Below are 42,853 nucleotides of genomic sequence, written 5' to 3' on the forward strand. Positions count from 1 at the left end.
GGCAAGCATCGGTTCAATTTTCAGGTGGCTGGAAGATAAATTCCAGATCAGTATCGGTATACCTTCTAAAAGGTTAAGTGAGATCCGGCGACGGACGACCATCAGCCGTACCCGCTACCTGGACGAGATGATCGAGGCGGTGATTCAGAAACTGGATAAAGAGGATGAATACAATCCGGACAGGACTGCAAAAAGGTAAGCAGGATGCTTTTGCTCTAACGTGCTGACTGGTAGCAATAATTAAAAATTTATTGATGGTATATACCAAGATGGATCAGCCTGGCATTTGCAGCCTTTGAAAATTTGCAATGTAATTCCGGTCGTAATACAGCGGCTGGATAAAAGAAAAATATTATGTTACAACAATTCACATGGCAGGATTTCTTAGTTGCCACACTGGTGCTTACCATCATCTGGTATGCCGCCATCACGCTGATTTTTTACAGGTCGGAATTTTTTGGGCTGTTCAATCCGAGGGTTACAGCACGTACCCCAGATCGCCTTCCCCATCGCTGGGAAAAGGGCGTAGACCAATTAGCAGAAACTTCACTCGAAGAAGAGCCTGAACTGATGGGAAAATCCAAGTTGCCCGAGGGGATGAACAGGGTCAGCAGCGATGGTTTTGGCTTTTCAGGCGGTGGTCAGGATGCAGAGAGTAAGCTAGCGCAAGTGGGTCTGGTGCCTGATGTACTGGAAGAGCTCAAAGGCGTTTTTGCAAGCCTGGCCGCTAATGACGGAGATAAGCTGGACTTCATGGAAATGATGGAGACTGTTAGGGAAAAATTTCCAAAGATCGCTTCCAATCCAAACATCGGTCGGATCAATGCTTTTGTGGCCGAGAACGCACCATTTTATTTATCCAAAGACGAACTGGAAACCCTCTGGGACTAAAACTTAGCGACATTCCAGACCCACTTTCCAACTCAATTTTTCATTCAAATCATTATTCATGAGACATCAATTCAATAATCATAAAAACCAGTTTTTTGCCAAATTCCTGCTTTGGGGGATGATATTATGCGCTTTTAATTTACTTACTACTTCTCCCCTTTGGGCGCAGGACGGCAATGCAGGTATTGCCGAGGCCACCAACAAAGTCAAGAGTTATTTTGATACGGGATGCGACCTGATGTATGCCATCGGTGCAGTTGTCGGCATCATCGGCGCTGTCAAGGTCTTTAACAAGTGGAATGCGGGGGAGCCGGATACCAATAAGGTAGCCGCGGCATGGTTCGGTAGCTGTATCTTCCTGGTCGTAGTGGCGACTGTCCTTAAATCTTTTTTCGGGATATAGTTATGGCCAGCGTATATCAAATCAATAAGGGCGTAAATAAGCCGATTGTTTTTAAAGGCCTGAAAGCGCAGTACATAGCGTATTTGGCTGTTGGATTGGTACTCTTGCTGATCTCTTTTGCCGTGCTGTACATCTCTGGCATTAGTCTTTTCATCGTGCTGCCACTGATCTTGTCTCTGGGGACGGTATTGTTTATTTCCACGTTCAAGTTGAGCCATAGGTTCGGCGAATATGGCCTAATGAAGTATCTGGCCAAACGCGGCCTGCCCAAAAGCCTGAAGTTCCGATCAAGGAGATTATTCACCACGCTTAAACAAGTAAATCATGGTAGAAGCTAAAGATATCCTGCCGATCTACAAGGTAGAGCACGGTTGCATTTTGTCCATGCAGGGCGACATCACTTTAGCCTATGAAGTGACACTGCCGGAAATCTTTTCGTTATCAGACAGGGATTATCAGGCCTATCATCAGGCCTGGGTAAAAGCAATTCGGGTGCTACCCCAATTCAGCATTCTGCACAAACAGGATTGGTTTACCGAAAGTGCTTACAAGGCGGATTTTGAAAATACAGGCGATAGTTTTTTATCGCGAAGCAGTGAGCGGTTCTTTAACCAGCGGGAGTGCTTAGACCACAACTGCTACATCTTTCTGACCAAGAAACCGTTAGGACGAAAGCTTTCCTCTTCGGCCTATAGCAATATTCTTCGAAAGGGCATTGTACCTGCCCAAACCATTAACCCCGTTCTTTTCAGTGATTTTCTGGACAGCGCAGGGCAGCTGGAGCGGATACTGACCGATAGCGGTTTTATCTCTTTTCAGCGGTTAGGTGATGATGAACTTGCAGGAACGGCAAACAGTGCTGGAGTGATCGAACGCTATGTTTTCTTATTGGGTGCTTCCGAGATGCCGAGCATTTCGGATATACAGGTTAAAGATGAAATCCGTGTAGGCAGTAAGCATGTGGAACTGTACACGCTTTCCGATGCAGAGGATATGCCTGCCTTATGTGGTAGCCGTATCAATTATGATAAGTATAGCAATGACCGGACTAAATTTTCCATCGGCTTCGCAAGTCCATTGGGAAGCCTTTTGAACTGTAATCACATCCTGAACCAATATGTATTTATTGAGGATGCACAGAAAACAATCAAGAGACTTGAGGCGAAAAAGCTCCGCTTGCAGTCTTTATCGGGCTACTCCAGGGAGAACGCCATTTCTCGTGATGCGGTCAATGACTTTCTTAATGAAGCCATTGCTTCCCAGCGGCTTCCTATAAAGGCGCATTTCAATGTACTGGCATGGTCAGACGAGGCGGGTAAGGTAAAAGACCTGAAGAATTTAGTTGGTTCGGCAATGGCGCAGATGGATGCGGTGGCGAAGCGCGAGACCGATGGTCAAGCGCAGATCTGGTTTGCTGGCCTCCCCGGCAATGAAGCTGACTTTCCCATGAACGACACCTTTGATACGTTCATAGAACAGGCTACCTGTTTTTTCAACCTGGAAAGTAATTACAGGTCTTCTGTTTCGGCTTTTGGGATGCGCTTGGGTGATCGGATTTCTGGAAGACCTGTTCATGTAGACATATCCGACGAGCCGATGAAACAGGGAATCACGACCAACCGTAACAAGTTCATTTTAGGACCAAGCGGTTCTGGAAAGTCCTTTTTTACCAATCACATGGTAAGATCATATTATGAACAGGGTGCCCATGTGGTGCTGGTCGATGTCGGGCACAGTTATAAAGGGCTTTGTGATTTGGTCGGTGGCTATTACTTTACCTATTCGGAAAGCGACCCGATCAAATTCAATCCTTTTTATCTGACCGATGGCGACGTACTGGATACCGAGAAAAAGGAAAGCATCAAAACGCTGCTGCTTGCGCTATGGAAGAAAGACGATGAGAATTTCCGCAGGTCAGAGTACGTAGCGCTTTCCAATGCGCTCACTTTATACTACGGCCACCTTGATCGCAATCCCGATATATTCCCTTGCTTCAATTCTTTCTATGATTTCCTGATGTCCGAATACATGCAGATACTGGAAAATGGCAAGGTGAAGGAAAAAGATTTTGACGTCGGCAATTTCCTGTATGTGTTAAATCCTTATTACAGGGGCGGAGAATTTGACTATCTGCTGAATGCTACCGAAAACCTTGATCTATTGCATGAGCGGTTTATTGTGTTTGAACTGGACGCGATAAAAGACCACGCTATTTTATTTCCGGTAGTTACGCTGATCCTGATGGAAATGTTTATCTCGAAGATGCGCAAACTGAAGGGAATCCGTAAGGTCTTGCTGATCGAAGAATGCTGGAAAGCCATTTCCAAAGATGGCATGGCGGACTATATCAAGTACGTTTTTAAGACCGTAAGGAAATTTTTCGGGGAAGCCATTGTCGTTACCCAGGAGGTGGAAGACATCATTTCCTCGCACATCGTGAAGCAGGCGATCATCAACAACTCCGATTGTAAGATTTTGCTTGACCAGAGCAAGTACCAGAACAAGTTTGACGCGATACAGGAACTGCTCGGCCTAACCGATAAGGAAAAGGCGCAGGTACTTTCCATGAACAAGGCCAACGATCCAAAGCGCAAATACAAGGAAGTCTTTATCTCGCTCGGAGGTCAGCACAGTAAGGTTTACCGCACGGAGGTTTCCCCGCAGGAATATTACGCATACACGACCGAGGAAACCGAAAAGCTATTGGTACAGCAATATGCCCAGAAGTACGGGAGCGTGCAGAAAGGTATCGCCATGCTTGTGCGGGACCTGCAAAACAAGAAATAACAATCATTCACATTCAATAGAAAAACACATGAAGATCAAGATCATTTTAATAGCCATTATCGCTACAATCCTAATGGCTTGCCGGGGCGGTGGAGTGACCGATACCCGCTCTTTTATTCCTGGCACCTACGTTAATTATGCCGAGGGCGATTATAGTGTGGCCTATGACACGCTGATCATCCAGCCCATGAGCGAACAGAACAGTTCCTACCGAATCTACCGTAAGACCGCTTACCAGCGGAAGGAGAACGGGAAGCTGATGAAACTTCAAAGGGAAAATGAGCAGTGGGTAGCCCTGTATAACGAGGAAACCAAATCGATGCAAGAAGTAAAGCGTGGTAAGATCATTACCATTTACCCTGATGCTGGTCGCATCCTGGTCGCTAACAGGGAATACACCAAGTTAACCAACAAAAATTAGAAACATGAAACTAATAAAATATATGAAAAAGTATATGGTCATCCTGCCTTTGAGCACCATGACGCTGTTTGTGGGATTGCCTTCAGGGGCAAGTGCACAAATTGCGGTACTGGAAGTGATCAAGGCGGGGGTTAAAAAGGTCATCAAAGCAGTTGACCTGAAAGTCCAGCGTTTGCAGAATGAAACGATCTGGCTGCAGAACGCGCAGAAAGTTCTGGAAAACCAGTTGTCAAAACTCAAACTCACTGAAATCGCAGACTGGACGGAAAAGCAAAAGGAACAGTACGCTAAATATTATGATGAGCTGTGGCGCATCAAGTCGGCTATTGCCTATTATAAGCGGATTAAAGATCTGACGCAAATCCAGGTAAACATCGTGGATGAGTACAAGTGGGCATGGGGCCTTTTTCAAAAGGACAAACACTTTCAGCCCGAAGAACTGGATTACATGCAGAAAGTCTATGCCGGAATCCTTGACGAAAGCATTAAGAATTTAGACCAGATCTTTTTGGTGATCAATTCTTTTAAGACCCAGATGAGCGATGCGGCAAGGCTGAAACTGATCGCTAAAGCAGTTCTTGAAATGGAGTCCAATTATTCCTCGCTTAAAAAATTCAATTCCGGTAACATCGGCCTAAGCATCAAGCGATCTAAGTCGCTGGATGAGACCGCTAAACTCAAGGAGATTTATGGGATCGAGTAAAATCAAAGCGTGCGTGATGTCCTGCCTGATCATTTTCGCAGCTATCGGTAACAGCAACGGGCAGACCTTCGCCGAATTTTTCAACCAGAAAAAGACGCAGAAAAAATACCTGCTGGAGCAGATCGCTGCCCTTGAAATGTACACCAAGTATCTTACAAAGGGATATGAGATCGCCAGTTCCGGTCTGCAAACCATCAAAGACCTGTCTAATGGTGAGTTCAGCCTGCACAATGCATTTATCAGCGGACTTAAAAAGGTAAGCCCTGTCATAAAGAATAATATCAAGGTAGCGGAAATCATCGAAATGCAGATCAGGATCGGCAAGGCATTTAACGCAATAAAATCCAATCCTCACCTGTCGCTTTCTAACCAGCTCTACATTCGGGAAGTCAGAGAAAACCTTTGGGAAGAGAGCCTGAAAGATCTGGAGGAACTATTACTGGTAATCACTTCGGGAAAGATAGAAATGACTGACGATGAACGTATGAAGCGGCTGGATAAGATCTACCTCTCGATGCAGGACAAGTCGGTTTTTTCCCAAAGTTTCACCGCCGAGATCAGCCAGTTTATCCGGCAAAAGGAAATAGAAAAGAAATCAATTGAACAATTAAAGAATCGCTATGAAATTCATTAATGAAACAAGAATGGTCCTATACCTGCTGGTGATGGTTTTTACCGTGAATATATCAGCGAAGGCACAGTCACAGGAAGCGCAGCAATTGCTTTTGAATGTAGAAAAGCTCAGCCAGTTGAAGAACATCCTGTCCGACATGAAAAAAGGATATCAGGTGATCTCCGGCGGCTACAATGCGATCAAAAATATATCCCAGGGCAATTTTTCCCTGCATGAGGTCTTTTTAGATGGCCTGGTGCTGGTCAGTCCCGAAGTCAAAAAGTACAGGCGGGTAGCAGATATTATCACCTATCAAAAGAACATAGTTACCGAGTATAAATCCGCATTTCAGAAGTTCAATTCATCGGACACTTTCAATCCTGAAGAGCTGGGTTATTTGGGGAAGGTATATAAGCAACTTTTCGACCAGAGCATAGATAACCTGGACGAACTTGTCATGATCATTACCTCTTCTAAACTGCGCATGAGTGATTCCGAACGCCTAGAGGCCATTGACCGGATTTTTTTGGACGTGCAGGATAAACTTGTCTTCCTGCGGGACTTCAACAGCAAGGCAATGTCACTCTCCTTAGCGAGGGAAAGGCAAAAAGCCGAACTAAAGCATACGATGAGCCTTTATCCCTAACATTTACAACATGAAAACAATAATAAAATTATTAGGACTAATGGCATTTATGATGCTCTTGCTTCCCATTACATCCCATGCCCAAGGCCTTGCCGGACAGATCGGGGGATTGCACAGTGTCCTTGAAAAAGTGTATGACGAAATGATCCCGCTTTGCGCCGAACTTATCGACGTAGCGAGGGGGATAGCTGGATTTGGCGCACTCTGGTATATCGCCAGCCGTGTATGGCGCCAGATTGCATCCGCCGAACCGATCGACTTTTACCCGTTATTGCGCCCCTTTGCACTCGGTCTTGCCATCGTCCTTTTCCCCGCCCTGCTTGGCGTAATGAATGGAGTGCTTAAACCCATAGTTTCAGCAACTGGCGCAATGGTGAAAGATAGTAATCTTGTAATTAAAGAGCTGCTCAAGCGAAAAGAAGCAGAACTGAAAAAATCCACCAAATGGAAAATGTATGTTGGCGAAGACGGTTCTGGTAACCGTTCAGAATGGTACAAATATACCCACCCGAAAGACCCCAATGGAGATGACGAGAACTGGCTGGAAGCGGTAGGTAATGACATCAAATTCTGGGCAGATCGGCAGGACTTTAAGATGCGGCACAGCTTTAAGCAGTTCATGAGCGAACTGCTGGAACTTGTTTATCAGGCGGCGGCACTCTGCATCAATACGCTCCGTACCTTCTTTCTCATCGTACTGGCAATTCTTGGGCCGCTGGTATTAGGTTTTGCGGTATTTGACGGACTCCAGCATACCTTATCGGTCTGGGTGGCTAGGTATATCAACATCTTTTTATGGTTACCAATTGCCAATATTTTCGGTGCGATCCTGGGTAAAATACAGCAGAACATGATCAAACTGGATATTGAGGAAGTCGCTCAGAACGGCGATACCTTCTTTTCTTCGACCGATACGGCGTACATGATCTTTATGCTCATAGGCATTGTAGGATACTTTTGCGTGCCGACCGTAGCCAACTACGTGGTACATGCTGGCGGTGGTAATAGTATCCTGACAAAGATCAACAGCTTTAGCGCTGGAAGTTACAGGGAAACCAAACAAGGTGCCAATAACAGTATCGCGGGTATCAAGTACGGAGCTGGTATGATCGCTGATTCCTTTGGCGATGGGAAACGCCAGATGTCGGGAATGGCCGAAGCCTCAGGGCAGGATTATTTCAAGGACAAACTAAGTGGTAAGTCTTAATTAAAAACCAATATTATGTTCACACAGTTTAAAAATATAGATACGGCCTTCAAGCACATCAAACGGTTCAGTATTTTTCTGATACTGGCCTGTGTAACCTTGTCGGGTTTTGCCATCTACAAAAGCTTTGATCTGGTTAAAACCATGCAATCAAAAGTGTATATCCTGGCAAATGGAAAGGCTATCGAGGCCTTTAGTTCGGCGAGGAAAGATAACCTTCCGGTTGAGATCAGGGATCACATCAAGACCTTTCATCATTACTTTTTTACCCTTGATCCTGATGATAAGGTGATCAAAATAAACCTTGGACAGGCGCTTTATCTTGCCGATGAAAGCGCACGGAAAACGGCTGACAACTTGAAAGAGCAGGGCTATTATAACAACATCATTTCAGCCAACATTTCCCAGGAAATCGAGGTGGACAGCATCTCCCTGGATATTGACCAGTACCCCTATTACTTCAGGTGCTACGCTACTCAAACCTTGATCCGTTCCACATCAACCATAAACAGGAAACTGGTAACACAAGGCTATATCCGCAACGTGTCCAGATCGGATAACAACCCGCATGGTTTTTTGATCCAGCGATGGGAAACGATTGAAAACAGGGATAAAACATTAAAGCCATAAATGATGAAAATTTTTAAGAAACTGAAAGATGCAGAAAGGCAGGGAAAGTTATCCGTGCGCATGGCAGCATATCTGGAACAATGCCAACGGAAAGTCGCGGACTGGCTAAATAACAAAGCAACTGGCTTATCCAAGCATGATTTAACTTTCGGACTGGTCATTTTCTGCTCGGCATTCGGAGGCTACATGCTCTGGCTGCTGATAACCTCACTAGGCATTTTTAAATAACCTGATTATTCAACAAAAATCAATTGATATGAAAACAAAATCTAAGACTGATAAAAGGAAGATCCTTTTATTTATGCCATTGCTCATTGTGCCTTTTATGGCGTTGGCGTTCTACGCTATGGGCGGGGGAAGTGGCAACCAACATTCACCGAAATTGAATGCCGGTATTAACACAAGTCTGCCTGATGCCGCTTTTTCCAACGATACGCCAAAAACTAAAGCTGATTATTACCAGCAGTCTGGTACTGGTTCAAATGGTGAAGAAAATGGCATCGCAAGGATTGCGGGACAACTCGGCTTTAATGACGCAAGCGGAAAACAGGAACCATCGGAACACGACCAGACCAGACAAATTGATGAAAAGCTTGAGGCCATTACAAAGGAAATCAGCAAGCCAGAACCTGTCAAGGTTAAACCCTCGGCGGCTGTTCGGCCAGAAGCCAGTTCGATTAAATCTGATGTCGACAGGCTTGAAATCCTGATGAAATCCATGCAGGACAATAAATCCGAAGACCCAGAAATGGTTCAGCTCAATGCCATGATGCAGAACATCCTGGATATCCAGCATCCCGAGCGCGTCATCCAGCGGTTGCAATTTGTACAGTCGCTCAGTCCAGACAGCCAGTTCAGGGCGACACCCGCAATCATAGTGGATAATCAAAAGGCCGTTCAGGGTGCAACCGTTAAAATCAGGTTGCAGGATACCCTTCGCATAAACGGGTTGCTTATTCCAAAAGGTCAGGAACTTTTTGGGGCTTGCAGGATAACCAACCAGCGCCTATTGCTCGATATTAAAAATATCAGGTTGGGCACTTCCATCATTCCCGTTGACCTTTCGGTCTATAGCCTTGACGGGATGATTGGTATCGATGCGCCCGAAGCGTTACTGACAGGAGCATTGAATGACGGCACCGATGATGCGGTAAGGAGTATCGGCTTTGGTGGTTTTGATGCATCAGTGGGTGCGCAGGTAGCAGGTGCCGGAATCGATGCGGCAAGACAGCTTATCAGCAAAAAGGTAAAAAGCATTAAGGTAAAGCTGAATGCGGGTCGGGCAATCCTGCTTCGCAACAACAAGCAGAAGAACCGCTAATTTATAGTGGATTTAACAGTAACATTTTTTAACTAAAAATAGATAGATATGAATTTGAACAACCTTGAGGACCTGAGAGATGAAATGAAAATGCTTGGGTTCGGTGATCCGCTCATTACCAAAATGGAAGAGCACATGAAAAACAACGATCCCAATTTTAAGCTCTACGATGCTGTAAAAGCAAACAAAGGGCAGGTCGATATTACACTGCACTTTAAACAGTCGGGACAATCGGATTACTACTACCTGAACAGGCTGGAAGCGGTTCATAACCAGCTTAAGCCTTTGGAAGAAGGACAAAAATATATGGTGATAATTAAGATGCCCGAAGGACAGGATAATTCGGTTAAAAAACTGGAAAATCTTTCCGAAGCCATTGAATTGTTTAACAAACAGAAGGGCAACGCTGAACTTGCTTTTGGAAAAGGTGCGGCAAGTAAGACTATGGTCGCCAACATGGAAGAAGGCAAAGTGAACTATGTGTCCAGGGAATTTAAGCGTGATTTCTATTCGCCTCCTATGCCACAGACTTTTTGGCTAGATCATGGGAAGGGATTCTCAAAAGAACAGGCCGCCAATTTAGTTCAGGGAAGATCGGTTTACCGTGATGACCTATTAAGCAGAGAAGGCACCCCTTACAAGGCATGGATGCAACTCGATACAGAAAAGGAACGTGACCGCCAGAACAACTTAACTTTCCGCCAGTTTACCGATGCATACGGTTATGATGTAAAAGCCCTTTTAGATGACTATAAGATCAAGGAAATGGCAGAGCCGAAAAAGGCAGAGGCTTTGGAAACCTCCCTGATGAATGGTAACCGCCCGCTTGTCACCGTAGAAAAAGATGGACAGGAAACCAAAATGTATCTGGAAACCGCAGTACGGTATGGCAAGCTGAATTTCTATGCGGAGAATGGCAAGCCGGAAAAAAGGGAGCAATTCCAAAAGGAAACCGGATTGGAAATGAGCAACGCTTTCTCTAAAAAGCAAGAGCAGGGTAAAGACAAAGAGGTAGCCCAAGGTCAGGGAATGGGCGTGTAATCACAAATAATTATATATTCGCCTTCTGGTCAGGTAACTAATAAACTATTCATCATAAAATTAAAAACATGGAAAAATTTGAAAAGGTAAAGCAACTTGTCTCTGACATTGAAACAGATGCAGGTAAATTCTTTAATTCGGGGAACGGTGCCGCTGGAACAAGGGTGCGTAAGGCAATGCAGGACTTAAAGGTCCTGGCAACTGAGATCCGTAAAGAAATCACAGAGAAAAAGAACACTAAATAATTAACTGGTGTTTTGGGAATTAAACCTGATCGGAAACGGTCAGGTTTTTTTGTTTTTGGGACAATTACGGCCGACATTTCAACGTTGAATTATAGGTAGTTAGCGTTGGTTTCTGTTTTCTCAGATTTCATGAAACTCCGCTATCCTAAGTTTAACCTTAAATCAATAAGGTATGTTCGACTTTAAAGGCAACGAATTCACGATCCCTGCCGCAAGGCTGAAAGAAATCAAATTGAGCTTGGAAAAGGAACATGGCCGCGATTTCACGGACAAGGAAGTGTCCGATGTTGCCGAGCTGATTTACAAACTGGCGAGGCTGGCGCTTGACCAGGTGATGGATGAGGAGGACTGGAAGCAAAAGCTTGAAGGAAATCCAAAAGGATATGTATTTGAACCCAAAGGCTATAGCTGCAGGTTATGTAATCTTGGTGGGTCGGATGTTGGGATGTTGTATGATAAGTACGGTCTTAAATGCATGCATTGCCAGAAGGCGGTGGAGTCCGGACTGATCCCCGGCGAACTGACTGGTGACCACGAGAGTTTTTATACCGATTACGATTTGAAATCACTTTTTAATGTACAGGGAAAAGCCTTGACACAGTGGATTCACAAGGGAATCATCAAGCCGCGTATTATTTCCCGTTTCGGTGATCCGAGCGCTAAACACCTGCGGATATTTCTGATTGCGGACAATTATGGTTTTCTTCCTCAAAAAGAGATGTTGCGGTTCAGCGATACCGTAGAGCAGGAAGTGGACGGTCAAGTTTATGAGCGCCACCTGAAATGGTACCAGTGCTGCGATCCGTTTGAGTACTTGAAGGATTATAAGATCATGAACTACCTGCGAAGGACGGATTCAGAAAATCCACCTACCGAGCAGGATGCCAAACCCAAAGCCAAAACAGGAGTTTTGCAGTCAAAGTGCTTTTCCAGAAAGTTTTGTGAATAGGCGCTATCCGACCAAGCGAAGGGCGAAACGGAGGAAACAGCCGTGAAATATTGATTTGAATTGTGATGAACACGATAGGCGAAAATATGGTGCTTTTTCGGTCGAAGCATGGGCTAAAGCCGAAACAGGTTGCGATGCTCCTTAACGTTTCCGAGCGGGAATACCTGGCCTTTGAAAGCGGCAAATCTGATATCAGTGCGGTGCAACTGCTACGTTTATGTGAATACTATGAAGTAGAGATTTCAGCCTTTGTGACAGCGCACTCAGCAACCCGTAAACGCGTTGACAGTATGGAAAAGTCCAGAGTGATGTCAAAGCCTGCTGCTAAAGCTGTCCTAGCTAAGCAGCCAGCTAAGTCCCGAAAAAAAGCAAAACAAGGTTCTTTTCAACGACCAGACGAACTGGCTGGTGCAACAGAGGAGGAACGCTTTTTAAACCTGATGGCTAATATCGTGACTGAAATTGTCCTCAAGGAAGTAGAAGATGAACGGAAGCTGGAACGATTTCCGGATGGTTTTCACTATGAGGAGAAGAAGGCTTGCGTGATCTGTTCCAGAGTGGTTTCAGGTGAAGAGTCATGGTTTGACAAGCATGGGTTGAAATGTATTCCCTGCCAGCGGGCGCTTGAATCTGGAATTATCCCCTTTGAGGCGGCGCAGTCAAAGGATAGTTTCTATTCGGCCATCGAATTGGAGCTGGACTTTGGATTAAAGGAAAAGATGCTTAAACTTTGGAAAAAGGATGGTACGATCCGATCAAGGATTATTCCCAATCTGGACGGAAAAAGTGCCTATTTTGAACTGTTCCTGCTCAGTGATAACGAAAAATTCCTGCCACCGCATGAACTGCTGAGAATTGGAGGCCCTGTAAAGGAAGTTAATGCAAACGGTATCGAGGAAGTCGTCTTTTATCCGTGGTATTGTTTCGTTGATCCCATAGCGCACCTGAAGGATTATGGTATTTCCCGGTATATGCGGTTTGAACCCTTAAATGGTGAGGAACCTGAGCCGTCTTCGGGTGCACAAGAGGATCATAATGAGTCGCTATAATTCTGCTTGTTTGGGAAAGTGGGCAAGTTCTATGTTGCCGTCTTCTATTTCTCTAAAGCCACAATCAAAACAGCATTTCCAAATTTCTCCCCACTTGTCGGTGGTTAGTGAAGTAAAAAACCTCGGGTCAAACCCATCTTTGACCAGTTGTTCCTTGTTGATATATGTGGTTGCGTCTTTTTCAATTTTTTGGACTTGACGCTTGAGCAGTATTTCATAATTGATCTTTATTTGTTTAATGATCTGTCCAGCATTGGGATGTACACCTGCCCTGAAAGCCGACCTCTGCCTGCTGTTGAAATTGTTCTTGCAGTTGACATCGCAAAATTTCCTGTCCAACCTTCCACTGATCGGCCTTCCGCAATAGTCACATGTTCTGTTTGGGGGTGAAGGGTTTTCAAGTGTCGTCTCCATTGTTTTTTTCTTGGTAAGTCCCGTTTATAACATTAATTATCGGATAAAAGTTTTTGGTAACGGTTTTCATTCTAGGTATCGGATAGGTGTACTTTTTATGCTGCATGTGATGAAAATCCCTCTCAATTTTGCTTTCGGACATTAAAAACAATCGCTATGAAAAATGACATCATTGCCTCAGAAAGCTTTTCCTCAGCGGGAAAGTATTACTTCCTGGATTTTAAGATCGCAAGGAACAATAGTAATTATATCCGGATTACCAGGAGTGATTCCAAACCTGACGGGACTTATGAGCGGTCTTCACTTTCGGTCTGGGAAGAGGATCTTCCGATCTTCATCGCCTGCCTGTCCTCGCTCTTTATTACTGTTGAATATGTGGGTAAGCCCGAGGAAACGGTTCAGGATATGTACCGTAACAAACAGGAAATAAGGGATAAGGGAATCAAGAGCTGGGCACCTGAAATGCGTCCACGTGAGAAAATGCTGGAACAGGGGCCGACTTTAATGAAAAGCGTCGAACTGCTGGCCATGCTGATCGGTTCGGGTACGCCCAATGAAACCGCTGTTTCTCTGGCCGGAAGGATTTTGGACAGTGTTGATGGCGATCTTCTGGCTTTATCGAAAATGGATATTAAAGGTTTGTGCCGCTTTTCGGGGATGGGTATTGCCAAGGCAAGTTCGGTCATGGCCGCAATGGAACTGGCTAAAAGGATGTATCCTATTCTCAACGTAAAGCCTGTAAAGACCATGCGGATTGCCAGCGGTGCTTATCTACCTGCTCATGGGAATTAGCTGTTCTGGAGAATGGTTGGGGTCAACTTATTCTTCCAGTTGCGCTCCGTCCATTTCTTCCCACCTGATGCCGTAAGGAGCACCGCCAATGGTGTAGCCCGCTATATAGGCAAAATCCCCATCCTGATGGTCGCTGATGCCATCGAATTCACGGTTTTTGACCTCTTTCTGTGTTTTGTTCTGCTCTACCCTTTGGACAATTGTCTGCCGCACGGCCTGCTCGTATTCAGGTTTTATTTCAACGCCCAGCGTCCGCAGTTCGGCGATGGCGCACAGCAGGTCGACCCTGTATTTCTTAGCATATCCCCTGACTACATTCTTTCCCTCATAACTACTTAGCCATGATTTCGCCCGTTGCAGGCGCATCGCCCTGGGCTGGGTGGTCTTTGCAATGATCGTTTTCTTTTTCTTTTTTTTTGCCTGCATGGTAGCCAGCTGTATAGGATGACTGTAAAAATAACGAATCCCTGATTAAGGTTTGATAAGCGCATCCAAATTACCCCCAACCTTTTTGTGCCAAAATTTCTGAACAATCCATTAGCCTAGTCAAGACCAAGCCCCCAAGGGGGTTTGCAGAAAAAAAATCTTCCTCGCTTCGCGAGCGTATTTTTTTTCGCAAAGTCTTGCCTGCCTACTGGATTGTGGTCAGGTGATGGGATTTAACAAAAAGGCAGGAGGCTCCTGCCGACTGAATTTATTAAAGCAGAAAAACCCATGAGCAGAACAAAAGGCAGAAGCCCACCCACCGCACAAAGCACAACGGCCAGACCGTAGCGCACAGGCACAAACACAATAGCGAATTCATTAAACAATATCCATAAACATTTAAAAATCAAAATCATGAAAACTACAGTAATCACAAGCGGAAAAGAAAACGGAGCAGTAAAAGGCACATTGACTGATAAATCGGCTATCCGTCCGGCAGTGCCTTTAAAAGAAAATGCCAATCAGGTTGATCCGGACAAGGAAAAACCAAACACCGAAGCGGTAAAACCTCCAGTAGGAAACAACGGGCAACAGCCAAAAGAAGAACCCAAAGCGGTTGCGCCAGTAGAAGCGCCAAAAGCAGAACCGACAAAAATTGAAATCAAGGAACAATTGCAGGAGGTTAAACCTGCCATGAACTTGGAAGCGACGATAAAACTGGCTTTGGACTTAAACCGTCGTATCAATCAAAGGGGCAAATTGTTGGAAACCATCGGAACATTGGAAGCGTTCGAGGTGGCGCAGAAAGACGATGCGGAGGAAACCGACAGCACGCATTTTCAACGTTGCGAACTGACCATTGAAGATGATAAAGGCAGGGAGTTTACGACCAAAAACCCGTTTATCATCAATGCGGTAGCAAAAATGGTCAATACGCTTTGCGTGGATAAACTGGCGGAAATCGAGGGCGAAATCTTTATTCCTCAAAAGTAATCAATCAAACGCCCTGCCCTTTGGGTGGGGCGTTTATATTTTTTTACTAAATCCTAAAATCATGTTTGAGGCATTTATAGAATTCTTAGATCAGTTATACTGGACAGGCTACGGGCTTGAATTCGAGGAGGAAAACCCGAAAGCATTTTATCAGCAGTTGGACAAATTCAAAAAACTACATACACAAAAACGATGAAGTACGAGACCCTTTTTATTATGGTACGTGTGGCAGTCCATGCAGACCATACCCAAATATCAGATATAGTACATGAGATTGAAACCCAGTCTAGGCTAAGTCTTAGCGATACCGCTAATATCAATGTACTGGAAACCGAAATTTTACTATCAAGAATTAGGAACGTTAAAAATATCAATTATGGCACACAACATAAATCACAACAGCAAAACATGTAAGGACGCTTTTTTTAGCGTTAAAGAAAAAGCTTGGCATGGTTTGGGTACGATCATAGCGGATTACCCGACCAGCGCAGAGGCGATTAAACACGCAGGGCTGGATTTTACTGTAGAAAAACGTCCGTTGTTTACGGTCAACGGGGAAAATTATGAAATTTTTAAAGACCCTGAAACGGACGAGTATATGAACGCCTTTGAGCCTAATATCCTAGTCCCTAAATATTACACCACTATGCGCACCGATACGGACGAGGTGTTGGGCGTGGTGGGCAAAGAATACCATGTTGTGCAAAATGTAGATGCGTTTTCCTTTTTCGATAGCATTGTTGGCGGTAAGGACGGCATTTTGTATGAGACCGCAGGGGCTTTGGGCAATGGCGAACGCATTTTTATAACGGCAAAATTGCCCGAATATATCAAGGTGGGAAAGTCGGATCTGATCGAACAGTTTCTTTTCCTGACGACTTCTCACGATGGGTTCGGTAGTATCACCGCTTCTTTTACGCCCATTAGAGTTTGTTGCCAGAATACGCTCAATGCCGCTATGAAAAATCAAACGGGCGCAGTCAAGATACGCCATACCGCAAATGCGCACGAGCGTTTGAAACAGGCACATCAATTATTGGGCATAACCAACCAATTGAGCGGTGAAATGGAAGAGCTGTTTAACCATTGGTCGAAAGTGAAGATTACGGACAGACAGGTAAAAAAACTGGTGCAGATGGCATTGGCTCCAAATAAGGAAACTTTGGACAACCTAAAGAAAGGCAGGCAGGACGAATTTTCCAGTGTGTTCAATAACATGGTGGAGAATGTACTTGAATATTCCGCCACCAGTCCGACACAGCAACTAGACACCACAAAAGGAACTTTGTTTGGGACGTACAACAGCGTGACTGGTTATTTTCAGAACGTTAGAAACTTTAAAAATGACGAAGCAAAATTCAATTCGATTATGTCGGGCAATGCCTTAGGCAAAGCACAAGCTACCTTTGATCTATGCAATGATTTTGCAAGGATTGGGGTGAATGCGCTGAATTAAGATCCTTTTAGATCAAATTAGGCACTAAGGGCGGGTAGTTCTTAGTGCTTTGTCATGCCCAAAATTTCGGGCGGCCCTTGCGGGCAATAAGTTCGTTTTAAGTGATAGGCGAGATCAAAAGATATTGAAGCCCACCTCAAATTAACGAGAGCTCTATGTTAAATTAGTGCCGGCATCATTGACTCACTAATTTTTTATTAATTTAGTTGTAACTTCGCTAACTTTTACTATGTACTATTCTTGCATGCAAGTTTACATGAAATTATAATGAAATTAACTAGACACGACATAGGTGGGGAGCTTATCTCAATCATTACTAAGGGGATGTATGCTGACCCAAAGGATGCTCTGCGAGAATATGTTCAAAACGGGGTTGATGCGATGGCAGAGACTATTTCGATAAAAATACGCCATAATAATATTAGCATTACTGACGATGGGCATGGCATGGATAAAATCATCATGCGCAAGGCAATTCGTGTAGGCATATCAGACAAAAATCCGAAAAAAAGCGTAGGATTCATGGGCATAGGAATTTATAGTTCATTGCACCTGTGTGAAAAACTTTGTATTTACTCAAAAACAAAGGATGAAAAGCCACATCAATTGACCATTAATTTTGCAGAAATAAGGTTTGATTTGGAAAATCAGAAAGATTCAAAAATCGAGAGCTCAACGGAACTGGAACAACAGATTGACCTTCAAACCCTGCTAGAAAACAATATAGAATTCACCGAACTTGATGAATTCGAGTTTCCGAAGACCGGCACTAGGATCGAAATGCTAGGCCTAGACAGTAATTTCTTCGGGTCGTTGTCAAAGTATGACGAAGTTGCCGAGTACTTGGAACGGGTAGTACCATTACCGTTTTCCCCTGATTTTATGCATGGGGCAAAGATTCAAAAATACATTACTGAAATTTGTAAGAAGAATAACGCACTCTTCCGTACAATTGATTTGCTTTTAGATATTAACGGCAACGAGCAAAAGCTCTATAGACCATATAAAGATTCTGATTTCAGAGATAAAGCACATCCTGATGATGCGCCATTGGAACCTAAATTTTACGAACTAAACAGCGCTGAAGGTTTTATGGGCTTAGCCTGGGGATGCCTTAACAATGGCAGAAGGACAATTCCAAATGGGAAAGTTAGAGGGTTCATCATTAAAAAGCACGGCTTTACTATTGGAAAGAGAGAAGATCTTATTATTCATTATGGTAGACCAACTTATTTTAATAGGTACGTAGGTGAATTTATTGCAGTGCATCCAAAGTTGCTTCCTAATGGACCGCGTACGGATTTTGAACATTCTTCTATAAGAACAACTTTCTATGGAGTTCTTCAGCAGACAGCAAATAGATTTAACAAAGTTGCAGATGAGTATCAAGAGCATCAAAAGGCTGAGGAAGACCTGTTCTCAGCAATTGAGAAGTATAATGAAATCACCGCCCAGATAGAGTTTTTTCAAGATAACGGAGATAAACTACTTGACTTTTTTCAAACGTTAAATACGATTAATATCTCGCTAAAGAAAAAGCTTGACGCTGAAAAATTAAAAGGCGCTAATATCGAAAAAGCCCATGAGGCCATTAAAGGTATTAATGGTCTTTTGGATGATATTAAATCTTATTTGGACATAAAAAAGAATAAGAAAAAGAAAGCTACAGTTGCAAACAATGCCAATACGATAGCTAAGATCATTACACCAAATTCTGTCAAGCCGTCTGAACCAGCTGCTGAGAGTTTAATAGAAGTGATTCAGATGATCGGACTGGAATTAAGCTCTGATTTAAAAACGATTATCGATATAATTGATGAGAAGTTCATAAAAACACAATCGTCAAGTAGAGAAGATTATGTGAAAAAATTAAATGAGCTTAGAGAAGATATAGAAGAAATTTACGAATCTGAATAATGGCCTCAACTTCAGCTGCACCAGCCAGCTTTTTTACCGATCATGCAAGAAAGGATCTGATTAGAAAACTTTGGTGTAAACCATTGATAAAAGCCCTAAGCGACACCTTAAAGAAGAAGTTAATTTACATTGGTCTTCCTGATATTGAGGCACTTGATGTGTTAGAATGGATAGATTATCTTGATAAAGTGATTGCTTTTCAATGCTCTAGCTATAAAAAAGGTGAAGTTATTGATGTCGCTAAACTTGATGACTTATTGCAAAAATTGGAAAGACAAGATAAGATCAAGTCTGGATTTGTTTATCAAGGATGGATGGAAGATATTGTTATGGGTGGTCTTTCTGAAAGAGGACAAACCTACGCTCAGAATGACTTTTTGAAAATCTACAATTTGGATTTTTGCAGTAATATTTTGGTTCCTAGGCAAGTATTAAATGAGCAGGGAAAAGTAATTAAATATATCACAAAACTTGATGTCATTGATAAGTTTTTAGAATATGAACTTGTTGCTTCTAATGACGGTAAAGGTGAAAAGTTTATCATGTACATTACTGTCAATACAAATTCTTTCGATGAGGATCTGAGTGCGATAAAAGATGCCTGCATCAAGAAATACCTTAAAAAGATATCCGCCATTAAGAAGCCGGAAGTATTAGCAGTCAGGCACCTTAAGGCCTATTGCTATTCGATGTTAAGTGAGCGTTTCAGGAAGTATGATTTTCATGTAGAGTTTTTACCACCTGTATTTTATCATGGTAGTAGCTATCCAAATCGAGATACTGGTAAATTGCTGCCACACAGGATGATGACGTTTACAATCTTAGGAACACGACGCAAAGATGCGGAGCAATTGTATGTCCAGGACTGTGAGAAATTTTTAAATGACAAGTTTATCTTCGCCACAGACAAGGTTATTAGCTGTTTTAATGACGAGAAATATATAACGGAAAACGACTATGATCCTGATATTCAGAAGATCATTGCAGAAAGTTATTCGTCTAAGACTTTATGGAGTAGAGCATAGAAGATCATGCGCTTTTAAATTCCTTCATCGATATTTCAAAATCATGAGTCAAAGTCAAATCAATAAACATATCGTGTTTAATTAATTTGTCAAAGTATGATCTTAACTTATTTACTTCCACATCTACAATTTTCTTATCATTGTCAAACTTGTAATGGCTTAAAAGCCTTAGTATCATGGAGTTTTGGGTTATAGATTCAATATCAGAAAATTCATTTTCCTCTATTAATTTTCTTGCAATTGCCTGATCATAGACGGTCAGCGACTGGAAATCGTTTTTCCAAGCAGCAATCATTCCATTATTCTTAAAATAGTTTCTGTTTATGATATAAGATTCCGGCATGTATAGCAAGTCCATAAACGATTTTAAATCCTTGCCATACGCCATTTCAAAGAATTCATAGCCAGGGGCTACAATTCCTCTGGTGGCGATTAAAATTGTTTGGATAGCACGAAGAAATTTTTTATTCCAGTGTTGTCCGACATGTTTTCTGCTTTTAGCCTCCTCGCCAAACAAGGGTACAAATTTCATCGGAAAGCTGAATATCTTAATATTCAATCGTTTCCCTAGATCAACATTGATTTTTAGGCGCTCGTAAAAATCGGCTGGTTTGTCCTTGAAATTAAATAATATGTAATTAGAAAGATCTGTCAGCCCATACTTTGCCGCCAGTTCAACTGCATTGATATACGTTTTTTTAATCCCAATATGGTCAAAGGCAAGGCGAAGTGGCCTTATTGGAATTTCTGACATTAACTTCATGTTTTCCTCGGTGACGTATCGGGCGTCTACCCCTTGGTTGAAATCTACGTATCGGGCTAACTTTCCTTGGTATCTATACTTTTCAAAATAAACATTGATTAATGGGAACGCATTTATTAAAATATTTTTTTCAGATGGAAGTTGAAGCAGATTGCTGTCTTTAAGCAATTGCTCGTATTCTGTCTTTGATTTAGATTTTATTCGGCTCGTTAATCCATGAATGAGGTTATAAGCTTCCTTAATATATACCTTGTCATTGTATCCTGTGATCAAATTGTCGATTGCAATTTTTAGCATATTGGGATAGGTAAAGGTCGCTCCCTTATAAAACCCTAAATCTTTTATTTCCTGTATTATTTCTGGAAATTTAGGCGAAGCGAGCACATTATTGTCCATCAATAACAGATTGCGTTGCTCGCCAAACATATTTCTTACGTATTCAAAAGGATTCTTCGCATCAATTTTTTCTTTATAGGTAGGCTCAAGTTTAGGTACTGAACAAAAAGCACATTTTCTAGTGCAGCCTTTGGTCATGAACGTAAAATAGGCGCTTTCCGTTGGATAGACATACTCTATTTCGTGGAGAATCGAATAGTCTAATGGAAGCTCGTCGATTATTATATCGCAGTTGTTATCTAAAGCATTGGGCTTGTCCAGTAGACCTGTGATAGGTGTAATTCCTGTCTCTTCAATTATTTCTTTAGTTAGTAAGGAGGCCATTACCCCACCGATAAATATGTTCTGTAGATTACCAGTTAAGGTCTTAGTAAATTCAATGGTTTTAATGGTAATATCCCAATAAAAAGTGAAGAGCGTAGAAACATAAATTCTATCAAAAGTATGATTGAGCTTGTCTGTAGCACAGGATTTTAGAGTAGACCTTATTAGATCTAAGTTATCCTCAAATCTCTCAACTATGTGGTCAAGAAGTTTTAGTCTTTTTGACGATATGTAGGCCTTAATTTCCTTTTCAATGTCAAACCAATTGAATTCTGGCAATACATTTTGCAATACCTCAATCGTATATGATAATCTAATTCGAAGTTCGAAAGCCTTTAGATCGCCTTTATAAAATTGAACATTATCACCTAACATTTTGTGGTAAGTAGATATTTTCATAAGTCCGATTGGTGGGTACTTATTTTTGAAATTAGGCTCAATTAAAAGTATATTTCTTGACATAGAAAGGTTAATTCTTATCTAAGATAGTAGAATTACAAGACATTTCAATTAGTTTCCCGTTTACACATAAGCGACTAAAAGTTATCGGTGGTAAATGGTTCTGATATTCTATCCCTTATTTCCCGAAGATCATTTTGGCGAACAGAAAAGATGGTGCCTTACTACCAGCCGATGAAGGTCCCCTTCATATCATTGAAGGGGAGAAACGTAAGTCCAGTAATGCAAGACAGGTTGTTTCAATTAAAGTAAGTTTCGCTGATTAATGAGATTTAGGGGACTCCAGAAAAATATTATTTTTTCCCTGCTATAACCATGGAAATCAATAAGTTTGGTTAAGGTTAATAAGTACATTATAACTCCGGAAATATCTCGTATATAATTCTGTCGAATTGGCTGTTCTGCAGTGGCTCAGCTCTCTTGAAATCGTCGATCTTTGCTTTAAGCTTTCCGCTTTTGTCCGCTAATAATTGTCTGTCGTATTGATCGAATTTTTTAAGAGCATTGATGTAAATCATTCCGAAATCTGTGCTATGTGTCAAGATATTCATAGTTAACTGCTTCAGATTGCCAAATTTATGACCTATTGACAAGTCCTTTTTAAGTGAAAGAATGGCAAATAGTATCTTTTTTATCTGCATTAGATACAAAGAGTCCTCTTTGTTCCACAACGCATTCAGGCAGTAGATGAATGCCCATCTTTCAATGTAATCTCTCTCGGATTCGGTTGCATTAAAATAGTTTTTGTCATATAAGTTGTGGAAATAACCATAGTCGACATTGCTTAAAGTATATCCCTTCCTAAATAATAGTGAAATTTTCTTATAAAATTCCCATTGGCTTTCTAGATAGATCAGGTATTCAAATATAGGTTTGCCGTCGACCACCATGTTTTTGGTGTCGACAAGGAGGTTATCCTGCTCACAGACAAATTGCAGGAAATTGGGCTTTTCGCCGGATTGGAAAAGGTCTGAGATCACCTTAACTTTAAGGCCATTAAATCCTACTTCTTTATTTAAGATCTCAATTTCCTGTTCTGTTTCAATGTATTGCAATGGGAATTCAACCGATCGGGGAATGGGCTCTACATCGTTTCTGTAAAATTCTCTCAGATATTTCAAAGCATGGCTGGCTTTGTAGGTTGCTGCATTTTTTTGATCCGTTATGGCTTGTTCGGCTTTCTGCTCGGCCAACAGTTTAGTTAAGATTTCCTTTTCTTTAATCGAATCATAAAAGAATAGCTCCATCTTTTCCGTATCGTAATTTAGCTCATCAATTCCGATGAATGCGGACACCCATTTTTCCTGGATATTGTTGTTTTTTATTGTAAAGCACTTATAATAACACTTTAAAACGAGCCGATTTTCCTTTTTAGACTTTTCCTGCGCATCTTCATCAAAGACGTAGACATTGAATGAGTTGTTATAATAAACATCTTTTTGTGTGAACTGCTGGAGGTGGCTGTCAAGCGAGAAATTTGGAAATATCCAGATCAAAAAAATTCCCCTGTCCCTGTAAAATATCGTCCTGCCGACAATTACAGAAAGAAATGTTGTCGATAGTTGCAGTTCAAAGGCAATTTTTTTGTCTGTAAGCTCTGCCATCACATCAGGTTTCTTCCACTCTTTGGATATCGCTAGATCCTTGTAGACTTTTTCGGTATGGACAGCAATTACTTTATCATCCAATTCCAGATAGTGTGCAATCTGGTTTTTTAGATGATTGTGCAGGACGCTTTCTTTCTCTCCATTATACTTGACGCACCTGATCTGTTCTTCTGTGAGATGATGATTGGTCTTAATGATGCAGTCATCACTTCTAAAAGTATGGGCCAGGTAGTAGTCTTTCCTATTGACATGCCCCCTTATGCCAATAGATTGTTTGCAGAATATACACACGTATACAGCTCTTTTTTGATGTACCTGCTGTTGAATCTGTGAACGTAGTTGGAATATCTCCGCTTCTCTTTTTAAAGGATCGCGAAAGATATCCTGTACATCAAGAATTTCCCCCGTTTCAAGGTTGAGGATAGTCTCGATGGTTCTTTTTATTTCCTTTGCCATTGGCTAGTCCAGTATGCCTTTCATGTGTTCTCCGATTGGAGAATAATTTCTTCGGCCTTTGGATTGTTTGCTCTTACCAAATATGGTTTTATCGATCCTTCCTTTGAGGTATTCTGCCAGATCATCAAAATATGCAACAGGAATATAGTTGATGCCAGAGGCATGATAACGGTTCATCAGACTTCTGTTGTGACTAGCCCAATTAAATTTTTCGCCATTACCTTCATGGTCGAATTGGATTTGTTTCCAGTCTCCATATCTTTTACTGAGGTAGCTGATATAATTTTTTTTATGCAGATCAAGCCCAAGTGACCCTTCCGGTAATGCTAGTGCAGGTTTTTTAGGTGGTTTAGATGCCTTTGGAATAAGCTTGGGAAAATATTTTATCAGAATTGATTCGTACTGTTCGGCATATTTCGCCAAAGTGTCCCATCCCCAGTAATAGAGTGGGAAAGGCAAGCGGGCTTCGTCTTGTAGTTTGCTCGTGAACTCCTGTAGTGCGCTGTCATCACGAAACGTTGATACGAATATAAACCTATTGATGTCAAACTGTAAATCGAATGCTTTTTTCAAATCTAGGTGAATATCCTCAATCAGACTTTTGCGGATCAATTCGTCCCTTTTTGTGATGTCTTTTAACTTGCACTGAATAACTGTTTTGGTTTTCGCTGAAAATATGTCTATCCCTTTTTGATTCTGTCCTTTAACACCAAAGTTCTGATATTCGGTGTTTTGAAAACTATCCGTATTCTCAATCTCGTTGAACAGGTCGCAAATGAACTCTTCAAACTTTTTTTCATTTTTTAAACGTGGTAATTGATAAAGCGCCATTTTATTTCCCTGTTTGTGATAAGGACGGTAAATTACAAAATTGTTTCATATAGCCAATTAGCAATGATGCCCGAAATCAGTTACAGCCGCGGTCTCAACTGCTCAGCATTCTATGAACATTTGTATATTGAGCTTTCGGGTTTTCATTTCCTGGAAGTTGCCGGAACTGGGTGAAGACTACCAGAAATGGTACCAACAAATTCGAGAATTTAATCTAAGTCTTGTTCCTATTCCTGTTAAACCTGAATCAGCATAAAACTCGCAGGCTAAGTTGCAAACGTTAAGATTTAAGCTTGCTATGATGTGCAGTGAACTGCATATCTAGTATATCATAGACTTTTCCAACCAGTGTTTTTAGGGTTGTGTTGGATTTGACCATTTCAGCTTTATAATCCCAGACTTTCTTGTCAGTTTCTCGCTTTATAAGAAACATCCATTTTAGTATTTGTGGGTCAGTGGTGTCACCATAGACAATATGGTACATTTCAATCCTTCTTAAGTCTTCAAAATTTATCCGTTTGCTATGGGCTACCGAGTTTCGTTCATCCCTGAATTGATCCATGAAGGTGCTAACTTCCATCAACGCATCAAAAAGCCCTCCAATGGCTTCTACTTTGTTTGTTTGCTTTCCTTTTTTATTGTCTTTGCTGACCAGCATGTTATGTGATTTGCAGCTGACGTCTTCCAAACCCATCCGCAATACCTGATTAACAAGTATCAAGAGCCGGTCTAAAACACCTGTCATTCGCAATAAATGACTCTCCAAATGGTAAATAATGTACTCAAACCGTGAAATCTTGGCTTCCTTTAATGTTTTCGAGGAACGGAAATTTGCCAGAAACACAGCTGACTGATCAAGCTGTCTCAAAATTGTATAAACTTCTGCAACGGCAAGATAGCAACCGTAGAAATACTCTTCATGTCGAAATAACTCCCTGTTTGGAGAGAACCCAGGTGTTGATTTTTTACCAGTATCAGTATCTTTGAGCAATTGTGATCCCATTGCGGTCATCTTGTTCATGAAAGCGTGGTTCTCCATATTATTAAGGGTTATCAGTTAGGATCAAAAGCGGAGTAATTTGATAAAATAAATCCTTTTTAATCGAATTTTCTTCAGCTCAACAAAATAATTTGCTCAATGATGCGTATTTATAATAGAGAGCGTTAATTTATATGAAGCTGGAATGATCGAAATGATTGTTCCAGCTTCTTTTTTGGAACTTTAAAGGGTTACACAGTTTATGCAGGCCAACTCTGGCGTACTGCGTACTTCATCTAACCTCAAATAGTGTTCATTCCCGGCATTTTTTAAGGGTCGCTCTATTGTGAATGTATAGTACCGCTCATCCACTTCTGTCACTGTGACCGGGATAGCTTTTCTCGCATCCCATGAAATCCAGGCCTCATCGCCAGCTATAAATTTCTCAACCGTCCGTTTAGTAAAATGGAGCGGCTTGACATTTTTAACAAATACGATGGGTCTTGAGGCTGACTTTTTCACAGCCGGCTTTGACACCTTCCTGACGGGATTTCCCGAGAGTTTTCTTTTCAAAAAATTTTCGTAGGTTTTCCAGGCCTTTTCCAGAGCATTCGTAGTGCCCCTTGGTTGGTCACCTATACCCAAATGATCCTTGTAAGCCTGTAAATTATCATAGGTTGGCCATCCATCGCCTTTAATGGTGAACCCACGTTTATTTGCCAGGTCTCCGAGCGGCGAATTCCTGTTTTTATGTTTTGCAAGCCAGTCAGCAAAGCTAAGCTCAAACAATCGTGAGCTTTCAAGTTCAGCTCCACCAGGCCTTTGAATAACAAGTGACTGACCGCCGCTGTTCTCCAGTTTTTCAATCGCTGCTTCCAAAGTCTCTCCTTCAGTCCAATGATGAGCTGCCTTAACATAACCAACATGTCCAGCTACGCGCGTAAGCTTGATCAAGTCGACCACGCCCCGTATCCCCGGCTGACCCGAAAGCACCCGGCTTGGCGATACATATTCATTAAGTACCTTTAAGTCAATCCCGTCTTGGTAGGGCTCTACCTTTACGCCCTCACGCTGAACTTTTTGATCGGCAAAAATCCTGCCCCTGGAATTGATGCCGTCTACTGCAAGATTCATTGCCAGAAATTCAAAGGTTGGCCATATCTTGTTAAAAAACCACTTTTCCAAAAGCATTGGGTGCTTATGACCTGTTGTCAAGCCACTAATAAATTCTTCTGAAAGCCCAAGTTCCCTGCAACGCTTTTTGATAAATGCAATAGGCTGTAAAACGATAAACTCTGCCTGGCTTATATTGGTAATCGGACTTTTTTTGTCCGCTAATAAAGCCGCGCGGGATCCATAGCCCATGTAAGCCGCGAACAATTCATGCGCGTGCGATGATTTTAATTGAAACCCAAAATGGTTTAGAGCGAATGAACGCAGAGAATCCGCGCATTCTTTTGTAATGTCGTGTTGCATAGCAATATTTTATTTTATGGCAGGACTAAAATCGGTGCCGTGAATGTTTAAAGACAACCTGTGCCAGCCGGTTATAAAATTTGCTGTTAATGGGTATGTCAATGGTTTTAAAATCTTGCCTTTCAGTCACTCACAACTGGGGAGCTTGCTTCCTATCCCGAAAGTAAAATAAAAATTTGAATAAAACAAGAATGGGAAATTGAAAATAAAACCCTAGAAGAGCATTTAAGTAGAAATCCATGCAATTTCATCCATCCTAAGTGGATATTTCGGGGGATGCTGTTATTCAGCAAATAAGGGTGTTGATTCTATTAAAGCGGTTTAAATAAACAACTTTCCCTATTTTCTGTAGATTTGTATAAATCGGAAGCTATGACAAGATATGATCAAATTAAAGAATTAATAGAGTTCAATTTGAATACTACCTTAACTGGTCTTGAAGTGATCAGGGGCGGTGTCAATGACGAAGGAGAACCCATGACCATTACCATTGAGGGAAAATATGGATTTGGAAAAACGTATAGTTTAGTTTACGAGTACGATTGGCTAAAAGAAAAGCAGGATGATGGTGAATTGAGTCGGCACCTGCTGGAAGTTCGGGAAAGCATCATCACAGAAAACAACTAGTGTGGTTTTACCAGTTTCTGTGGCCCTTGTTCTATAAATATCCTTCTGTCAATAAGCTACTTCACTGTCTTCAAGCCCAAACCGGTTATAGCTCATTTCCATTTGATAAAGTTTTGGGCTTAGTTTCTCCTTGCGTAGGAAATGCTTTATCTCCTCCCTGTGTTGCCCTGACATATTACAACCCAAATAGATTTCAGAAATAAGTTCTTTCGGATAGGTAATGATATGGTCAGCCTTATTGTTTAAAACGACCCGATATTCTTTTTCATAATCCCAGCAGGAATGCTTGCCGAAACATCTGTGGATAGTTGATCCGATGTCACGATCAATCTGGAACGTTAACCTCGGGTATTCATCCCTGTAATCAACAGGCCCGATTTTGCATCCATATTGTTGATAGGTGTTACCTATAAACGTCATCAGACCCACTGCGTCCCAACCGATACAATACCCTTTATGAAAGTTGGCGTAATGGCTCCACATCAACAGGTTATCGCTTTTTTGGGTCAGTGAAAGTATACCATAAAATTCATTGTCCATTTGATTGACCATATCTTTATTTTCCCTCCAGTGTTTTTCAGGATAAGTTTTGATGTAGTTATACCGCTCCGTTGCATCCATTAACAAGTCTATATGGGAACGTTTGTCCCGAAGCGGATGATCTCTAAGGTATTTTTGCGTAAACAGGTCAAGAGTGAAGCTCTCGTCTGTATATAGGAATGGCATCGCGTTGTCAAATGGGTCGTTGAAATGCTTAGCTGATGAAGCAAACAATTTGAACGCGGTAAGCGCCTGTGTTCCGAAATTACGTTCACTATTTATTCCCTCGTATGACCGGTATTTATAAATCGTTTCTGGGAGAGATAACTCATTGGCATTCATAATTTAGATAATATTTTTTGACTAAAAGCTGAGTTTATTTTTTAATTGATTGTTTAAACAGTTGCCTTAGTTTCGACTGTTTTTCATGACCCAGGATTTGGTGAAGTTGAGCTTCGTAAACAGGTAGTAGAGACTCTAGGAATTTGTGTAGAAGTTTCTCATTTTCCTTGATGATCAAATCAATTAATTCCACTTTTTGTTTTTTGAATTCAATCAGCTTATAACGGGTCAAAGCAGGCGGAAACATTTTTTTTAGATCTTCGTTCATTTTTAAACCTTTCGCTTCCTCTTTATAGAAGAAGACGCCATAATACAAATCAATTTTGTCCTTTTCTTCATCTTCATAGTAGCCCCTATGGCTGTTCAAATGTCTTAGCCCAATTAGATTTTCGAAGGTCTTAAAATAGGTATGTGCAAATTTCATAGGCTTTTCGGTAGCGTCTAACTTCTTTGTGAGATTTGGCCATCTGCATTTCATCTCAGGAAGATTTAAGCTAAAGACCTCATTGATCATTAATAACATAATCTCATGAATGGTATGTACCTTATGATACAATGCCTCCATGTGATATTGTATGTATTCCAGCTGAGAAATGCCCTGAGACATGTAGTGTTTACGAAAGGGATATCGGTTGACATATAGTCTGATATGAAGCAGCTGTTCACTGGTTGTGGCTAATCTCGACTGGATGCGAAAAATTCTGGTTGTATATTTCTCATCCTCTTCCAATAAATGGTGATTATTTTCGCCTTGCACATAACCCGGCCTTTTATCGAAATCCTTTTGCGCACCAGTGAGGTCTTCCTGCAGGCGCTCGGAAAAATAATTCATGAGAAAGTCATTCTTCCCGTATGTGAAGATTACCTTTTCACCACCACTGTTAATCTCTATCATGGTCTATATTGGAATTTGAGCAATAATATGTGCTTGCTAATGATTACTTAAAAAGCAATTTGCGCAATTACTTGAAACTAAGTTAGGCGTTTGAATCGTAAGTGCAGCAGATGTTGAAATCTCTAGCCCTAATCCTACGGGGCAGAAGTAAATTTTGGACTCAAAAAATTATAATTGCAAATCCACGATTCTACGCAAACCAGTCAGGAAATGTTTCGATATTTGCATAATTCTTACCAGAGTAGCGTGGAAGTTGTGGAGAATATTGCAATCTATATAAATGGTTCGTAAAATTTTGATTTCCAAATATATGGGCATTATTCGCTAATTTGCTCAGCCAAAAGTCAGTCAATTTCCATTTTGTAGCTTTCTAACATAAATCGAAGACTTTCAAATTTTGGCAGACGGAAATATTTCCTACATTTGTTACGGATGAAATACCTAGCCATCATATTCAGCCTTTATATGGCCCTTCTTACACTGATGCCATGTCAGGATAAGGAGGATTTTAGCGGTGCAAATACAAATGTTTCAACCATCGGGAAACAAGCAAAAGGTGTTGAACATACTGGACTTGAAACCTGTCCTCCATTTTGTACCTGTTCATGCTGTTCAGTTTCACGGGATTTTATCCCATCTAAGACTTTTGGTGTAGTTGTTTATCAAGTTCAACCACAGTATGCCGAATATAGGATGCCAGTAATCGCCGAGCAGATCTTGGAGATCTACCAGCCTCCCCAAATTGCCTAATACGTAAATTCTAATTGTTGCCTTCCAGATTTTCTGTTAGGCTATCTCTACGTATTAATAAAATTTCCATGTTTGAAAAAATAATCTCGTTCTCCATAAAGAACAAAATAACTATTGGCCTAGCAACCCTTGCGTTAGTATTGATAGGCATTTACTCTGCCTATCATCTACCAATCGATGCCCAACCTGATATTACAAATAATCAGGTTCAAATTATTACCCAGGCACCCAGCCTTGGAGCCCAGGAAGTTGAGCAATTTATCACGGCTCCCATTGAGCTTTCGATGGCAAATATATCGGGCATTATAGAAAAACGTTCTATTTCCCGATCTGGAATATCTGTAATCACAATCGTATTCAAGGACAACGTCGATATCTATTGGGCAAGGTCACAAGTAAATGCACAGCTCAAAGAAGCAGAGAATTCTATACCATCCGGCTTGGGCGAACCGATGCTTGCACCGATTACAACAGGACTCGGAGAGATATACCAATATGTGATCCACACGAAAAAAGGGTATGAAAACAAATACTCAGCTACCGACCTAAGAACCTTACAGGATTGGTTGGTAAGAACACAACTTGCAGGAACGGTTGGTGTTGCAGAGGTGAGTGGCTGGGGCGGATATGTGAAGCAGTATGAAATTGCCTTGGACAATGACAAGCTTAATTCTTTAGGGATCACCATTCCAGAAATCTATGAATCCCTTGAAAAAAACAATGAAAATACTGGCGGTTCATATATCGAACAACAAAAAAATGCCTATTTCATCCGAGGTCTTGGACAGGTTCAAAATCTTGAAGACATCCGAAAAATTGTTGTCAAAAATATAGGAGGTACACCAATTCTGATCCGAGACGTTGCCATTGTACAATTTGGAAGTGCTACACGATACGGAGCAGTTACCCGTAATGGCGAGGGTGAAGTTGTAGCAGGCGTAACCTTGATGCTCAAGGGCGAAAACTTCAGCGAGGTCATTAAAAATGTTAAGGAAAGAATGTCCCAAGTCCAAAAGTCATTGCCAGAGGGTGTAGTCATAGAGCCATTTATCGATCGTACCGAACTTGTAGGCCGTGCAATCGGAACGGTTAAACAGAACCTTTTAGAAGGTGCACTGATTGTGGTATTTGTACTCGTTCTCTTATTGGGAAATTGGCGTGCTGGACTGGTAGTGGCATCAGTAATACCACTTGCCATGCTTTTTGCCTTTTCTATGATGCAGCTATTTGGCGTTTCTGGAAACCTGATGAGCTTAGGGGCTATCGATTTTGGGCTCATTGTAGATGGTGCTGTTATCATTGTTGAAAGTGTGGTGCACCACATTACAACTGGCAGATACAGGAAGGAAGGGATTTTGAAGCTTACTTCAGCACAAATGGACAGTGAGGTTAAAGAAAGTGCAAGTAAGCTTATGAAGTCTGCTGCATTTGGGCAAATCATTATCCTCATTGTTTATCTACCATTATTATCTCTTATCGGGATAGAAGGCAAAATGTTCAAGCCTATGGCACAGACTGTAGCATTTGCAATCTTGGGTGCCTTCATCCTGTCTTTGACATACGTGCCAATGGCTAGTGCGCTTTTTCTAAGTAAGAATACTACTCCGAAACGAAATATTTCCGATAGGTTGATAGAATTTTTGCAGCGGATATATCAACGTGCCCTTACTGGTATTTTAAAAGTGAAAAAACTAACTGTTGGCTTGATAGTATTAATATTCGCCATTTCTATATGGGCATTCTCAAATATGGGTGGAGAATTCATTCCCACTTTAGAAGAAGGAGATTTAACTGTGGAAATTTCAATGGCACAGGGCACATCACTTACAGAGGTTGTAAGTACATTCGGCAAGGCAGAAAAAATACTGAAGAGTAAATTTCCAGAGATCAAACAGGCGGTAACACGTATCGGAAGTTCGGAAATTCCAACCGATCCAATGCCAATGGAAAGAGGAGATATGATGCTTTCAATGAAACCAAAAAAAGAATGGAAATCAGCAGGTTCGCGAGAAGAAATGATGGAGAAAATGGAAGAAAAACTTTCCCTGATCCCAGGAATAAATGTTGAGATTTCCCAGCCTATGCAAATGCGGTTTAATGAACTGATGACGGGCATAAGACAAGATGTGGCTATTAAAATCTATGGCAATGACCTTGAGGTGCTGGCAGTACAAGCAAATAAAATAGCAAAAATAATTTCTCCGGTAGAAGGTGTTGATGAGCCATTCATAGAAAAGGTAGATGGCCTTCCACAGATACAGGTTTCTTATGACCGTGATAAAATGGCTCAATATGGACTTAATATTGGCGATGTAAATATGATTCTTAAAACAGCTTTTGCAGGTAGTGTTACAGGAGTTGTATTTGAAGGAGAAAAACGTTTCGATATGGTAATTAGGCTGAACAGGGAACTTCGCGAAAATATTGCTGGAGTAGAAAATCTATTAGTTCCCCTGCCATCAGGGAACAAAGTCCCTCTTAATCAAGTTGCTTCCATTGACTTCAAAGATGCGCCTGCCCAGATTTCAAGAGAAGGTGGAAACAGAAGAATATATGTTGGGTTTAATGTTAAGGGAAGAGATGTGGAAACTACCGTTAAGGAAATACAGGAAAAACTAGATAGCGAACTTAAGCTGCCTAGCGGATATTATATTACTTATGGTGGTCAGTTCCAAAACCTGCAGGCTGCCAAAACCAGACTATCTATTGCAGTTCCGGCAGCCCTAATTCTAATCCTGTTATTGTTGTATGTGACTTTCAGGTCTGTAAAAGATAGCCTACTTATTTTTACCGCTGTTCCGCTTGCATCAATTGGAGGAATAGCGGCACTTTTACTGCGTGGAATGCCATTCAGCATTTCCGCTGGAGTCGGTTTTATTGCTCTTTTTGGCGTTGCAGTACTCAACGGCATAGTACTTATCGGATATTTCAACCAACTTCGGGACGAAGGAATGACTGATATTTACCAACGTGTATTGGAGGGAACAAAAACAAGATTACGTCCCGTACTGATGACAGCTTGCGTAGCTTCACTTGGATTTCTGCCGATGGCATTATCATCAAGTGCAGGTGCCGAAGTTCAAAAGCCACTGGCAACAGTGGTTATCGGGGGGCTGATTACGGCAACTTTATTGACCTTATTTGTACTACCATGTCTTTACCTTTTGTTCAACAAAAAAGAGCGCATTAAGGTTTCTATTCCAAAACCAATTGCTTTATTATTTATCATAGGTTTTCTTTCGTGTTTCGCAGTTCCATCAAAGGCACAGCAAACTGAGCTATTGACATTGGATAGCGCCATTTCAAAGGCTTTGAAGCAAAATATACAGTTAAAGACTTCAAGGCTTACCATAGAACAGTCACGCTCGCTCCAAAAATCTGCTACCGATATTCCAAAAACAGAGTTGCTACTGACCCAGGATCCAACAAGCGGGGGAAACATGGATAATTCCATAGGCATCAGCCAGAATATTGCATGGCCCGGGCTTTATAAGAATAACCGTAAGCTATTGAACCAACAAACAATTTTGGCAGAACGGACCAATCGTTCCCTAGAATCGGAAATAATCAGAAATGTTAAAAATGCATGGTATAGTTATCTTTTGAACAGAGAAACTATGCGTGTGCTGAAGTTTCAAGATAGTATCTATAGCAATTTTGTAAAGAAGGCAGAAATAAGATTAAAAGCTGGAGAAACATCAAAATTGGAACTGATCAGTGCAACTACAAAGTTCCAAGAAGTGCAAGCGCTAAAAACCAATGCAGAAGCAGAGCTGAAAAATAGTGAATCCACTTTAAAACAGCTATTAAATATTGATGGTGCTTTGCAAGTAGCTGAAGAAAATCTTATTGCTACTTTACCTGTTATGACTATGATTGACCCTTCAGCAAACTTGCAAACTAGAATTGAAATGCAAAACATAGAAGTTGCAAACTCTAGACTTGCAGTTGAAAGATCAAAATCATTGCCCGAACTAACTGTGGGATATAGCCAGCAATTGGTGATTTCTGGTTTTAATCCCGCAAATATTTCGAGAACCTATTCACCTGGCACACGTATAGCTGGGATCCAACTGGGTGTTTCAGTTCCAATTTTTAATGGTGCAAACCGTTCAAGGATAAACGCAGAGAAAATTGGTGTCGAAATTGCCAAGTCCAATCTTGAAAACACACAGTCTCAGATCATCTTGGCCTATAAACAGGAACTTGAACATTATAACACGTTCAAAAAACTGGTTGATTATTATAAAAGCTCAGGACTTAAATTGGCCGATGAACAGTCGAGAATTGCCCAAGTTTCGTTCAATCTTGGAGAAATTGGATATATAGAGTACATACAACATATATCTGGTGCCGTTCAGACCAAGCTTGCCTACATCGAGGCGCTAAGCCAGCTTAATCAATCTGCTATTCAATTACAATATTTAAAAGGAAACTAAAATGTATCAGTCTAAAATAAAATACCTCTTTTCTGTCTTAATCATGCTGTTTGTGGCATGTTCAAATGGTCAAAAAGAAAATGCAAAAAGGGAGGCTCCTACTGAGGAGGCAAATGAAGAAACAAGTGGTCTTGAACTTACAAGCGAGCAAATGAAAACCGTTGGGATTACCATCGGTGAAATCGAACAGAAGAACTTAGACGCTGTTGTTAAGGCGAATGGGCAATTAGCTGTTCCGCCTCAGAATAAGGCGGATGTAAGCATCCTTTCAGGAGGAATTATTACCCGAATTAACGTGCTAGAGGGACAACAAGTAAGAAAAGGACAGGTGCTGGCTACAATCAACAATCAGGATTTGATTAAAATTCAGCAGGATTATTTGGCGAGTATGAATAGCTTCACCTATGTACAGGCAGAGTATGAACGTCAAAAACAATTACAGGCCGCTGATGCTGGAACGGGTAAATCATTTCAATCTGCACAAGCGACCTACAATGCTGAAAAGTCAAGATTGCACGCCTACGAAAGCCAGCTTCAACAACTTGGGGTTTCTCCATCTAGTATTGCTAAGGGCAAGATTGTTTCCCAATTCCCCGTGCTATCTCCAATTAACGGTACAGTTGGTCAGATTACGGCAAATACAGGGGCGTTTGTTCAGCCCGGCACATCAATTATGGAAGTTGTAGATAACTCAAAGATACATTGCGACCTTACTGTATTTGAGAAAGATCTGATGGCTGTACGTGTTGGACAGAAAGTAAGTTTCCAATTGACCAATCAAGAAAACCAATTGATCAGCGGACGAATTAATGGTATCAATAAATCATTTGAGAATGAAAGCAAAGGTGTGATTGTTCATGCGGTTATTGATAATGTGGGAAATAAGAACTTAATCCCTGGCATGTATGTTACAGCACTGATCAGTACGGGAAGCAAACTTACGGCGGCACTTCCTGTTGATGCGGTTGTTCGATCAGAGGGAAAACAATATATTTTTGTCGTAACAAGCGAAAAAGAAAGTAAGGCAAACGTCTTCCATTTTGTAAAAACAGAGGTGAAAACTGGTGTTGTTGAGCAGGGATATGTTCAAATTATCTTCCTTGAAGAGTTGCCAAAAAATGCTAAGGTAATAACAAAGGGCGCATTTTATCTCCAGTCAAAATCAGCTGGTGGAGCGGAAGAAGAATAATGAAACACTTAGAGTCTAAACTTACAGAAAAAAATATAAAGCCAACCGCTATGCGGTTGGTTGTTCTGGATTTTTTGCTTGGGCAATCATCTGCCCAGAGCCTTACAGATATGGAACTCAAAATGGAGCGTACCGATAGGGTTACGCTTTACAGAACCATAAGGACTTTTGAAGAAAATGGGCTGGTGCATCGAATTGAAGACGGAAGTGGTATTACCAAATTTGCACTTTGTGCATCAGGATGTGATATAGAAGGACACCATGATCTCCATCTGCATTTTTATTGTACCGAATGCAGGGAAACTCATTGCCTTCCAAAAACGATTATACCGGAGATTAAATTACCCAAGGGGTATCAGTCTTTAGAAACCCAACTGATTGTTAAAGGAATATGTGGAAACTGTGGAAGCTAATGTTTGCAATACGATTGCACAGATTATGGTTTAATTTTGTTATTAATTAAAAACATGGATAATCAATTCGAAAATATCGACGTGGAATTAAAAGATCTGAAGCCTGCGGTTAAGGTAAAAGTATTAGAAATTTTAGAGGCCATGTCAGAAGAAATGAAGGCAGATCGAAGGTCAGCTTTAAAAAATGCGATTGAGCAGGCAGAAAACTGGTTCATGGATTCTGAGGGATAAATATTAAATACCGTTATGAAAGACTGTTGCGAAAACGACGATAAGAAAAACGTAAAGACCAAGCACCCTGTTAAGGATGCAAAGGCTTTGCCAAAAATAAAGAAACCTGAACATTCAGATGAAGAAGAGGACGAACATGACCATGGCCATGCTGATCCACATAAGCCGCAGTGGAAGCAACATCTTGGCCTATTAATAGGACTTTTAATCTTGGTCTGTGTATTGGTTATGGACTATGGCTTTGGCGTTAAGCTTTCCAAATGGGTTTCACTTGGCGTGAATAGTGTAGCCTTTTTGTTGGCAGGTTGGAGTGTACTAGGCTTGGCATTTCGCAAGGCAATTAGAGGCGATATTTTCAATGAATTTGTGTTGATGAGCGTTGCCACCTTAGGTGCATTCTATATTGGCGAATATTCAGAGGGAGTAGCTGTAATGGTATTTTACTCCATTGGAGAGTGGTTTCAGGATTCGGCTGTTGACCGGGCAACCGCGAGCATCAAAGCACTTCTAGATATTAGGCCTGACGAAGTGACGGTGATAAGGGACGAAAAAGCCCAGGTCGTTCCGTCGGCGGAAGTAAAACTGGGAGAAATTATTCAGGTTAAGGCGGGTGAAAAAGTAGCACTTGATGGCAAACTTGTTTCGGATAAAGGCTCTTTTAATACTGCCGCACTCACAGGTGAAAGTCGCCCAGATAGTAAATATAAAGGCGAAGCAGTTCTTGCCGGAATGATCAACTTAAATACAGTTTCGGAAATTGAAGTAACGGCTCTATTTAAGGATAGCAAATTGAGCAAGATATTAGAGATGGTACAGGATGCTTCTGCGAGAAAATCACAGACCCAGCTTTTCATCTCAAAATTTGCAAAAATTTATACTCCGATAGTGTTCTTTCTAGCACTAGCTCTGGCTCTAGTTCCCTATTTTGTAGTAGAGAATTATGTTTTCAACGATTGGTTGTACAGGGCCCTTGTTTTCCTTGTAATCAGTTGTCCTTGTGCACTTGTGGTTTCTATTCCGCTGGGATATTTCGGTGGTATTGGGCTAGCTTCCAAAAATGGAATCTTATTTAAGGGCGGAAACTTCTTGGACGTGATGACAAAGATCAACACAATTGTAATGGACAAGACTGGTACGCTTACAAAAGGAGTCTTCAAGGTCCAGAAGGTAGTACCTGAGGGAATTACTGAAAAGGAATTGGTTAAGCTCGCGGCAATACTCGAAAAAAATTCAACACATCCAGTTGGACAGGCCATTATTGAATATGCCGGAAAAGAAGCTGATAGCGGGAAAGCAACTGCTGTGGAAGAAATTTCAGGACATGGTTTGAGAGGAAAAGTGGATGGCAAAGAAGTGTTAGCGGGAAATATAAAATTACTGAAAAAATATAAGGTAGATTATCCAAAAGAGGTCGAAGAAATTGTAGATACTATAGTGGTAATTGCGATCAATAAAAAATACGCTGGCTATATTACCATTGCAGATGAAATTAAGGAAGATGCATCTAAGGGAATTAAAATGATGCATGACCTTAATATTAGAACGGTAATGCTATCTGGCGACAAACAATCAGTAGTAGATCAGGTAGCGAAAAAACTGGGGATTGACGAGGCGTTTGGCGACCTGTTGCCAGAGGGAAAGGTTGAAAAGGTTGAGGCGCTGATAAAAGAAGGTAGGCATATTGCATTTGTTGGCGACGGTGTCAATGATGCACCTGTTATTGCTCTTGCTGATGCAGGAATTGCAATGGGCGGTTTGGGAAGTGATGCGGCAATTGAAACAGCTGATATTGTAATCCAGAATGATCAAATTGTGAAGATTGTTTTAGCATTGAAGATTGGAAAACTTACACGCAACATTGTTTGGCAGAACATCATCCTTGCGATGGCAGTAAAGGTTGCGGTGCTTTCGCTGGGTGCCTTTGGTGTTGCTAATCTTTGGGAAGCTGTAATCGCAGATGTGGGCGTAGCATTTCTGGCGATATTAAATGCAATCAGGATCCAGCGTAAGCACATCTAGTCTAGCAATTGCCATGGTCAAAAAGCTTAAAAGCAGAAAGCTTTCGAGAAGAAAGCCAACAACCGCTTACATCGTAAAAATGACTTTATTTTGGATGATGTGGATTATTCTTGGCATCGCAGTAATGATGAAACTGTTGCACGTTTTTAAAGTGCATATTTTCAACTGATAACCAGTTCACTAAATAAGTTTGGAATAAAAAAGCCGGGGAGTACCCGGCTTTTCACTGTTATTTACAGGTCTTTTTGCATTCGCCTGATGCTTTACATGCCTTGCTACAGGTATCCATGCAGTTTGGCTTTCCACAAGTTTTTGAACACTTTGTGCAACTGTTCATCTTGCTATTACAGCAAGGGGTGTTAGCATAAGAAATAGAAAATATAGATAATGACATCACCATTGTGGCGAAAAGAAACTTTTTCATGATTTTTGATTTAAATGTTTAATAATATTTACGGGTACTGGTAGATGTACGGAGTTATTATTAAGCTTTTGGAGGGTGCCAACCAGTCTGTGTATATCCACTAACAATACCAATTGTTGCAAGTGGCGTAGACTTAACGTTGCCCAATGTAAAAATACCTTGGAACAGTAGCTGTTCAGATATGATGAAACCACACTGGCTGCAAGATGCCATTCTATTGCACGCCTTACTATCACATCCACTGTTCTTGCTGGTTTGTTTTTCGAGGTTGCAAGATCCTTGCTTACAGCAACCCGAAACCGAAGTTGAACGCATAATTGCACCATTCCCCTGAAGAGATGAAAGCAGCAAAATGCAGGCAACCAGAAGTAAGGCGATCGGCTTCATAAAACAAATAACGTAATTGTATTCCAATAAGATTGAATTCCAATTAAAATACTTTGGCTTAAAGGGAATTGTGACAAAAATATGTAGCAATAATGTATTGAAATTTTATGAAGATACAGTCAATCTTAAATCAGATAACTATTGTGGAATTATACAACTTTTTCACAAAATCCTGTAAAATTCAAAGACCAATGTCTCCTTAACTTTGCTTAATCAAACATTGGATAATGAAAATGCAAAACGATATACAAACCCTTTCCCTCCCAGTTCTGGGGATGACCTGTGCTGCCTGTGCAAACAGCGTGGAAAGTATGATAGGCGCTCAGCAGGGAGTTGAGAAAGCAGAGGTCAATTATGCCACCCAGACGGTGAAGGTTTCCTATCATCCGGAACAGGTGCAGCCAACCGCTTTCCAAAAAGCGGTACAGTCGATAGGCTATGATCTGATCATGGATACTGAAAGCGGTAAAAAAAAGCAGGAAGAAGTACAGCAAAAAAACTATAGTTCGCTAAAGAAACGCATGATAGCATCTGGAATACTTACACTACCAGTAGTAGCCATTGGGATGTTCTTTATGGATATCCAATATGCGAACTACTATATGTTGGCACTGACTACACCAGTACTTTTTATTTTTGGAAAAAGCTTCTTTGTTAACGCCTTGAAACAGGCAAGGCATGGTAGGGCAAATATGGATACCCTTGTTGCCTTGAGTACTGGCATCGCATACTTTTTCAGTCTCTTCAATACACTATATCCAGAATTCTGGCACCAAAGGGGGCTTCATCCACATGTTTATTATGAAGCCGCCGCTGTAGTCATCGTATTTATCATGCTTGGGAAATTGCTCGAGGAACGTGCAAAATCTAACACCTCTTCCGCCATCAAAAAACTGATCGGACTACAGCCAAAGACGGTACTTATTATTGCAGAAAATGGAGAGAAGGAAATTCCGCTCTCTGATATTTCAATCGGTGATAAAATACTTGTGCGTTCTGGGGAAAAAATTCCTGTTGATGGCGAAATCTATGAAGGCACTTCCTATGTAGATGAAAGCATGATTTCGGGAGAACCTGTAGCGGTCTCTAAGAATATAGGAGATCAAGTCTTTGCAGGAACTATAAATCAAAAAGGAAGCTTCCGATTTGTAGCCCAAAAGGTCGGTGGCGAAACCATGCTTGCACAGATCATAAAAATGGTGCAGGATGCCCAAGGCTCTAAAGCCCCGGTACAAAAGCTCGTAGATAAAATTGCAGGGATATTTGTTCCAATTGTGATTGGCATCGCACTTCTTACACTTGTAATATGGATATTGGTTGGTGGTGAAAATGCCCTCACCCAAGGAATGCTGGCTATGGTCACCGTTTTGGTAATTGCCTGTCCCTGTGCCCTTGGCCTTGCAACTCCGACAGCGATTATGGTTGGCGTTGGCAAAGGTGCAGAAAATGGGATATTGATCAAAGATGCCGAAGCGCTGGAACTTGGACATAAGGTTAACGCAGTTGTTCTAGATAAGACCGGAACCCTTACAAAAGGCAAGCCTGAAGTAACAGAACTCAATTGGCAAAACGTAACAGATATTGACAAGCAAAAACTTATCGGTATCCTATTTGCACTTGAACAGCAATCTGAACATCCGCTTGCGGAAGCCATAGTTCGGCATCTGCAAACAGGGAATGTTAACCCAGTCAAGGTTACGGGCTTTGAAAGCCTTACTGGTAAAGGTGTACAAGCTACATTCGAAGGACAAAGGTACTGGGCAGGCAGCCATAAAATTTTAAAAGATTCTGGTATCGAAATTGAAGGGAATTTAGAGAAATCCGTGACCAGGCTTCAAGAACAAGCGAAGACGGTAATCTATTTTACCGATGAAAACAAGGTACTAGCTACCATTGCCATTGCTGATCAGGTCAAAGAGGGTTCTGCCCGTGCCGTCTCAGAACTTTTAAAGCGGAATATTGTGGTCTACATGCTTACTGGAGATAACGGGCAAACTGCCGCTGCCGTTGCGAAACAAGTTGGAATTAAAGATTTCAGAGCTGAAGTATTGCCATCTGATAAGGCCGATTTCGTTAAGGAACTTCAATCACAGGGGAAAATAGTTGCCATGATCGGTGATGGCATCAACGATAGCCACGCCCTGGCACAGGCAGATGTCTCGATCGCAATGGGCAAAGGATCAGATATTGCAATCGATGTTGCCAAGATTACCTTGGTTTCATCTGACCTTTTACAGGTACCCAAGGCACTTAGGTTATCTAAACTTACCGTTAGGACTGTACGCCAAAATCTATTTTGGGCATTTATTTATAACCTTATCGGTATCCCGATTGCTGCAGGAATTTTGTATCCGCTTAACGGCTTCCTTTTAAATCCTATGATTGCAGGTGCTGCAATGGCATTAAGCTCGGTCTCGGTGGTAAGCAACAGCCTTCGGTTAAAATTTTCTAAACTTATATAAACAATCACAATCATGGAAACATTAAAATTCAAAACAAATATCAAATGTGGTGGCTGTATAGCTGCCGTTACTCCTCACCTGAACAATCTTTCAGCTATTAAAAAATGGGAAGTTGACACGCAGAACCCCGACAAGATATTAACGGTGGAGGTAAAGCAGGGAATCGATACCGATCAGATCATCGACACGCTTGAAGAGGCTGGTTACAAGGCAGAAAAAATTTAATCCGGTTTTCATTTTGGCAAGAACATCATTTGGCTATCAATTTGATGGTCTTGCCGTTGATAATTATGCCGTTGAAACAAAGCGTATATTAGCATTTAATCTAACCTATTAGTATGTTGTTATCAATAAAAAACATGGTGTGTGACCGTTGTATTTCGGTAGTAACACAACAGCTTCAGCACCACGATCTTCAGGTTGAGGATATTTCACTTGGACAGGCCATTGTGTCTCCCGAACCATCGGAGGAAATGTTGAGTAAAATTTCCGCTTCCCTTAAAATTTTGGGATTTGAACTTATCAATAGGGACAAGGATAAGCTGGTTGAACGGATCAAAAACATCATTGTTGAACTAATACACCACTCTACACAACCAGAATTTCACGTCTTATTCAGTGAGGTGCTCAGCGACCGATTGCACCGGGATTATGGTTACTTAAGTAGGTTGTTTTCGGAAAGTGAAGATATCACGATCGAAAAATTTATTATCCAGCAGAAAATTGAAAAAGTTAAGGAACTCCTTCAATATGGGGAGCTGAACTTAAATGAGATTGCCTGGCAAATGGGTTATAGCAGTAGTGCACACTTGTCCAATCAGTTCAAGTCTGTAACTGGTATATCCCCAAGGGAGTTCAGATCACTAGAAGTAAATAACCGAAAGCCACTGGATAGTATATAACAGATATGATTTT

Annotated in this window: 42 protein-coding genes (1 of these 42 running past the window's edge); 33 read left to right on the forward strand and 9 right to left on the reverse strand. The window is 41.4% G+C overall.

The features are described 5' to 3' along the window. From WC622_RS02595 to WC622_RS02675, 17 genes are all read left to right on the forward strand, one after another. Positions 1 to 199: the 3' end of an RteC domain-containing protein gene (locus tag WC622_RS02595; RefSeq protein WP_372816990.1), read on the forward strand. It extends 674 nt beyond the left edge of the window; 199 of the gene's 873 nt are visible here — the last part of the coding sequence; its start codon lies off the left edge, out of view; its stop codon occupies positions 197 to 199. A 155-nt stretch (positions 200 to 354) separates the two neighbouring features. After that, positions 355 to 891 carry a hypothetical protein gene (locus WC622_RS02600; protein WP_372816992.1) on the forward strand — a complete coding sequence of 179 codons (537 nt, stop codon included), beginning with the start codon at positions 355 to 357 and terminating at the stop codon, positions 889 to 891. A gap of 118 nt (positions 892 to 1,009) precedes the next feature. Further along, the gene (locus tag WC622_RS02605) at positions 1,010 to 1,294 is read left to right on the forward strand and encodes a DUF4134 domain-containing protein (protein WP_372817069.1); all 285 of its coding nucleotides are present in this window, start codon (positions 1,010 to 1,012) and stop codon (positions 1,292 to 1,294) included. A 2-nt stretch (positions 1,295 to 1,296) separates the two neighbouring features. Beyond that, positions 1,297 to 1,632: a DUF4133 domain-containing protein gene (locus WC622_RS02610; protein WP_372816994.1), complete on the forward strand. Its 336-nt coding sequence runs from the start codon at positions 1,297 to 1,299 to the stop codon at positions 1,630 to 1,632. Further along, positions 1,619 to 4,081, forward strand: a complete 2,463-nt coding sequence (locus WC622_RS02615; RefSeq protein ID WP_372816996.1) for a TraG family conjugative transposon ATPase — start codon at positions 1,619 to 1,621, stop codon at positions 4,079 to 4,081. Before WC622_RS02610 ends, WC622_RS02615 begins: the two co-directional genes overlap by 14 nt. A 28-nt stretch (positions 4,082 to 4,109) precedes the next feature. Continuing rightward, on the forward strand, positions 4,110 to 4,502 hold the full coding sequence (locus WC622_RS02620; RefSeq protein ID WP_372816998.1) for a hypothetical protein: 393 nt from the start codon (positions 4,110 to 4,112) through the stop codon (positions 4,500 to 4,502). Between the two features lie 4 nt (positions 4,503 to 4,506). Continuing rightward, positions 4,507 to 5,205 (forward strand): conjugal transfer protein TraI, encoded by a 699-nt coding sequence (locus WC622_RS02625; protein WP_372817000.1) that lies wholly within the window; start codon positions 4,507 to 4,509, stop codon positions 5,203 to 5,205. Continuing rightward, positions 5,192 to 5,839, forward strand: coding sequence for a hypothetical protein (locus tag WC622_RS02630; protein ID WP_372817002.1), 648 nt, complete (start codon positions 5,192 to 5,194; stop codon positions 5,837 to 5,839). The genes WC622_RS02625 and WC622_RS02630 overlap by 14 nt, the downstream gene beginning before the upstream one ends. Then, complete coding sequence (locus WC622_RS02635; RefSeq protein WP_372817004.1) at positions 5,826 to 6,464, forward strand: TerB family tellurite resistance protein; 639 nt, start codon at positions 5,826 to 5,828, stop codon at positions 6,462 to 6,464. The genes WC622_RS02630 and WC622_RS02635 overlap by 14 nt, the downstream gene beginning before the upstream one ends. 10 nt (positions 6,465 to 6,474) lie before the next feature. Beyond that, complete coding sequence (gene traJ / locus WC622_RS02640) at positions 6,475 to 7,671, forward strand: conjugative transposon protein TraJ (protein ID WP_372817006.1); 1,197 nt, start codon at positions 6,475 to 6,477, stop codon at positions 7,669 to 7,671. Positions 7,672 to 7,686: 15 nt separating this feature from the next. Further along, a complete protein-coding gene (traK, locus tag WC622_RS02645; protein WP_372817008.1) occupies positions 7,687 to 8,301 on the forward strand; it encodes a conjugative transposon protein TraK in 615 nt (204 codons plus the stop codon). After that, positions 8,302 to 8,529 (forward strand): hypothetical protein, encoded by a 228-nt coding sequence (locus WC622_RS02650; protein WP_372817010.1) that lies wholly within the window; start codon positions 8,302 to 8,304, stop codon positions 8,527 to 8,529. 28 nt (positions 8,530 to 8,557) lie between these two features. Then, on the forward strand, positions 8,558 to 9,622 hold the full coding sequence (traM, locus tag WC622_RS02655) for a conjugative transposon protein TraM (protein WP_372817012.1): 1,065 nt from the start codon (positions 8,558 to 8,560) through the stop codon (positions 9,620 to 9,622). A 48-nt stretch (positions 9,623 to 9,670) separates the two neighbouring features. Then, a complete protein-coding gene (locus WC622_RS02660; protein WP_372817013.1) occupies positions 9,671 to 10,663 on the forward strand; it encodes a hypothetical protein in 993 nt (330 codons plus the stop codon). 68 nt (positions 10,664 to 10,731) lie between these two features. Beyond that, positions 10,732 to 10,908 (forward strand): histone H1, encoded by a 177-nt coding sequence (locus tag WC622_RS02665; protein WP_372817015.1) that lies wholly within the window; start codon positions 10,732 to 10,734, stop codon positions 10,906 to 10,908. 172 nt (positions 10,909 to 11,080) lie between these two features. Then, positions 11,081 to 11,857, forward strand: coding sequence for a hypothetical protein (locus tag WC622_RS02670; protein WP_372817017.1), 777 nt, complete (start codon positions 11,081 to 11,083; stop codon positions 11,855 to 11,857). A 65-nt stretch (positions 11,858 to 11,922) separates the two neighbouring features. After that, positions 11,923 to 12,906, forward strand: a complete 984-nt coding sequence (locus WC622_RS02675) for a helix-turn-helix domain-containing protein (protein WP_372817019.1) — start codon at positions 11,923 to 11,925, stop codon at positions 12,904 to 12,906. Here WC622_RS02675 and WC622_RS02680 read toward each other — a convergent pair. Further along, positions 12,901 to 13,320: a hypothetical protein gene (locus WC622_RS02680; protein ID WP_372817021.1), complete on the reverse strand. Its 420-nt coding sequence runs from the start codon at positions 13,318 to 13,320 to the stop codon at positions 12,901 to 12,903. The genes WC622_RS02675 and WC622_RS02680 overlap by 6 nt on opposite strands. Before the next feature lie 156 nt (positions 13,321 to 13,476). Between WC622_RS02680 and WC622_RS02685 the strand changes: the two genes are divergently transcribed. Next, positions 13,477 to 14,112: a UPF0758 domain-containing protein gene (locus WC622_RS02685; RefSeq protein WP_372817022.1), complete on the forward strand. Its 636-nt coding sequence runs from the start codon at positions 13,477 to 13,479 to the stop codon at positions 14,110 to 14,112. Positions 14,113 to 14,139: 27 nt separating this feature from the next. On the opposite strand, the gene WC622_RS02690 is transcribed toward WC622_RS02685, so the two are convergent. After that, positions 14,140 to 14,538, reverse strand: a complete 399-nt coding sequence (locus WC622_RS02690; protein WP_372817024.1) for a hypothetical protein — start codon at positions 14,536 to 14,538, stop codon at positions 14,140 to 14,142. Between the two features lie 414 nt (positions 14,539 to 14,952). Between WC622_RS02690 and WC622_RS02695 the strand changes: the two genes are divergently transcribed. The 5 genes from WC622_RS02695 to WC622_RS02715 all read left to right on the forward strand — a co-directional run bounded on the left by WC622_RS02695 (position 14,953) and on the right by WC622_RS02715 (position 19,929). Then, positions 14,953 to 15,531: a hypothetical protein gene (locus tag WC622_RS02695; protein WP_372817026.1), complete on the forward strand. Its 579-nt coding sequence runs from the start codon at positions 14,953 to 14,955 to the stop codon at positions 15,529 to 15,531. Positions 15,532 to 15,723: 192 nt separating this feature from the next. Beyond that, positions 15,724 to 15,945, forward strand: a complete 222-nt coding sequence (locus tag WC622_RS02700; RefSeq protein WP_372817028.1) for a hypothetical protein — start codon at positions 15,724 to 15,726, stop codon at positions 15,943 to 15,945. Continuing rightward, positions 15,908 to 16,987: a DUF932 domain-containing protein gene (locus tag WC622_RS02705; RefSeq protein WP_372817030.1), complete on the forward strand. Its 1,080-nt coding sequence runs from the start codon at positions 15,908 to 15,910 to the stop codon at positions 16,985 to 16,987. Before WC622_RS02700 ends, WC622_RS02705 begins: the two co-directional genes overlap by 38 nt. Positions 16,988 to 17,254: 267 nt before the next feature. Then, positions 17,255 to 18,904, forward strand: coding sequence for an ATP-binding protein (locus WC622_RS02710; RefSeq protein WP_372817032.1), 1,650 nt, complete (start codon positions 17,255 to 17,257; stop codon positions 18,902 to 18,904). Continuing rightward, a complete protein-coding gene (locus WC622_RS02715) occupies positions 18,904 to 19,929 on the forward strand; it encodes a hypothetical protein (RefSeq protein ID WP_372817034.1) in 1,026 nt (341 codons plus the stop codon). Before WC622_RS02710 ends, WC622_RS02715 begins: the two co-directional genes overlap by 1 nt. A 4-nt stretch (positions 19,930 to 19,933) precedes the next feature. Here the strand turns inward: WC622_RS02715 and WC622_RS02720 are convergent, their stop codons facing one another. The 5 genes from WC622_RS02720 to WC622_RS02740 all read right to left on the reverse strand — a co-directional run bounded on the left by WC622_RS02720 (position 19,934) and on the right by WC622_RS02740 (position 27,220). Continuing rightward, positions 19,934 to 21,874 (reverse strand): hypothetical protein, encoded by a 1,941-nt coding sequence (locus WC622_RS02720; RefSeq protein ID WP_372817036.1) that lies wholly within the window; start codon positions 21,872 to 21,874, stop codon positions 19,934 to 19,936. Between the two features lie 350 nt (positions 21,875 to 22,224). Next, positions 22,225 to 23,934 (reverse strand): DUF6035 family protein, encoded by a 1,710-nt coding sequence (locus WC622_RS02725; protein ID WP_372817038.1) that lies wholly within the window; start codon positions 23,932 to 23,934, stop codon positions 22,225 to 22,227. Between the two features lie 3 nt (positions 23,935 to 23,937). Continuing rightward, positions 23,938 to 24,765, reverse strand: coding sequence for an endonuclease (locus WC622_RS02730; RefSeq protein WP_372817040.1), 828 nt, complete (start codon positions 24,763 to 24,765; stop codon positions 23,938 to 23,940). 280 nt (positions 24,766 to 25,045) lie between these two features. Beyond that, complete coding sequence (locus WC622_RS02735) at positions 25,046 to 25,804, reverse strand: Cthe_2314 family HEPN domain-containing protein (RefSeq protein WP_372817042.1); 759 nt, start codon at positions 25,802 to 25,804, stop codon at positions 25,046 to 25,048. 183 nt (positions 25,805 to 25,987) lie between these two features. Continuing rightward, a complete protein-coding gene (locus WC622_RS02740; RefSeq protein ID WP_372817044.1) occupies positions 25,988 to 27,220 on the reverse strand; it encodes a hypothetical protein in 1,233 nt (410 codons plus the stop codon). Between the two features lie 372 nt (positions 27,221 to 27,592). On the opposite strand from WC622_RS02740, the gene WC622_RS02745 reads away from it, so the two are divergent. Next, entirely contained in the window at positions 27,593 to 27,847 is a 255-nt protein-coding gene (locus tag WC622_RS02745) for a hypothetical protein (protein WP_372817046.1), read from the forward strand. A 48-nt stretch (positions 27,848 to 27,895) separates the two neighbouring features. Here the strand turns inward: WC622_RS02745 and WC622_RS02750 are convergent, their stop codons facing one another. Together WC622_RS02750 and WC622_RS02755 are read right to left on the reverse strand one after the other, a co-directional pair. Continuing rightward, entirely contained in the window at positions 27,896 to 28,729 is an 834-nt protein-coding gene (locus tag WC622_RS02750) for a DUF2971 domain-containing protein (RefSeq protein ID WP_372817048.1), read from the reverse strand. A gap of 34 nt (positions 28,730 to 28,763) precedes the next feature. Further along, a complete protein-coding gene (locus tag WC622_RS02755; RefSeq protein ID WP_372817050.1) occupies positions 28,764 to 29,624 on the reverse strand; it encodes a Cthe_2314 family HEPN domain-containing protein in 861 nt (286 codons plus the stop codon). 432 nt (positions 29,625 to 30,056) lie between these two features. Here WC622_RS02755 and WC622_RS02760 point away from each other — a divergent pair, with 432 nt between their 5' ends. The 9 genes from WC622_RS02760 to WC622_RS02800 all read left to right on the forward strand — a co-directional run bounded on the left by WC622_RS02760 (position 30,057) and on the right by WC622_RS02800 (position 42,840). After that, entirely contained in the window at positions 30,057 to 30,374 is a 318-nt protein-coding gene (locus tag WC622_RS02760; protein WP_372817052.1) for a DUF6660 family protein, read from the forward strand. 68 nt (positions 30,375 to 30,442) lie between these two features. Beyond that, positions 30,443 to 34,813, forward strand: a complete 4,371-nt coding sequence (locus WC622_RS02765; protein ID WP_372817054.1) for a CusA/CzcA family heavy metal efflux RND transporter — start codon at positions 30,443 to 30,445, stop codon at positions 34,811 to 34,813. 1 nt (position 34,814) lies between these two features. After that, positions 34,815 to 36,002: an efflux RND transporter periplasmic adaptor subunit gene (locus tag WC622_RS02770; protein WP_372817056.1), complete on the forward strand. Its 1,188-nt coding sequence runs from the start codon at positions 34,815 to 34,817 to the stop codon at positions 36,000 to 36,002. After that, positions 36,002 to 36,415 carry a Fur family transcriptional regulator gene (locus WC622_RS02775; RefSeq protein WP_372817058.1) on the forward strand — a complete coding sequence of 138 codons (414 nt, stop codon included), beginning with the start codon at positions 36,002 to 36,004 and terminating at the stop codon, positions 36,413 to 36,415. Before WC622_RS02770 ends, WC622_RS02775 begins: the two co-directional genes overlap by 1 nt. A 54-nt stretch (positions 36,416 to 36,469) precedes the next feature. Further along, complete coding sequence (locus WC622_RS02780; protein WP_372817060.1) at positions 36,470 to 36,646, forward strand: hypothetical protein; 177 nt, start codon at positions 36,470 to 36,472, stop codon at positions 36,644 to 36,646. 15 nt (positions 36,647 to 36,661) lie between these two features. After that, positions 36,662 to 38,665 (forward strand): heavy metal translocating P-type ATPase, encoded by a 2,004-nt coding sequence (locus WC622_RS02785; protein ID WP_372817062.1) that lies wholly within the window; start codon positions 36,662 to 36,664, stop codon positions 38,663 to 38,665. Between the two features lie 1,038 nt (positions 38,666 to 39,703). Continuing rightward, positions 39,704 to 41,938, forward strand: coding sequence for a heavy metal translocating P-type ATPase (locus WC622_RS02790; protein ID WP_372817064.1), 2,235 nt, complete (start codon positions 39,704 to 39,706; stop codon positions 41,936 to 41,938). Positions 41,939 to 41,950: 12 nt separating this feature from the next. Continuing rightward, positions 41,951 to 42,163: a heavy-metal-associated domain-containing protein gene (locus tag WC622_RS02795; protein WP_372817066.1), complete on the forward strand. Its 213-nt coding sequence runs from the start codon at positions 41,951 to 41,953 to the stop codon at positions 42,161 to 42,163. Between the two features lie 113 nt (positions 42,164 to 42,276). After that, a complete protein-coding gene (locus tag WC622_RS02800) occupies positions 42,277 to 42,840 on the forward strand; it encodes an AraC family transcriptional regulator (RefSeq protein WP_090993203.1) in 564 nt (187 codons plus the stop codon). Positions 42,841 to 42,853: the final 13 nt, after the last annotated feature.

The organism is Pedobacter sp. (genome assembly GCF_041662865.1).
Lineage (GTDB): Bacteria > Bacteroidota > Bacteroidia > Sphingobacteriales > Sphingobacteriaceae > Pedobacter.

Excerpts from the sequence above, each read along its gene's own strand:
- WC622_RS02600 (WP_372816992.1), top strand. The coding sequence starts at position 355 with ATGTTACAACAATTCACATGGCAGGATTTCTTAGTTGCCACACTGGTG.
- WC622_RS02605 (WP_372817069.1), top strand. The coding sequence starts at position 1,010 with ATGATATTATGCGCTTTTAATTTACTTACTACTTCTCCCCTTTGGGCG.
- WC622_RS02610 (WP_372816994.1), top strand. The coding sequence starts at position 1,297 with ATGGCCAGCGTATATCAAATCAATAAGGGCGTAAATAAGCCGATTGTT.
- WC622_RS02615 (WP_372816996.1), top strand. The coding sequence starts at position 1,619 with ATGGTAGAAGCTAAAGATATCCTGCCGATCTACAAGGTAGAGCACGGT.
- WC622_RS02620 (WP_372816998.1), top strand. The coding sequence starts at position 4,110 with ATGAAGATCAAGATCATTTTAATAGCCATTATCGCTACAATCCTAATG.
- WC622_RS02625 (WP_372817000.1), top strand. The coding sequence starts at position 4,507 with ATGAAACTAATAAAATATATGAAAAAGTATATGGTCATCCTGCCTTTG.
- WC622_RS02630 (WP_372817002.1), top strand. The coding sequence starts at position 5,192 with ATGGGATCGAGTAAAATCAAAGCGTGCGTGATGTCCTGCCTGATCATT.
- WC622_RS02635 (WP_372817004.1), top strand. The coding sequence starts at position 5,826 with ATGAAATTCATTAATGAAACAAGAATGGTCCTATACCTGCTGGTGATG.
- traJ (WP_372817006.1), top strand. The coding sequence starts at position 6,475 with ATGAAAACAATAATAAAATTATTAGGACTAATGGCATTTATGATGCTC.
- traK (WP_372817008.1), top strand. The coding sequence starts at position 7,687 with ATGTTCACACAGTTTAAAAATATAGATACGGCCTTCAAGCACATCAAA.
- WC622_RS02650 (WP_372817010.1), top strand. The coding sequence starts at position 8,302 with ATGATGAAAATTTTTAAGAAACTGAAAGATGCAGAAAGGCAGGGAAAG.
- traM (WP_372817012.1), top strand. The coding sequence starts at position 8,558 with ATGAAAACAAAATCTAAGACTGATAAAAGGAAGATCCTTTTATTTATG.
- WC622_RS02660 (WP_372817013.1), top strand. The coding sequence starts at position 9,671 with ATGAATTTGAACAACCTTGAGGACCTGAGAGATGAAATGAAAATGCTT.
- WC622_RS02665 (WP_372817015.1), top strand. The coding sequence starts at position 10,732 with ATGGAAAAATTTGAAAAGGTAAAGCAACTTGTCTCTGACATTGAAACA.
- WC622_RS02670 (WP_372817017.1), top strand. The coding sequence starts at position 11,081 with ATGTTCGACTTTAAAGGCAACGAATTCACGATCCCTGCCGCAAGGCTG.
- WC622_RS02675 (WP_372817019.1), top strand. The coding sequence starts at position 11,923 with ATGAACACGATAGGCGAAAATATGGTGCTTTTTCGGTCGAAGCATGGG.
- WC622_RS02680 (WP_372817021.1), bottom strand. The coding sequence starts at position 13,320 with ATGGAGACGACACTTGAAAACCCTTCACCCCCAAACAGAACATGTGAC.
- WC622_RS02685 (WP_372817022.1), top strand. The coding sequence starts at position 13,477 with ATGAAAAATGACATCATTGCCTCAGAAAGCTTTTCCTCAGCGGGAAAG.
- WC622_RS02690 (WP_372817024.1), bottom strand. The coding sequence starts at position 14,538 with ATGCAGGCAAAAAAAAAGAAAAAGAAAACGATCATTGCAAAGACCACC.
- WC622_RS02695 (WP_372817026.1), top strand. The coding sequence starts at position 14,953 with ATGAAAACTACAGTAATCACAAGCGGAAAAGAAAACGGAGCAGTAAAA.
- WC622_RS02700 (WP_372817028.1), top strand. The coding sequence starts at position 15,724 with ATGAAGTACGAGACCCTTTTTATTATGGTACGTGTGGCAGTCCATGCA.
- WC622_RS02705 (WP_372817030.1), top strand. The coding sequence starts at position 15,908 with ATGGCACACAACATAAATCACAACAGCAAAACATGTAAGGACGCTTTT.
- WC622_RS02710 (WP_372817032.1), top strand. The coding sequence starts at position 17,255 with ATGAAATTAACTAGACACGACATAGGTGGGGAGCTTATCTCAATCATT.
- WC622_RS02715 (WP_372817034.1), top strand. The coding sequence starts at position 18,904 with ATGGCCTCAACTTCAGCTGCACCAGCCAGCTTTTTTACCGATCATGCA.
- WC622_RS02720 (WP_372817036.1), bottom strand. The coding sequence starts at position 21,874 with ATGTCAAGAAATATACTTTTAATTGAGCCTAATTTCAAAAATAAGTAC.
- WC622_RS02725 (WP_372817038.1), bottom strand. The coding sequence starts at position 23,934 with ATGGCAAAGGAAATAAAAAGAACCATCGAGACTATCCTCAACCTTGAA.
- WC622_RS02730 (WP_372817040.1), bottom strand. The coding sequence starts at position 24,765 with ATGGCGCTTTATCAATTACCACGTTTAAAAAATGAAAAAAAGTTTGAA.
- WC622_RS02735 (WP_372817042.1), bottom strand. The coding sequence starts at position 25,804 with ATGGAGAACCACGCTTTCATGAACAAGATGACCGCAATGGGATCACAA.
- WC622_RS02740 (WP_372817044.1), bottom strand. The coding sequence starts at position 27,220 with ATGCAACACGACATTACAAAAGAATGCGCGGATTCTCTGCGTTCATTC.
- WC622_RS02745 (WP_372817046.1), top strand. The coding sequence starts at position 27,593 with ATGACAAGATATGATCAAATTAAAGAATTAATAGAGTTCAATTTGAAT.
- WC622_RS02750 (WP_372817048.1), bottom strand. The coding sequence starts at position 28,729 with ATGAATGCCAATGAGTTATCTCTCCCAGAAACGATTTATAAATACCGG.
- WC622_RS02755 (WP_372817050.1), bottom strand. The coding sequence starts at position 29,624 with ATGATAGAGATTAACAGTGGTGGTGAAAAGGTAATCTTCACATACGGG.
- WC622_RS02760 (WP_372817052.1), top strand. The coding sequence starts at position 30,057 with ATGAAATACCTAGCCATCATATTCAGCCTTTATATGGCCCTTCTTACA.
- WC622_RS02765 (WP_372817054.1), top strand. The coding sequence starts at position 30,443 with ATGTTTGAAAAAATAATCTCGTTCTCCATAAAGAACAAAATAACTATT.
- WC622_RS02770 (WP_372817056.1), top strand. The coding sequence starts at position 34,815 with ATGTATCAGTCTAAAATAAAATACCTCTTTTCTGTCTTAATCATGCTG.
- WC622_RS02775 (WP_372817058.1), top strand. The coding sequence starts at position 36,002 with ATGAAACACTTAGAGTCTAAACTTACAGAAAAAAATATAAAGCCAACC.
- WC622_RS02780 (WP_372817060.1), top strand. The coding sequence starts at position 36,470 with ATGGATAATCAATTCGAAAATATCGACGTGGAATTAAAAGATCTGAAG.
- WC622_RS02785 (WP_372817062.1), top strand. The coding sequence starts at position 36,662 with ATGAAAGACTGTTGCGAAAACGACGATAAGAAAAACGTAAAGACCAAG.
- WC622_RS02790 (WP_372817064.1), top strand. The coding sequence starts at position 39,704 with ATGAAAATGCAAAACGATATACAAACCCTTTCCCTCCCAGTTCTGGGG.
- WC622_RS02795 (WP_372817066.1), top strand. The coding sequence starts at position 41,951 with ATGGAAACATTAAAATTCAAAACAAATATCAAATGTGGTGGCTGTATA.
- WC622_RS02800 (WP_090993203.1), top strand. The coding sequence starts at position 42,277 with ATGTTGTTATCAATAAAAAACATGGTGTGTGACCGTTGTATTTCGGTA.